This window comes from Cribrihabitans marinus (genome assembly GCF_900109035.1).
Lineage (GTDB): Bacteria > Pseudomonadota > Alphaproteobacteria > Rhodobacterales > Rhodobacteraceae > Cribrihabitans > Cribrihabitans marinus.
This window is the reverse complement of record NZ_FNYD01000010.1, coordinates 114,305-165,001: the sequence shown is the minus strand read 5'-3', so window position 1 is coordinate 165,001 and position 50,697 is coordinate 114,305. Positions and strand designations below refer to the sequence as shown.

Below are 50,697 nucleotides of genomic sequence, written 5' to 3'. Positions count from 1 at the left end.
ATTCTTGCGATTCCGCTTCGGGCTGGACACCGCCTTTAGACGTCACAGGGAACACGCCATTCTCAAGTTCCCTTGAAAGTCAGCTCTTCGCTCAATCTAACAGAACGCTTTGCACCTGCAGAGAACACCCGGAAACCGCACACCCTACCGATGGCCTTCGCTGCCGCACACCAAAATGGCCTCCGTCACCAAGCTTCCCCCCGTGCCTGACCCGCGTCCAGATCAGACGAAAGGGCCACTACGCGAGCGAGACGGACCCAACCCGCGATGGCGCCCATCGTTGGGCTCGTCAAGCGGCCACCCGGGTCGATCAGGGGCCTCGCACCTGTAGGCGCTTCCGTCTCCCGCCTTCGGACTTTTGGCGACCTCATCGACGTTGATATAGCCGATATGTGCGAGGTAGGGGAACCGCCGCATCGCGAGCCAAGGCTGCCACGCCGAAGCGCGATCTGGGCAAGGAGAAGACCGGCCACCTCGACCGGCAGGCGCTGATCGACTACGGCAAGAAGTCCATGGTTTCTTCGACCGTTATGTGCGGGTAGAGCGCATAGGTCCTGAAGTCCGTCGCAACGCCACGTTCGGCTGGGTCAATACGGGTGACATCGCGCGATCCGATGTGGATCTGTCCCTCGGTTGTCGCCTCCAGCCCGCCACCATTCGCGCCGACGTGGACTTCCCGCAGCCCGAGGGGCCGACGACGACACGGAACGCGCCGTCCTGGATTTCGAAATCGGCGCGCTGAATGACCTGTGCTTCGCCGCTTGTTTGGTAACGTAGTCGAGTTTGTTTCCGGACATCAGCCAAGCCCCTTTCGAGCTGCTTGTTCTGACGTACCGGTCAGGAAGCGGATGGTCTGAATCTCGGTCGGATCATAGGGCGCGCCGGTCTCGTCGAGCAGGTCGTGGAACCAGATGCCCCGGTCGACCCGTCCACCATGGGCCCGGACGAGATCATCCGGCCAAGGGAGCCACGTCTGGGTGCGCCCCTTGACCAGACCCCATTGGAAACAGCCGACATTCCGGTTGTGAAAGAGTTCAAGCTGGTCTGAGATCCGGCTGTCGATCTGCCGGGCCATCCACTCGGTGCACATGATCGGCCGGTTGAGCACTTCGAGGTAGTCGATGAACTGAGTCACGCGCTTCCTGTTCCAGTAAGCGTGGAATGTGATGATATCCGAGTGAAGAAGTGCGCTTCGGTCAATCTCGGTCTGATAGGGATGCGCGTCGCTGTCGGGCAGCGGCGTTGTCCATGCGGCTACCGAAAGCGGCGCTTCCGGCCCGATGTCGCGTGCAACGGCAAAACTGGTCTCCATCAACGACAAAGCATGTTTTTCGAGTTCGGCATCGAACTGCGAATACTCTGTCTTGTCGAAATCCATCCGATTGCCGGGTTCGTTGTAGAGGTCCCAGAACAGGACTCGGGGGTCCTTGCAAAAGGCCGAGATGACGTCGTGAACATAGGCTTCCAGCGATGGACGAAGGCCCTGATCCAGAACCGAAGAGCGCCCCGGAGAGGCCACCGCGCGACTGTTGTGAATGCCCGGCAGAGGATCCGGCTGCGGCCCCCAGACGGGCTCTTCCCCACCGAAACCGCAGTCGTCGAACAGGCAGGGCACGGTGTTGATCCCGCGGTCCGATGCCGCTCCCATCAGCCGGTCCAGCCTGTCGAGAAGGCCGTCACGGTCGTTTCGCCAGCCGAGGAACGGAAGGTTGACCCGGATTGCATTGAAGCCGACTTCAGCAGCCCATCCCAACTCACGCTCGATGGTGGGCATGTCGAAAGTGTCGCCATGCCACATCTCGATGAAGTTGACGGCGGTCGAGGGCAGGAAGTTGAAACCACAGACCCACGGGCGTGCCTGCCACCAGTCTTTGGCGTCTTTTTCGCTCCAGCGGTCCATCACCGTGACTCCCGTGTCAGGTGTCGAAAGTGAGCAGCGCCCCGCCGATGAGAGCGGGGCGCAACGGGTGTCACCGGTCCAGGAGGTCCTGAACTTCCAGCTCGGCGTCGCTCAGGGCGTCCTCGACCGGCTTGCCGGTCAGCCAGATGGCCTGAAGCTCTCGGTTCAGCACGTCCTGGATTGCACCATAACGCTCACTGGGCGGCGTATCCTTGGCGATTGCGGCCGTGCCGGTGTACTCGTCGCGATGTGGAAGCGATGTATAGGCCTCGCTTTCCACGACGGAGGTCCGAACGGCCATGTGACCCGTGCGCGCCCAGTCGATGTTGTGATCGTTGATGAAGGCCAGGACCTTCAGCGCGGCCATCTTCTTGTCACCTTCAAGCGTCGACGGGATCGCCCACATATGGCTGTCCGCCCAGGTCGCGCCGGTTTCGAACAGCGTCGGGAAATCGGCGACATAGTAGTTGTCCAGCCCGACCTCCTCTTTCGCGGCCTCGGCGGTGTAGAAGTCCACCACCCATGTCCCGTTGACGAGGATCGCCGCCTCACCATTCAGAAACGCCTGCTGGCTGTCGGCATAGTTGAGTTGCGGGTTGGCAAGGCTAGCGTCGAAAAGCTGTGTGATCGCCGTCACGGCGTTCTTGCCCGCTTCCGTGTTGATGGTGGCGGTGCCGTCCTCGGTGAAGATGTTTGCATTCTGCTGCCACATCAGGGCAAGCACCAGCCGGACACCGATGGGAAACTGCGCGAAGTCGGCGGCGAGATAGTCCTTGCCGGTCGCGTCCTTGACCTGCTGTGCGTGGGCCAGAAGCTCTTCCGGCGAAGACGGCAGTACGGGCTGGCCGTTCTCGACCAAACCGGCCTCTTCCATCACGTCCATGTTGACGTGCCAGAGGTTCGCGTGGAAATCCATCGGGACGCCGTAGATGCCGCCGTTGAAGCTGACCGCATCCAGCGCAGCAGGCGACCAGTCGTTCGGGTCGATGCCAGCGGCCTCCAGGTCACCCGAGATTTCGGCCAATGCTCCAAGCCCGGCGAATTCAGGGATTCGGTGGCGGTGCATGACGTGAACGTCCGGAGGTGTTCCCCCCGCGTATGCCGCCTTGATCTGGTCGTAGTAGTTGCCCCAGTCGGTGGGCAGCGTATTGATCGAGATGCCGTCAAGCTCTGCATCAGCCGCATTGATGATCGACTGGATGATGCAGGCCTCGCCGGTCGAGACCGTGGTATCCGTGCCGGCATCCTCGCAGGCGCCGAAGAAGCGGCCCAGGGTGATCTCCTGCGCGAATGCGCCCGTGGTGATCGTGGCGGCGGCTGCCGCCGACAGAAGCACATGTTTCATTGGTTTCCTCCCTATGTGCATGAATTCAGCCCTTCGATCCGCCGGCGGTCATGGCTTGCACCACGTAGCGCTGGAAGATGAGGAACAGGATGACGACCGGAAGCGAGGCGATGACGCCCGAGGCCATGACACGGCCCAGCCCTTCCGATTGCGCGAAGTTCGATTGGATCGAGGCGAGACCCAGGGTGATCGTGAAGTATTCCCGCTGCTGGGCACTGACGAGCGGCCAGAGATAGTCGTTCCAGGCATAGAGAAAGGTCAGGATCGCCAGCGTCATCATCGCGGGCCGCGCCAACGGCAACATGATGTACCAGAAGATCTGCAGCCAGCCCACGCCGTCGAGCCGTGCCGCCTCCTCGATATCCTTGGGGATCGCCCGGAAGAACTGCAGCATCAGGAAGACGCCGATCGGCACGGCCATGCGCGGCAGGATCAGCGCGTGATAGCTGTTGTGCCAGCCGAAATCCGCGAACATCGTGTAGAGCGGGATAAAGACCGCCTGTTCCGGAACCATGAGGCCGATCAGGCAGATGATCGTCAGCGGCGTCTTGAAGGGAAAGTCGAGCCGCGCCAGCGCATAGCCCGCCGTCGTCGAGACCGCGAGAACGCCAAGCGTCATGCCGACCGACACGATCAGCGAGTTCAGGAACCACCAGGGTGTCTGACCGAAGGCAAAGAGCGCAGAGTAGTTCTCGGCGGTGAACGGCAGCGGGACCAGGCCGAAGAATGTGGACGACGTGGTCCGGGCCAGCACCTCGTTCGGCTGAAAGGAGAGCGACACCATCCAGAGGGTCGGCAGCAGCCACAGAAAGGCGGGGATTGAGAGGCCGAGGATCAGCCAGTAGTAGCTGCGGGTCATCACTCCTTCTCCCGTCCGATGATGAACTGGATGACCGAGAAGGTGCCCATGATGACGAAGAGGAAGACGGCCATGGCGGATGCGCGGCCCAGTTCGCTGTCGCGAAACCCGGTCTGGTAGATGTAGCGCACAAGCACCTGGGTGGTGTCGTTCGGTCCGCCCTGGGTCATCAGGTGAGATTGCCCGAACACCTGGAAATGCAGGATGATCTGCAACACGACAACCAACGTGATCGTCCGTTGAAGGTTTGGCAGAGTGACGAACCAGAACGCCTTCACGCCCTTTGCGTTGTCCAGTGCCGCTGCCTCGTAGATGTCCTTGGAGATGTCTTGAAGCCCGGCCAGAAACAGGATCATCGCGATCCCGAGCGACCACCAGATTGTTGCGATGACGATTGCCGCCATGGCAAATTGCTCGTCGGTCAGCCAATTGATGGGTATCCCGCCGAAGGTCTCGGTGATGTTGGCGATGAGCCCCTGACGGGGCGAGAACATGATCTGCCAGATCAAGGTGACGACGGTGACGGACAGGACCTGGCTGAGGAAGAAGAGCGTCCTGAGCACCCCCATCGCCCTGGTTTCCCCGTTCAGGGCGGCGGCGAGAAAGAGAGCGGAGATCGTGACGCCCGGCACGGCCAGCGCCACGAACAGAAGCGTGTTTCCAACCGTCGGCCAGAACCTACGATCATACCAACGACCCTCTTCGCCGGGATGAAAACCGGGGAGGACAACCAAGAGCAGCGACGCCACGCCGAGGGCAATGGCGTTGAAGCGGCTCAGCCGGTCCACCCGGCGAAGATAGGCCGAAGCGGCAAGACCGAGGACACCGAGGCCCTGCCAGAACGGGGATGCAAAACCCCACTCGATATTGCGCCCCCACATGACGCGCTCATAGTTGCGCAACCCGATGAATTCCTTGGCGTCCGGGTTGAATGCGACGGCCAAGAGGTTCCAGTCATGGAGGCTGATCCAGAAGCCCCGGAAGAACGGGTAGACGAGGAACAAGCCGTAGGTGAGCAGAAAGGGCGCCAACAGCAGCCACGCCGCCTGGGTCTGGCTCATCCGTTTCTTCGATGCCTTGAGGTCCTGCATCCTCTCCTCCCCGAAAGTCTGCGAATCTTCTTGCGCTAATATTATTAGCAATATTTATTAGCAAGCAGCAAGAACAATCTCACGTACTGGCTAACCTATGGCGGAATCGACGAAATCCCGGGTCACGATGAAAGACGTCGCCCTGAAGGCCGGAGTGTCGCAGTCGACCGTATCCTTCGTGCTGAACGGCCTCGAAGACATGCGGATCAGTCGCGAGACCCGGAAAAGGGTGATGGAGGCGGTCAAAGAGTTGGGCTATCGCCCGCGCGGTGCGGGACGCCCGCCCAAAGCAGCAGGGGCGGGCGTGATCGGTCTCATGTTCGACGAGATCGCCACCAGCCCATTCGCGGCGATTTCCATCGAAGGCGTGCAGGAAGCGGCCTGGAAGGCCAATGTCATCGTTGAGGTCGTCATGACCGGCGGCGATGCCGAGTATGAAGCTCAAGTGCTCAAGAAATGGTCCGGCGACAATGCCGTCGGCGTCATCTACGGCTCGATCCTGACGCGCGAGCTCTCGGTTCCCGAAGGCATGGGGCGTCATCGCGGAGTCCTTTTGAACTGCAACGATGCCGAAAAGCGTTGGGCGTCCATCGTGCCCGCCGAGCGCCGCGGAGGGGAGGTTGCGACCGCAGCGCTCATTGCCGAGGGACACCAACGCATTGCATTCATTTCCGGCGAACCCTGGATGGAAGCTTCCGATCAACGAATGGAGGGCTATGAGCGTGCTCTTCGGGCAGCGCGAATTCCGGTCGATCCTTCGCTCATCGTCGAGGGAAACTTCCTGCCGTCCGGTGGTCGGGCCGCTACGCTGAAGCTAATGCGGAATGGTCGCAGACCGGATGCGATTTTTTGCGCCAACGACCTGACGGCCGTCGGATGCTACGAGGCGCTCAAGGAACTCGGAGAAATGCCGGGCGAAACCGTGGCCGTGATGGGATATGACGACCAGGAAATCGCCCAGCACCTGTCGCCATCACTTTCGACTGTCCTGCTTCCGCACCGAGAGATGGGGCAATGGTGCGTGGAACAGCTCTTGCAAACCGAAAGGCCCGTCGTGCAGGAAAGACTGCACTGCCCCTTGGTGTTAAGAGACTCGCATCGGCGCACGAGCGTCTAGAATCGTGTCCCGCGCATCGGTGGCACTGCATCGAGTGCCAAGCGGTCATTTGTGCGCCGGTCCGTGTTTGGGCGTGTCGTGTCAATCGGGGCCGTATCCTGCGGATTTGAACAAGTTGAAGCCTTCTTCGTCGGTGAACAGGCCGCCCACGTGGCCAGAGCCTGCCAAAACTCAGCATATGACCGATCAGCGCACAGCCGGCACCGAGCCAGTCAGTGGCTCTTGAAGTCTCAAGTCTGCAACCGGTCCAGGAGATTTGCGCCCTGGCGCGTCACGCCGAACAAGCAGCACACATTCGCATTGAAGCGAATGGACTTTCGACGAAGACAGTTGCCGAGACGGCGAAGCACCAAACAGCAGGCTGGCCGGGTGTCCGGTATTATCAACCTTGAGCCCGCCGCGCTCCCTTGAGATTGACGAACACAATTCCCAATATCACCAGTGCGATACCGGAGAACTGCGCGCCGGACAGTCGCTCCCCAAAGAACAATGCGCCAATTGAAAGCCCGAAGATCGGCACAAGAAAGCTGAACACGATCGCCCGGTTCAGCTCGACTTCCTCCAGCACGGAAAACCAGATCCAGTACACCAGCGCCGAGCCGAACAGGGCCAGCCCCAATAGCGATGCCGTGAAGACCGCGTTCCACTGAATGTCGAATTGATCTTCCAGCGCGAAGGCTGCGAACGCGAGCGGTACGCTGCCGATGAGCAACTGCAGTCCCATTGCGAAAAGCCCGTCCGCCTTGTCCGCGATGGACTTGATCGCCACGTTGCTGATGGTCACCCCAACCGCGGCCAGAACGATATAGGCGAAGCCGATGGCCGATCCTTCCTGCCCTTCGTCGAGCAATTGCGGCAGCGCGATCACGAGGATTCCCGCAAAGCCGACCAACAGGCCGATCCAGCCGATCCTCGGCAGCCTTTCGCCAAGCCATGCGACGCCAAGCATTGCCGCAAGCAGGGGTTGCGTGTTGGCGATGACGGTGGCCAGTCCGGGCGACACGAATTCCGCCGCATGAAACATGCCCAGGAATCCCAGACTGGTCGCACCAAGCCCGACGACACCAAGTGTCACCCACGTACGCCAGCCGCGCGGGAACGGTCTGCGCAAAATCATCGCCAAACCCACCAAAGCCGCTCCGGCCAGAACTGCGCGCATTGTCGCAAAAGTCAGATGCGGCGCGTATTGCAGCCCCGCCGTGATCAGCGGAAAGCACGCCGCCCACAGGAACATGGCCAAAATGATCTTGGTTATGACGGTCGGCGACATCGAGATTTCCTTTTTTGGATCAGAAGTGGCAGGAATTGCAGAAATTTTCCGATGTGCCAACTCAGGGAGGAAGTCAGAAGACGCTGCCGCCGCCGAAACCTTACGGGTTCCTGAGTATCGGCTCGCTGGCCCAGACTCCGAAAGACCGGGCCCGCGCATCCCCGACAGAGAACCGCAAACGATCAGGTCGGCCGAAGCACGCTGAATGTGTAACGTTTCCGATGTTTCGGCGTCTTGCTCTTCAGAGGTGTATCATGAATCACGACCCGAAAGATCGGTTGTCCACGGCAAATCAGCCCGACACGGGCGCCAAGGAAGCGGACACCGCTGTCCGTCGCGCGCTGCTGGAAGGTCGTCAGCATATCCTGAACTTCCTGCGTCGGCGGCTTGGGGATGCAGAAGCCGCCGAGGATGTCCTGCAAACGTTCATGCTGCGGGCCATCGAGCGCTCCGGGCAGCTTCGCGATGTGCGCGCCGTGCGCGGCTGGCTCGGTCAGATCCTGGCGTCGTCAATCGCGGACTACGGTCGCAAGGTTGGCCGGCAGCGTCAGAGGGAGATGGTGATGGACCCAACCGACCTTGACAGAGTCCAAGGCGGGTTCGACGAAGAACTCGACGAGGCGATATGCAATTGCCTGTACAAGCTGTTGCCGACGCTCAGACCGGAATATGCCGAGGTAATCTGGCGCGTCGATCTTCAGGAGCAGCCGCGCGAGGCTGTCGCCAAGGATCTCGGCATCACCTTGAACAACCTCACGGTCCGTCTTCACCGGGGTCGGCAGGCGCTTAAGACAAGGTTGGAACAGATGTGCCTGACCTGCCCGGTTCATGGCTTTCTCGATTGCGATTGCGACGCAGCAAAAAAGGCCCGCGCTCGTTTTCAGGCGCTGAAGGACGACGCCGGAGATGGAACGACGGGCTGAGCCCCATGCGCTGGCCTTCTCTCACCGGCGTGTGTGCAATTCACGGATCGCGGTCTGTGATCCCCCGGCGAGGATGCGCCGATCAGCCTCAATGGTTTTGCCAGCACATGCCCGCCATTTGCGATCATCCGCCGGATCGGCGGGCCATCGCTCTGTAATGAACATTTTCGTCCTTCGTCTGTTTTACTAGAAAGCGGCCGTTGATGCCGCCCCTGGAAGAAAAGCGAGATGGAGCATGCGATCATGTCCGATAGCGAAACCTCTCACAACGAACGCTTCGAACACGAAGGGAGCCGTATTCTACGCGGACGTCTCGCGCCGGCACGGGCGGGCATGTGGTTGCTCGCCAAATCGCTTGGCCGCCTCGTTCGCATCGGTCGCCTCACCGTCTTCGATCCCCTTGGCGAGACCTGGCGTTTCGGTCCCGGCGGAGAACCCGCCGTATCTGTCCGTTTGACCGACAGGGCGCTGCCTGCGCAACTGCTTGCAAATCCCAGCCTGGCGCTTGGCGAGGCCTATATGGACGGGACGCTGCGCATCGAGGCGGGCACCTTGCGCGACCTGCTGTCGATCTGCATGACGGACATGGATACCATCGACGCATTGCCCGGCAGACGGTTGAACCGCTGCCTGGATGCGTTTCGGAACCGCAGGCTGCATCACAATCCGATCAGCCGGTCCCACGCGAACGTGGCACATCACTATGACATCTCGACCGAACTGTATGACCTTTTTCTCGATGCGGACCGGCAATATTCCTGCGCCTATTTCCCGACCGGGACGGAGACCCTGGATGAGGCCCAGACGCTCAAGAAAAGGCATATAGCGGCAAAATTGCTGCTGCGGCCCGGGCTGGAGGTCCTCGATATCGGCTCGGGCTGGGGCGGGCTGGCGGTGGAACTTGCACGGCAACACGGCGCCCGCGTCACCGGCCTCAGCCTCTCGACCGAACAGATCACCGCCGCCCGCGACCGTGCCGCGCAATCGGGCCTGTCCGGTCGGGTCACGTTTGAGCAGCGCGATTACCGCGAAGAGAGGGGCCAGTACGACCGCGTTGTGTCGGTTGGCATGTTCGAACATGTAGGCCGCAGCGGGTTCGACGCATTTTTCGGCACGCTCCAGCGGGTTCTGAAACCTGATGGCGTAGGCCTGTTGCACGCGATCGGCACGAAGGCGCCCAAGGGCGGAAGCGATCCGTGGGTCCGGAAATACATCTTCCCCGGCGGCTATCTGCCGACCCTGTCCGAAACCATCGCGGCGGCGGAGCGGTCGGGGATGTGGGTCACGGATGTCGAGGTTCTGCGCCTGCATTACGCCGAAACACTGCGCCACTGGTCCGAACGCTTCGCCGCAGAGCGCGAGACCGCGCGAACGCTTTATGACGAGCGGTTCTGCCGCATGTGGGAGTTCTACCTTGCCGTCTGCGAAATGGCGTTCCGGAATGGACGGTTGATGGTCTTCCAGATCCAGCTTGCCAAACGCCATGACACGGTTCCGCTCACCCGGGATTACATCGCCGAAGCCGAGGCAGGTCAGATCGCCAAGAACATATCGTCCGATAGGACCGGGAGAACACCATGACAGACGAAAAACGGATCAGAGTGGCCGTGAACGGATACGGCGTGATCGGCAAGCGGGTGGCGGACGCGGTTGCCGTGCAAAAGGACATGGAGCTGGCCGGCGTGGCGGACATCACCGCCGATTGGCGGGCCAGGATGGCGACCTCGAAGGGCTTTGCGCTTTACGCGGCCGACCCGGATCGCGCCCCGGCCATGCGCGCGGCCGGTCTCGACATGGCCGGAGGACTCGACGATCTGCTCGCCTCCGCCGACATCGTTGTGGACTGCACACCGAAAGAAGTCGCCGCGCGCAATGTCGAGACCTACCGCGAAACGGGTATCCGGTTCATCGTCCATGGTGGCGAGAAGCACGAGGTGACAGGCCATTCCTTCGTCGCCGAAGCGAATTATGCCAGCGCCATCGGACGCGACAGCACCCGCGTCGTCTCCTGCAACACGACCTCGATCGTGCGCACGCTGGCGGCGCTGAAAGCTGCGGGGCTTCTCGGTTCGGCGCGCGGAACGCTGCTGCGCCGCGCCACCGACCCGTGGGAAAGCCATCTGGGCGGCATCATGAACACGCTTGTCCCCGAACCCGGGATTCCCAGCCATCAGGGCCCGGATGCACAAAGCGTCGATCCCGATCTCGACGTGATCACGATGGCGGTCAAGGTGCCGCAGACGCTTGCCCATCTGCACTACTGGTCGGTCAGGATGCCGCGCAAGGCTTCGAGGGACGAGGTCCTGGAGGCGTTCCGCGCCTCCTCGCGCATCGCGTTGATCCGGATGTCGGAGGGCTTGGGCGCGCTCAACGCGGTCAAGGAGATGATGGCCGATTTCGGACGCCCCAACGACAGTCTCTACGAGGTTGCCCTGTGGGAGGACATGCTCAAGGTCGAGGGCGACGAGCTGTTCTATGCCTACATGGTCGACAACCAGGCCATCGTGATCCCCGAAACCATCGACGCGATCCGTGCCCTGACCGACGTCGAGCGCGACGGACCGGCGTCGATTGCGCGCACGAACGCGGCGCTTGGTGTCGGGACATTCACGGCGACCTGACAGCCCCCGGCAGCAGGTTCCAAACCCATCCGGGCAGAAACCCGATCAGCCCGCCGCCATGCCCCCGTCGACGGGATATTGCGCTCCGGTGATGAAGGCGGATTCGTCGGAGGCAAGGAACAGGACCAGATTGGCGATATCGATGCTTTCGCCGTATCGACCCAGCGGGATCGTGCCGGCAAGCTTCTGCTTCACCTCATCGCCGTGGCCGGGATTGAACCCATCCTCCAGCGACCGCATCATCCGCGTGTTGACCGGCGAGGGATGCACGGAATTGATCCGCACGTTGTGGCCCGCGGCCTCAATCGCGGCGGCGCGGGTCAAGCCGACGACGGCATGTTTGGAGGTGATGTAGGGCGCGACATTCGGGCTGCCCTTGAGGCCCGCAATGGACGACATGTTGATCACGCTGCCGGATTTCTGCCCCATCATCACCGGCAGGACATGCTGCAGCCCAAGGAACGTGCCGCGCACATTGACCGCCATCACGCGGTCGAAATCCTCGATCTTCTGGTCTACCAGCGGCGCGACCTTGCCCTCGATTCCGGCATTGTTGAAGAACACGTCGATGCGCCCGAATGCCTCGACGGTCTGCGCGACGTATCTTTTGCAATCCTCGACCGAGGAGACATCGGCTGCGATGGTCAGCAGGTCCTCCGGACTGCCCAGATCCCGCGCAGCGTCCGACAGGTCGTCTTCGTCGAGGTCCACAAGCGCGACCCTGGCCCCTTCGCTCAGGAAGAGCCGCGCGGTTTCCAGACCGATACCCGCCGCGCCCCCGGTGATCAGGGCGGCTTTGTCCTTCAGACGTTTCATGGATTGTCCTCCTTTGTTTCAGGTGTTTGCGATCATTGTTCCCGCGCGGCCTTCCAGCATGGCAAGTGCATCCTCCAGGCGGCCCACGGAGGCGAAACGCGCGCGATCGGATACGAAAGTCGCGGCGGCGGCCACCTTCGGCGCCATCGACCCGTCGGGCAAGTCCAGACGCACCGCGTCCTCCGGTGACACCTGCCCTATCGCGGCCTGCGAGTCGGTGCCGAAGTCGCGGTACACGGCCTCGACATCCGTCAGCAGCAGTAGCGCGTCGGCGTTCAGTTTGTGGGCCAGAAGGGCGGTTGCGTGATCCTTGTCGATCACCGCCTCGATTCCGATCAACGATCCGTCCGGCCGACGAACAACCGGAATGCCGCCACCACCCGCACAGATCAGCGTCACGTCCTGCGCGAGCAGGAGCTGGAGCACCCGCAAGTCCGGAATGTCCATCGGCATAGGCGAGGGAACGACCCGCCGCCAATGCGACCCATCCGCCGCGATGCTCCACCCCCGCGCCTCAGCCAGCCGGTCGGCTTCGGCCCTGTCATAGACCGGACCGATGAACTTTGTCGGCCTGGCAAAGGCCGGATCCTTGGGATCGACCTCGACCTGGGTCAGCAGGGTAGCGACCGGGCGGTCATGACCAAGAGCGTTCTCCAGCGCCTGCTCAATCATGTAGCCGATCATGCCATCGGTTTCTGCCCCCAACACATCCAGCGGGAACACCTCATCGGGTTTGTAGGCGGCGCCCTGAAGTGCCAACAGGCCGATTTGCGGTCCGTTGCCATGGGTCACGACCAGTTGGTGGCCGGCCTCGATGATCTGCACCAACGCGGCGGCCGCGGTGGCGACGTTCGCGCGTTGGGCCCTGGCTGTCAGAGGTTCGCCGCGGCGCAGAAGCGCGTTTCCCCCGAGGGCTGCAACGACAAGCATGGGCTAGCTTCCCAGCGTGGCGACAAGAACCGCCTTGATAGTGTGCAGCCGGTTCTCGGCCTGGTCGAAGACGATGGAGGCCGGGCTTTCGAACACCTCTTCGGTGACCTCCATCGCGGTGATGCCGAATGTCGCTTCGATATCGGCACCGACCTGGGTCTCGGCGTTGTGGAAGGCGGGCAGGCAATGCATGAATTTCACCCTCGGGTTCCCGGTTTTGGCCATCACGTCGGAATTCACCTGGTAGGGCGTCAACAGCTCAATCCGTTCCGCCCATCTTTCCTTCGGCTCACCCATCGAAACCCAGACATCGGTATAGACGAAATCGACGCCGCCCACGGCGGCATCCACATCCTCGGTCAGCATGATCCGTGCCCCGGTTTCGGCGGCGATGGTATCGGCCTCGTCGCGGATCGCTTGCTCGGGCCACAGGCTTTCGGGCGCACACAGGCGCACATCCATGCCCATCTTGGCCCCGCCGATCAGCAGGCTGTCACCCATGTTGTTGCCCGCATCTCCCAGAAAGCAATAGGCGATCTCTCGCAGCGGCTTGTCGGAATGTTCCTGCATAGTCAGAAAATCGGCGAGGATCTGGGTCGGGTGAAACTCGTCTGTCAACCCGTTGTAGACCGGCACCCCGGCATATTTTGCCAGCGCCTCGACAATCGGGTGACCAAATCCGCGATATTCGATCGCGTCATAGACCCGGCCCAGCACGCGGGCGGTGTCCTTGACGGTTTCCTTCTTGCCCAGATGCGACCCCGAGGGGCCAAGATAGGTCACATGCGCGCCCTGATCGTGGGCCGCCACCTCAAAACCCACCCGGGTACGGGTGCTGTCCTTTTCGAAGATGAGCGCGATTTCCTTTCCGGTCAGGCGCGGCACCTCGGTGCCGGCGTATTTCGCCGCCTTCAGGTCGGCGGAGAGTTTCAGCAAAAAGCCGATTTCCTGTGGCGTGAAATCGCGCAGGGTCAGGAAATGGCGGTTTCGCAGATTGTAGGACATGGGATTTCCTTGTCGTCGGGGTGGTTCAGATCGCGTCGCGGATCGTCGGGCAGCTCAAGCAGTGGCTGCCGCCCCTGCCCCTGCCCAGTTCGGCACCGGGAATGGCCAGCACCTCGATCCCGGCCTCGTTCAGCGCGGCATTGGTGTCGTCGTTGCGGTCGTAGCCGATGACGATGCCGGGGCGCAGCGCCAGCACGTTGTTGCCGTCATTCCACTGTTCGCGCGATTGCTCGGCGGCATCAGAACCGCCCGTGGGCACCAGATGCAGTTTCTTGTGACCGAGTATCTCCGCCGTGATCTCGAACAGGTGGCGGGCATCGCGGCGGATATCGAGCGGCACCTTGCCCTGACCGGGGCGAAGATCGTAGCAGCTGATGGAATCCGCCACCTCCTTGAAGGTGGTCACGACATCGCCGCCGCAATGGGTGAAAACCGTATCCAGATGCATCGCCGCGCGCGAGCTGGGCATCTGGCAGGCGATGACCCGCGTCACGTCGCCCCCCTCGAACAACGTTTCGGCCAGTTGGCCCACCGCCTGCGGGGTCGAGCGTTCGCCCATGCCGGCCATGACGACACCATGCCCGATGGGCATGATGTCGCCCCCTTCCAGTGTGGCCGTGCCGAATTCGCGCGTCGGATCGCCGAACCAGACGCGCGCCTGCCCGGCAAAGGATGGGTGAAACCGATAGACCGCCGCCATCAGCAGCGTCTCGGGCCGCCGCGCCGGGAAATGCATCGGGTTCAGGCTGACGCCGCCATAAACCCACGCCGAATTGTCCCGTGTGAAGATGAAATTCGGCAGCGGCGGCAGGACGAAACCGTTGGGGCCGAGATAGCTGCCGAACATGCCGGAGGGCGTGAAGGGCAGATCGTCCACCCTGATCCCGCCGACCAGAAATCGCGCAAGCTCGGCTCCGGGCAGGGATTCCATCCAGCCGCGCAGATCGTCCCGCATCCCGACGCCCACGTCGTTGCGGGTGATGCGGTGGTCGAGAACCCAGGCGCGCGCCTCGGAAATGTCCAGCGTCTCGCCCAGTAGCACCATGGCGTCCAGCACCTCGACCCCTTCGCCGCGCATGATATCGGCAAAGACGGCGTGATCCTTGATCGCCTGCTTGACCCAGAACACATCGTCGAACAGCAGGTCTTCGCGGTTGTCCGGTGTCAGACGGCGATGCGCCAAGCCGGGGGGCGATACGATCACCTGACGCAGCTTGCCGGTTTCGGAATGAACGCCCAATTTCGGTTCAGACATCCTGGATGCCTCCTTTTTCGTTCAAATCAGAGAATGGCGGCCAGGCTGATCCCGGCCGAGATGAAGACGACGAGGATCAGCAGCAGGGGCCAGACGAAGACGACCCAGCGGTCGAACGACACGCGCCCGATGGCCAGACCGCCGATCACAACCGCAGAGGTGGGCGTGATCAGGTTCACAAGGCCACTTGCCGATTGATAGGCGGTCACCACAAGGTCTCGGCCGACGCCTGCGAAATCCCCCAAGGGCGCGAGGATCGGCATCGACAGGACGGCAAGGCCGGAGGACGACGGCACCAGAAAGCTCATCCCGATCTCGATCCAGAGCATCAGGTTGATGAACGCGATCTGGGGCAGGCCACCAAGCGTGTCGGCGGCACTGTTCAGGATCGTGTCGGCGATCAGGCCCTGCTCCATTATCACGACGATGCCGCGGGCCAGACCGATCACAAGGGCCACCGCCAGCAGATCCTTGGCCCCGTCCACAAAGGCGGCCGTCAGCGTCTTTTCGCCCATCCGCGCGACCAGCCCGACGACGATGGCCATCCCGAAGAACAGCGCACCCATCCGGGCCATCCACCATCCCTGGCTGGAGACACCCCAGATCATCACCGCGAAGGTCGCAAAAAACAGGATGAGAACCAGCTTCTGTGTGGCGCTCAGCTTCGGCTCGGTAAATTCCGCATCCGTGTCGTTGAGGAAGAACTGCCGGTCGCTGTCGCGTTGCGCGGCAACGACGGACCGGGCCGGGTCGGCCTTGACCTTCGCGGCATAGCGCATGACGTAGGCGACGCAGATCGCAAGGCCGCCCAGAAGGAGGACCAGCCGCAGCGCGATACCGTCGGTGAACGGGATGCCGGCCGCGTTCGACGCGATCACCGTGGCGAAGGGGTTGATGGTCGAGCCCAGCGTGCCGATCCCGGCGCCGATCAGGATGATCGCCACGCCAGTCACGGAATCATAGCCCGCCGCAATCACCACCGGGATCAGCAGCGCGTAGAAGGCCAGCGTTTCCTCGGCCATGCCATAGGTGGTGCCGCCCAGCGCAAACAGCGACATCAGGATCGGGATCATCCAGATCTCGTGCCCCTTCAGGCGCAGCATCGCGGTCTGGATTCCGGTGTCGATGGCCTTGGTGGCGTTGACCACACCCAGAAAGCCTCCCAGCAGCAGCACGAACAGCGCCACGTCTATGGCATTGGCGGCATAGCTGTCGGGATCGTAGAACCCGGCGACGGGCGCCAGCATCACGTCGACGAAGCCCTGCGGGTTCGGCTCGACCGTCTGAAACGTGCCCGGCACCGCGATCTCGCGCCCGACCTCTTCGTTCATGGCGCGGTCGTACTGGCCCGCCGGTATGATCCACGTCAGCGCCGCAACGACGATAATGAGTCCGAACAGGATGGAATAGGCGGTGGGAAACCGCGCCGCCATGCCTTGCCCGTCCGGTGTTTTCGTCGACGAAGTGTCAGACATCTCAAAACCCCCTCTTTCAATGCGACTTCTGTGAGTGTCCGGCGTGAAGCGGCACCTGGCCTGCCTGCGCATCGCCCTGCCCGTCGCCGCCGGCGCGGTCGGTGTTGCCCGCGCGGAGGCCTTCCAGCCGGGTGCGTTTCAGCAGCAGCGCGTTGACGGCGACCAGGGCGGAACTGCCCGACATCGCAATCGCCGCAACGGCGGGGCTGATGATCAGCGGGTAGAAAACGCCTGCTGCCATCGGGAAGGCGATCACGTTATAGGCCACCGCCCAGAACAGGTTCTGGTGCATCTTGCGCAAGGTGGCGCGCGACAGCTCGATGGCCCCCACGACATCGTAGGGATCGCTTTTCATCAGCACGACATCGGCGCTTTCCATCGCCACGTCGGTGCCCGCGCCGATGGCAAAGCCGACATCGGCCTGGGTCAGCGCGGGCGCGTCGTTGACGCCGTCGCCGACCATGCCGACCTTTTTGCCCTGGGCCTGAAGCTCCTTCACCTTCTCGGCCTTCTGGCCCGGCAGCACGTCGGCCAGCACCATGTCGATGCCCAGCTCGCCCGCGATGCGGCGCGCCGTGCCTTCGTTGTCGCCGGTCAGCATCGCAACCTCGACGCCGCGTTCGCGCAGCTTGGCCACGGCGGCCATCGCGCTCGGGCGCGGCGCGTCGGCAATGGCGATCAGGCCCAGCATCCGGCCCGCCTGCGCCACATGGACGACGGTGCGGCCCTCGCCCTTCAGGCGCTCGGCCTCGGCTGTCAGGGGACCGACGTCGATGCCCTCCTCGTCCATCAGCCGACGGTTGCCGACAAGCACGGTTTCGCCTGCGATCTCGGCGCGGGCACCGCGGCCTTCGAGGTTGAGAAACCCTGTCATCTGCGGCGCGTCGAGATCCGCGGCGCGCTCGACGATGGCCAGCGCCAGCGGGTGGTCCGATCCGCGATCGACCGCCGCCGCAGCCCGCAGCGCGTCATCTTCATTGCTGTCCTCGGCAGCTACGACCTCAACCACGCGCGGCTGACCCATGGTCAGCGTGCCGGTCTTGTCAAAGACGATCACGTCCAGCTTGGTCGCATCTTCCAGCGCGCCGGCGTTCTTGAACAGGATGCCGTGCTGCGCCCCCAGCCCGGTGCCGACCATCACCGCCATCGGCGTGGCCAGCCCCAGCGCATCGGGACAGGCGATCACGAAAACGGTGATCGTCAGCGTCAGCGCGAAGAGAAGCGGCGAGCCGATCCACCAGAACCAGACCGCGAAGGTCGCAAGCCCGATCACGATGGCGATCAGCACCAGCCATTGCGACGCGCGGTCGGCCAGAAGCTGCGCGGGTGCCTTGGAGTTCTGCGCCTCCTGCACCAGCTTGACGATCTGTGCCAGCGCGGTATCGGCACCCACCTTGGTGGCGCGGTAGCGGAAACTGCCGCTCTTGTTGATCGTGGCGCCGATCACGGTGTCGCCCACGGCCTTGTTCACCGGCATGGATTCGCCCGTCAGCATGGATTCGTCGACCAGCGACGCGCCTCCGATGACCTCGCCATCAACGGGGATCTTGTTGCCGGGCCGGATCAGCACGATCTCGCCCTCCAGCACTTCGGAGGTGGGCACCTCGACCTCCTGCCCGTCGCGGATGACGGTTGCCATCGGCGGCGCAAGATCGAGCAGCGCCCGGATCGCAGCCGAGGCCCCTGCCCGTGCGCGCATCTCGAGCCAATGCCCCAGCAGGATGAAGACCAGCAGCACCGCCACGGCCTCGTAGAACTGCACGCCGGGAAAGAAGAAGGTCGAGCCGACGCTGAACACGTAGCCCGTGCCGACCGACAGCACGACCAGCACGGCCATGTTCAGGATGCCGTTGCGCAAGGCCCGCCAGGCGGCGACGAAGAACGGCCAGCTTGGCCAGATGATCGCGGCACTTCCCAGGAAGAACAGCCACAGGTCCAGCCGCAGACCGAAAGGCGGCGCGGGCGGCGTGAACATGCCCCCCATCGGCGAATAGATGAAGATCGGGACGGTGAACAGAAGCGCCACCCAGAAGCGGTTGCGCATGTCGCGGACCATCCCGGCCATGTCCATGCCGCCGCCATGGCCCATCTCGTGCGCCATCGCGTCGTGACCGGCCGGTGCACCAGCGCCGCTGCCGTGATGATCCGCATGGCAGACATGGTTTGGAACCCGCTCCCCGCCGCAGTGAAATCCGCAGGCCTCAACTGATTTGCGAAGCGCGTCCTCCCCCACTGCCGTCTCATCGTAATGGACTGTCACGCTTGCCGATGCAGGGTTCGCTTCGGCCCTGCGCACTCCGTCGAGAGCTGACAAATGGCGTTCGACCGCGAGGTGATCGAGTTCCTCGAAAAGCCCGCGGACCTCAAGGGTCAATGATTTCAATTTCGGCTCCAGTCCATTTTGTTGCGATCGGGAACGACCGTTTGGATGTTTGGTAGATGGACGCGGCTCGGCCTCGGGCGTTACACTGCTTTCGGCGGGAATTGGCCGGGCGGCGACCGCCGTGCAGGTCTACCGGCGCCGGTCGGTCAGAACGGGGCGCGGGGCCGGTCCGGTCATGTAACAATGTGCCTCGTACAGCGTCAGTCCTGACACACTTGACAGAGACCCTGGAACGGAGGCTGGACAATGACGGGGCTGGCAAGGCCGGGCCACAAACCCCACAAATCCTTTGCCATTGTGTTCAGTGGCGGCGGCGCAAGGGGCCTGTCGCATGCCGGTGTGCTGCGCGCGCTTGTCGCCAGGGGCTATGTCCCCAGCGCCATCGTCGGCGTTTCCATGGGCGCGGTCGTCGGCGCCACCTACGCCCTGAACGACGATTGGTACGACGCGTTGGTGGGCATGGACACCAACGGGTTTCCAGCGACCCCGGATTTTCGCCTGCCGGGTCTGGCCGCAAGGATGAGGGGCCTTCGGACCGCATTGCTGGCCGCGCGGGACATGTATTTCGGCTGGGGGGTTGGCGCGCGCACCGAGACATGGGGCCGCAGCGTCCTGTCCCGCCTGACGCAGGGCAGGAACCTTGAGGATGGGCGAATACCTGTTCTGGTTTGTGCGACGGATATGCTGACCGGGACACGTGTGGTGTTCGGCAAGGGGCATGCCACGGATTACATCTATGCCAGCGCGGCGCTCGCCGGAATACTGCCGCCCCTGGTCGATGGACCGCATGTTCTGATGGACGGGGCCTATGTCGATATAGCGCCGATCGATGTGGCAAGGGCCACAGGCGCAGAGGTGGTGATCGCGGTGGACCCGAGCCAGCCCGAAAACGCCATTGGCCCGAAAAACGGAATGCAGGCGATGCTGCGATCCATAGAGATCTGCCAGTATGAACACGCAAATCTGCGGTTCGCCCAGGCGGATCTGGTGATCCGCCCCGTTTTTGGGCAGTCGATCGGCACACTGGAGTTCGGGCTCAAGCGTCATTGCATCGCTGCAGGAGCCGTGGCCACCCGCCGCGCATACGCTGAAATCGGCGCGTTGCTCGATCGCGGACAGCCGAAGCGGTTGGCCGATCCGCTGTCAGGTTGACCCGACAGATCACGCCGGGCGCGAACGGTACAGGACCGCGCCTTGCGTCAGCCGGGAAACACCCCCGCGAACAGCCCCATCAGCACCGTGACCAGCGCGGTCGCCCCGAGCACGACCAACAGCGGCGGTGCCACCTCCGTCCGCCCCGCATCGCCATCGCCCGCCTGATACATCGGCACCACGATGCGCAGATAGACCGCCAGCGCCAGCACGCTGTTGAGGATCCCGATCACCGCCAGCCACAGATAGCCGGCCTCGGTCGCGGCCCCGAACAGCAGCACCTTGCCGACAAAGCCGAAGAGCGGCGGAATGCCGGTGAGCGACAGCAGGAACACGACCATGGCCACTCCGATCACCGGGCGCGCGCGGCCGAAGCCCCTGAAGTCGTCCAGATCGCGTCCCGCGATCATGATGACGGCAAAGGCCCCGAGGTTCATCGCCACATAGGCCGCGCCGAACACGATCACCGAAGGCAGCGCCAGCGGGCTGGTGCCAAGCGCCACGATCCCCATCATGAAATAGCCCGCCTGCGCCACCGAGGAATAGGCCAGCAGCCTTACGACATTGCTCTGCACGAGCGCCGCCAGATAGCCGAATGTCATCGTCACCGCCGCGATCAGCGCAACGACAACGGGCCAGCCGGTGGCGACCGGCAGATCGCGCAGCACCTGCGCAAAGGCGATTATCGCGGCCACCTTGGTGATGACCGACAGAAACGCCGCGACCGAGACCGGGGCGCCGTCATAGGCGTCGGGTGCCCAGAACTGGAACGGCACCAGCGCCGCCTTGTAGCCCAGCCCGATCAGCACCGCGACCAGCCCCGCCAGCGCGATCAGCGGCTTGCCGTCGAGCGCACCGAGTTCCGAAAAAAGCGTCGACCCAGCGCCGCCGAACCAGAAGGTCAGCCCGTAGATCATCACCGATCCGGTGACGGCGCCGAACACCAGGTATTTCATCGCCGCCTCGGTCGCCGCATCGTCGCGCGGCCAGGCGACCATCGCGAAGGAGCCGAGACCCGTCAGCACCACGCCCAGCACCAGCAGCATCATGTCGCCGCCGCCCGCCAGCATCAGCGCGCCCAGCGTGACCAGACACAACAGCGCATAGACACTTCCCTCGCGGTCCTGCCCGGCGATCTCGGCCCGTGTCATCAGCAGTGCCAGCGCGGTTCCCGGCAGCAGGATCAGCTTGGCCCAGCCCGACAGCAGATCGACGCGGTAGGTGCCGCCAAAGACGCTGGTGTCGGCCTCCAGCAGCGGAAGGGTCAGCGCGGTGGAGAGGCCCAGCCCGATCAATCCGAATATCAGCGCCAGGCGCGGCGCGCGCAGCATCTCGGCCACGAGCATCAGCACGACCGTGGAGGCCAGCAGCAACTCGGGAAACAGAAATGACAGGTCGCGCGCCATCAGAATTGCAGCGCCCGCATCGTCGCGTCGATCATGCCCAGCAACCAGGACGGCGCGATCCCGATCAGGATGATGAGGATGAGCAGCGGCGCGATGGTCAGCATCTCGCCCCGGTCCAGATCGGGCATCGCCGCCCATTTCTCGTTCCGCTCGCCCAGAAACACCGCCGCGATCGCGCGCAGATACAGCCCCGCCGTCACCACGATGGCGATGATCGCCACAATGGCCCAGGGCTGGGCGTTCAACGTGGCCAGGAAGATCTGGAATTCGGCCGGGAAATGCGCCAGCCCCGGCAGCCCCAGCGAGGCGAAGGCCGACAGAACGAAGGCCCAGCCCAGCCTCGGCACCTGCCCCAGCAACCCGCCGAATGCAGCCATGTCGCGATCGTGGGCGCGCGACTGCAACATGCCGACAAGGAAGAACAACGCCCCGGTGACGATGCCGTGGCTGACCATCTGCAAGGTGGCCCCATTCAGCGCGACCGCCCGCAGATCGGGGTCCAGCGTCAACGCCGCCACCGCCACGCCGATCACCACATAGCCCATGTGGTTGACGGAGGTATAGGCAATCATCTTCTTCAGGTCCGACTGCGCCAGCGCCACGAAGGCCCCGTAAAGCGCGCTGAACACGCCAAAGGCCAGCACCACCAGACCGGCCCGCGCAAAGGCGTCGGGGGTCATCTGCAAGGCGAACCGCACAAGGCCATAGGTGCCGAATTTCAGCATCACGCCGGCCAGGATCACGCTTCCCACGGTCGGGGCCTGCACGTGGGCGGCCGGTAGCCAGGTATGCACCGGAAAGGACGGGATCTTGACCGCGAAGGTGAACAGCATCGCGATCAGCGCCAGCATCGCGGCCAGCCCGGTCAGCGGCGGGGTCTCGATCCACAGACGCATGTCAAATGTGCCGGTGGCCAGATACAGCCCGATGATCGCCAGCAGGAGCGGCAGCGACCCCAGAAGCGTGTAGATGAAGAACATCAACCCGGCGCGCTGCCGCTCTTCATAGCCCCAGCCGACGATCATGAAATACATGCCCACCAGCGACACCTCGAAGAAGACGTAGAACAGGAGCGCATCCAGCGCGGCGAAGGTGCCGATCGAGGCGGTCTCCAGCATCAGCATCAGCGCGACAAAGACCGCCGGGCGGTCGGTGATCCGCGCCGCATAGATCGCCGACAGGAAAAACAGCAGCGAGGTCAGCAGGATCAGCGGCAGGCTCAGCCCGTCAATGCCCAGTCTGTAAGCCGCGCCGATGGCCGGGATCCATGCGATCTCCTCGACCTGAGCAAATCCGCCCGGAAGCGTGCCCCGCGCCCAGACCGCCAGCGTCACGAGGAATGTCAGCCCGGTGGTGGCGATGGAAACGCCATGGGCGATGCGGGCCGACTTGTTTGGCAGCGCCATCAGCAGCAATCCAGTCAGGAGCGGCAGAAAGACGGAGATCGAGAGGAGGGGCATGGCGGGGTCGTCTTTCGTCAGGAAATGATTGGGACCGTCAGCAGCACCGCCGCAATGACGGCAATGCCCATGACAGTCAGGGCGAGTTCGCGGTGGATCAGCCCGCTTTGCAGCAGGCGCAGGCGGCGGCCGGCGGCAATTGTCCGGTCGACAAGGCCAAAGATCAGGCCGTCGATGCCGTCTGTGTCGGTGGTCTCTGCGCGGTCGCCGAGGCGCAGGTTCAACCGGCCCAGATCGAGAGTCGCGGCGTAAAGGCGATTGTCGGCTGCGTCGGTGCGGGATGCGGTGCCAAGGCTCAGGATTCGTACAAGGCCAAGCTGCGCGGCCAGCAGGTGCCGTTCAAACCGCTCGCAGGCGGCGGCAATGGCCAGCGCCGGGCGCAGCACCAGCCCGTCCATCCCGCCCGCGACGGCAAAGCCGCGCTGCGCCCGGGGCAGAACGGGCCCCATCAGGCGGGCGGGTGCGATGACCCAGCCCAGCACCAGGCCACTCAGCGCGGCGGCAAGCCCGAGGATCATCGCGGTTCCTTCCGGCGGCAGTTCGGCCTCAAGCAGATGTTCCAGCGGCGCGAAGGCGAATCCAAGCCCCGCCGCCAGCGCCGTCAGCACCGCCATGCCCGCAGACATCCAGCCCATCCCCTTGCCCGAAACGGGCTGGGCCTCGCCCTGCCACAGCACCCGCAGCGCCCGCGCCATATAGGCCCCGGTCAGCACCGTCCCCGCCAGTGCCAGCGGCGCGAGCCACGCGGCCCCCGGGGCAGCCAGCGCGGCGGCAAGGACCGCATCCTTGGAAAAGAACCCCGCCAGCGGAGGGATCCCCGCCAGCGCCAGAGCAGCAATGCCGAAACCGGCCAGCACCAGCGGCCGAGCCCGGCCCGCGCCCGCAACCGCCTCCATGTCGGTGCTGTTGCGGTCGTGCTGGAACACGCCCGCGCCCAGAAACAGCATGCTCTTGATCGCCGCGTGGGCGATCAGGTGCAGCAGCGCCGCCACCGGCACGCCCGCGCCGATGGCCAGCAGCATGAGCCCGTACTGGCTGGAGGTCGAGGCCGCCAGCAGCCGCTTCAGGTCCCGCTCGGCCAGCGCGATCAGACCGGTAACAACCGCCGTCACGCCGCCGACCAGCCCGACCACCAGCAAGGCCCCGCCGGGCAGCATCGGCGCCACCCGGATCAGCAAGATCGCCCCCGCCGCCACCAGCGTCGCGGAATGCAGCAGCGCCGAAACCGGCGTCGGCCCGGCCATGGCGCGCTGCAACCAGTCCTGCAGCGGCACCTGCGCCGATTTGCCCATCGCGCCGATCAGCAACAACAATCCGGCCACCAGCGCCGGTGTGCCGGTGATCGCCAGCGTGGCCGAAATCTCCGAGGTGCCGGCCTGGCCGATCAGCACGAAAATCCCCAGATAGAGCCCCAGATCGGCGCTGCGGGTGTAGAGAAACGCCCGCGTCGCGGCACCGGGCACGCCGTCGCGCCCATGCCAGAAGCCGATCAGCAGATAGCTGGAAAAGCCGATCAGTTCCCACGCGGCCAGCACAGTGATCCAGTCGCCCGCCAGCACCAGCGCCTGCATTGCGGCGACGAACAGCAGCAGGATCCCGAAAAAGCGCGGCCTTTCGGGGTCGCTGCGCATGTGACCGACCGCATAGACCACCACACAGGCCGCCACCGTCGCCACCATGGCCGAAATGACCGCCGTCAGCGGCGACGCGACAAGCCGCAGCGGCATCTGCGGCAGGCCCGGCAGGACCAGTTGCGCCGCATCGCCTGCAACGGCCCCTGCAAGAACCGTCATTGCCGCCAGAAACCCGGTGCCGATGCCCCAGAGCGCAATCGCTTCGGGTGCGCGCCGCAGGGCCAGCGCCGCGATGCCCGCCAGCAGCGGTGCAAGGATGGTGAGCGCCAGCATCGTCATCCCTTCAACTCGCGCGCTTCTTCCATCTCGACCGAGCCGCGCACCCGGAACCGGGCGATGGCGATACCGAAGGCCACCGCCATCTCGACCGCCATCACCGCCATGACGATCAGCACGAACATCTGACCCGCGGGCTCGTCGGGATGCAGGTAGCGCCAGAACGCCACCAGGTTGACCAGGGCCGCGGCCAGGATCAGTTCGACCCCCATGACGATCATCACCAGGTTGGTCTGGCTCAGCGCGCCGTAGAGCCCGACACCGAACAACCCCGCACCGACGCTGAGCGCGATCATGAGTTCCAGGATCATTTGCGCTGCTCCGCGTTGGGGACAATGGCCACCATCGTGGCCGCGATCATCGCTGTCAGGATGGTCAGCCCCGCCGACTGGAAGATGAACATCGATCGGCCCAGCAATTCGCGGCCCAGATCGGCGGCCTGTTCATGCGCGCCCGGCACCGACAGGGCGACAGGACCCCAATCGGGCAGCCAGACCAGCAACAGCGCGGCCAGCAGCCCGATGCCGCCGGCCCAGAGCGACAGGCGCTTCTGGTGGGTCATGTCCATTTTGCCCATGCCGCCCGGATCCATCATGAACATCACCATGAAGATCGCCATCACGCTCATTTCCGTGGCCATCATCATGATCTGCAACACGCCCAGAAACTCGGCCTGCATGACCAGAAACATCGCCCCGATCGCGGTTTGCGAGAACAGCAGCGCCAGCGCCGAGCGCACCATCGAATGGGTGCGAAAGACCACGACGCCGAACCACAGAGCCGCGCCGCCGAAGAAGGCCAGAAAGATCATCTGAACCGTCATATCGGCACCACCAGCGCAATCACGCCCACGACAAAGATGTTGGCCAGCGCCAGCGAGATCCCCAGTTTCCAGCTCAGCGCCAGATAGCGCGCCTCGCGGATGCGCGGCATGTAGCGCCCGACGCTCAGCATGGCCGCCGCCACGGCCAGGATCTTGATCGCGCTCCAGCCCCAGGGCGGCAGCCACGGGCCCAGCCAGCCGCCCAGGTAGAAGGTCACCGTCGCCCCCGCCAGCGCCAGGATGATGACCATCCGCGCCAGTCGCAACACCGCCAGCCGCACGCCGGTATATTCCGCCTCGACCCCGCCGGCCAATTCGCCGGCCGCATCGGGCAGGTCCAGCGGCGGCAACCACGCGAGCCCCATCGCCGCCACGACAAAGAGGGCAAATCCCATCGGCTGGTAAAGCACGTTCCAGAGCTGCGCCTGCGAGGCGACGATCTCAACCGTCGAGAGCGATTCCGCGCGCATGGCGACAGCGGTGATCGGCATCACGATCAGCATCGCATAGGCGATGAACTGGCCCAGAAACCGCCAGCCCGCGATCATGGCGTAGGCCCCGTTCGGCCCCCAACCGGCCATGATCAGCGCCACCAGCACATAGGCCAGCGCGGCGTTCAGGAACAGCGCCCCGGTCGCCAGGTCGGTGATGATAAGCCCCGGCGCCAGCGGGATCACCGCCACAGCCATCAGCCCCGCCACCAACAGCAGGACCGGCCCAAGCTCAAAGAACAACCGGTCGGATTTGCGCGCCAGAAGCGATTCCCGCCCCAGAAGCGCCAAGGCGGCCCAGGCCGGACCCGTCAGGCTCAGGTGCCCTTGCACGGCCCATCGTTCGATGACGGCCAGCACATAGGCCCCGGCGGCAAGCGACACGAGAACGACGACAATGCTCATCCACGCACCTCCCACGGCGACAGGTCGAGCGAGGCGACGGCGCTCAGGGCGTCACCCAGTTCCTGCTGCGCCGTCACCGTTTCGACAAGGGCGATGTTCACGTCTGACGGCGTGTCGAGTTCGGCCTCGACGACCTTTCCATCCACCAGCTTCACGCTCAGCGACGCCGCGCCGCGCGGTGTTTCGATGCGGGCCGCGCCCTCGCCCGACACCCTGCCCACATCCGGCAGCCGCGGCACGGCGATCCTCCCGGCCGCCGCGATCAGATCGAGGCTCTGGGCGATCTCGTCGCAGCGCAGCCGCAGCCGGGCCAGCGCATCGCCGCCGTCGCGGACGCGCATCTCGAAACCGAGGGCAATCAGCGTTGGATCGCCCGCGCGGGCATCCGCCCCGCCACCCCGCGCCCGGTCCACCGGGCCGCTGGCCGGGGCGTCCTTGCCGATGCGCGCGATGCGTCTCAGTCGCATCCGCATCAGCGGTGCCGCCTCGACCCGGCGGATCAGCCGCCGGATCGCCCCGGCCTGCGCGGCGATCCCGTCAATGTCAGCGTTCCCCACCGCCAGTTGCAACGCCCCGGCCCGCGCGGCGAGCCAGAGAAACCCCGACTGCAGGCCGAACTCGGCCAACCAGCCCAGATGGCTTGCGATCCGCTCGCGTTCCACGGCGGCGGCGCGGCCACGGCGCGCGTTATGGTCGGGTTCGACGCCGGCGGCCTCCTCGACCGCAGCACAGGCCAGCGTGCGATAGGCTGCAGGGCTGAGCGGCATCATGGCGGCCAGACGCTCGACGAAATCGCCTGCCGTCATCTGCGGGCCATCCACCAATTCCGTCGCCCCGACAAGGCTCCTGACCTCGCTGCCCGCCACGCTATCGCCATCCAGCGTCAGGTTCAGATGCAGACCGGCCGGCAGACCGGGGAAAAACGGCCCGAAAGGCGCCTCGATCCATTCCATCTGCAACCCGTCGCTGCTGCGCGGCTGGCCCTCGGTCAACTCGACCATCGACATGAAATGCGGCTCGATGCCGTCCAGACCCGCAGCGGAGTGGTCGCCATGTCCGGCATGACCAGTGTGCCCGGCATGGTCCGCCTGTTCGCCATGGCCGCAGTGGTCGCCATCGCCTTCATGTCCGTGATGCGCTTCGTCCGGGACATCATGGTGCATCTGCGCGGAACCGGCCGCGGGATCGCCGTGCATATGCGCTCCCTGTGCTTTACTGCCATGCCCTTGGCCGTGATCGCCGTGCCCATGCCCGTGGCTTTCCACCTCCTCCGCCGTCACCAGAAACATGCCGCATTTGGGGCACTTGCCGGGCACATCGCTGACGACCTCGGGATGCATCGGGCAGATGTAGGGCCCCTCTCCGCCGGCGTCGTCGGCGTGGCCCGCATGTGCGTGACCGGCGGGGCTTGGCGTGTCCTCCTGGGGGGTGTCGTGCCCACCATGTCCATTGGACGCGGTTTCCCGCGGCACCAGCGTCATGCCGCATTTGGGGCAGTCTCCGGGGGCGTCGCGGACGATTTCGGGGTGCATCGGGCAGGTGTATTCCACGCGCACCTCAAGAGCGGGGGCGGTAAACTCCCCGGTGTCCGCGCGAAACGCCCCCGCGGCGATGACGCGCCGCAGATCGGCCAGCCCGGATTGCAGCCCGGCCCGTGTCAGCGGCGCCGAAACGTGCGCATCGGGCAACGGGGCGATGTCGCCTGCGCCCAGCGCGAGGATTGCACGCGGGCGCGGCATCTGCGCGTAGATGACGGCGGCGGCATCGCGCAAACCGGCAGGCAAGGGGCCGACGACGATCAGCACGCTCGCATGGCGCGGGGTGCCCACGACCCGCAGGTGCGACCCGGCCAGGTCAAGCCCCATCGACCGCGCGACAGACGGGCCGGGCAGCACGAAGGCCGTCAGATCGCGCGCCATGGCACCTGAGATCAGCCTTCTCAGTCCAGTCATCGCACCCGCATGCGCCCCGGCGATGGTCATTGCCGCCTCAATGCGCCCTGGCTCCAGCCATAGAGCAGTCCCAGGAACAGAATGGAGAGGAAAACGCCCATGTCGAGCAGGGCGATCAGCCCCTCTTCGCGGTAGACGACCGCCCACGGATACATGAATGCCATCTCCATATCGAAGGCCAGGAACAGCAGCGCATAGCCGGCATAGCGCGCATGATAGCGGACCCAGACCGGATCGCGCGACAGGGTGCCGGCGGTGGCGGGCACGTCCTTGCCCGGTTCCGCGCGCGCCCGCCCGATGGCCCGGGCGAACCCATAGAGGCTGAGCACGAAACCGAATACACCGACACTCAGCCCGAAAAGGATCGCGTATTGGGAAAGCTCGCTCATCCTTGGCACCTCCTTCAGGCTGTCGAATCCCAATCAGGTTAGGGGTTTACGCAGTACGGCACAATCAAGCCAACGCCAGCACCAGCGCCAGGGCTGCCGTCAAGCAAAGACGATGCGCTCTACGGATCATTGCAGTTCTCCGAAAAATCCGGTCATGCACCAACATTGGAACCGGACCACTCAGATGGGGCTGATCACAACCGCAACAGGCCCCACTCGCGCCCTGGGCAATCTCTCGCCGCAGGAGTTTGCAATGAATTCGGGACTGGAAACCAAGGCCGCATGAGGCCAGGAAAACACCGACGGACCCTTCCGAGGTCAGGAGGGAAGTCGGGTCTCGGGTCGGCAGCCATTGCGCCGACACTCCCCCTTTCACAAGCCCCGCACGTTGGCGTGCGACTGATCCGAGTCAAGGAGCCGCATTTGGCGAACGCGGCGGTCGCAATCTGCGCGTACGCCGCATTGGTCCACCTCGATCACTTTCCGTGTGGGCGGCTTCTTTCCGGCCGATCGACTGAACTCTTCTGGATCACTGATCGAGCGTTTCCACCCTCCCATCGAGATCCATGAAGAGCAGCTCGACCTTGAGGCCCGGCTCGCGGGTCCGGATTTCGTCGGCGAGCGCTTCCATCCTTTGCGTGTGAACTGCAATCTCGTGGTCCGGGTCTTCGGCGCAATCGCTGCCGACAAACGCCTTGCAGGCGCCGCAGTCGCGGTGGTCGATCACGATGATCCGTGAAATCCCGTGCAGTTCGCGCGCAAGTCCGACATGGGCCCAGAAGGTTTCGGCCCAAGGGGCGGTTTCATCCGCCATGACGCCAACGGCACCACCGGCGAGCACGATCTGGTCGTATTTGCCCGTCAGACCGCGCCCATCGAGGTAGTCAGCCACAGCACCGATCAGACGGTGATCCATACAGTTGAGCACAAGCGCCTCGGCCTGTTGCGATGGACACGTGAAGGGAAGTGCATCGATTGCCGGCTTCGTCGAGAGGGTCATCTCAGTCTCCTGGAACCGGGGGCGCCGCATGGGCGACCCCCTGAACATGGTCAAAGCTGGTTGATCGGGATTTTCAGGTAAGTCACGCCGTTGTCTTCTTCGGGTGGCAGCTTGCCGGCGCGGATGTTCACCTGCACCGATGGCAGGATCAGCGTCGGCATGTCGAGTTTGGCATCGCGGGCTTCGCGCATTGCGACGAACTCATCCTCGGTCTTGCCTGCGCCCACATGGACGTTATGCGCCTTTTCCTCGGCAACCGTGGTTTCCCATGCGTATTCGTCGCGGCCCGGCGCCTTGTAATCGTGACACATGTAAAGGGTCGTCTCGTCCGGCAGGGCGAGGACCTTCTGGATGGACCGATACAATGTGCGGGCATCGCCGCCCGGAAAATCGGCCCGTGCGGTGCCGAAGTCCGGCATGAAGAGCGTGTCGCCGACAAAGGCGGCGCCTTCGGCAACATAGGTCAGGCAGGCCGGGGTATGGCCGGGCGTGTGCATCGCACGCAGCGTGACCCCGCCGATCCTGAACTCTTCGCCGTCCTGAAACAGGTGTTCGAACTGGCGCCCATCGGTCTGAAACCCCTTTTCCACGTTGAAGAGCCTGGCAAAGACATCCTGCACCTCGGTGATATGGGCACCGATGGCGGTCGTGCCGCCCAATTCCTTTTGAATGTAGGGCGCCGCGCTCAGGTGGTCGGCATGGGCATGGGTTTCCAGCAGCCATTCGACCTTGAGCCCGTTGTCTTTGACATGGGCGATGATCTCATCAGCCGATGTGGTGTCGGTGCGGCCCGATTTCGGATCGTAGTCCAGAACCGAGTCAATGACCGCGCAGCTGTCGCTGTCAGGGTCTTTGACAACGTAGGACACCGTGAAAGTGGCCTCGTCGAAGAAGGCTGTGACTTCCGGTTTCATGGGCAATCTCCTTGTTGCCGGTTTGCGTCGTTCAAGCGAGTGCCGCGTTCCCAGATTGATTTTGCGCAATCGCCCGAATTGGTCGGGCTTCGGGGTCGCGGCCGCTCGTCTCCTCTTGACCAAGTAGGATTACCTTCTTATCTGCGCAAGTATGAATATGAAAGAAATGACTTCCACGGCAGACGATGTCTGCGACCTCATGAGCCTGCTGTCGAACAGAAGCCGGCTGATGATCCTTTGCCTTCTGACCGAGAGCGAGAAATCGGTCGGGCAGCTGGCCGAGGCGATCGACGCGCGTGAAACGGCTGTCTCGCAGCAACTCGCCGTTCTCAGGCGGGAACGGATCGTCAAGGCAAGGCGCGAGCGGCAGACGATGTTCTACCGCATCGTCGATCCCAACGTCGCTGAGGTTTTGGAGTTTCTCTACGCAAAATACTGCGGCGGCGCCGTGGATGGACAGGAGACCGAACATGACACTCAAGACAATCGACCCCCAGAAGACGCATGACCTTCTGGCCTCCGGCGAGGCCGTTCTGATCGACGTGCGCGAGCCTGACGAATGGATCAAGGAGCATATTCCTGAGGCGCATCTTGTGCCGCTTTCGGGCTTCAACGCGGACGACTTTCCGCGCGATCACGACAAGATCGCCGTGTTCCACTGTCGTTCGGGCGGTCGGACCGAGGCGGCCGCGCCGCAAATCCTGCGCACCGGTTTCCGCGAGACCTATCAGCTGAAAGGCGGCATCCAGGGCTGGAGAGAGGCCGGCTACAAGGTGAACGAGACTGCCAAGGCCCCGATCAGCATCATGCGGCAGGTTCAGATCACGGCCGGAAGCCTTGTGCTTCTGGGGATCGTGCTCGCCGTTCTGGTCAACCCGTGGTTCGCCGCCCTCAGCGCCCTTGTCGGCGCGGGCCTGACACAGGCCGGCCTCACCGGCACCTGCGCAATGGCGAGCATGCTCAAACACATGCCCTGGAACCGGGTCATGACCGGCCAACAAGCGGTGGCTGACCCCGCTACGATCTAAGGAGAGGTCCGATGACCGCCCAGAATCTCGGGAGGGTGCTTCCCATTCTCGATTGGTTGCCCGGCTACAGCCGGGCGATGCTGGCCGGCGACGGCATGGCCGGGCTGATCGTGGCGATCATGCTTGTGCCCCAGGGCATGGCTTATGCGCTGCTGGCGGGTCTGCCGCCCGAGGTGGGTCTTTACGCCAGCATCGTTCCGCTGGTGTTCTACGGGTTGCTCGGATCCAGCCGCGCACTTGCGGTCGGGCCGGTGGCGATCGTGTCGCTGATGGTCGCCACGACGCTTGGGGAACTCGCCGAAGCCGGAAGCGCCGGCTATCTGGCCGGAGCGGTCATGTTGGCGTTTCTGAGCGGCGCGATCCTTCTCGGGATGGGCCTCGCGCGGCTCGGCTTTCTGGTGAATTTTCTCAGCCACCCCGTGATCTCGGGCTTTTCGAGTGCGGCCGCCCTGGTCATCGGGTTTTCCCAGCTCAAGCACCTTCTGGGCATCGACATCCCTCGCAGTCACCTGATCACCGAGACCATTGCCCATGCCGTGACCCATATCGGTCAGATCAACCCCGCGACCATTGCGATCGCGGCAGCCTCGCTGGCGATCCTGCTGCTGTTCAAATCGCGCATCTCGGCCCTGCTTGGGGCCATGGGCTTCGGCGCCGCATCATCGGACTCCCTCGCCAAGGCCGGACCGCTTGTCGCGGTCCTTGCAACGACACTTGTGGTCTGGCTGTTCGCGCTCGACCGGACGGCGGGCGTGGCGATCGTGGCCGACATTCCGGCAGGGCTGCCGCCGTTGACGTTGCCCAACCTCGACATGGGTTTGATCGAGCAACTCCTGCCTGCCGCAGCGCTGATCGCGGTCGTGGGCTTTCTCGAAAGCGTGTCGGTGGCCAAATCGCTGGCCAGCAAACGCCGCCAGAAGATCGACGCAAACCAGGAATTGATCGCGCTTGGTGCAGCCAATATCGGTGCGTCCGTGACGGGTGGCTATCCGGTCACGGGCGGTTTCAGCCGGTCGCTGGTGAACTTCACGGCAGGTGCGGTCACGCCCATGGCGTCGATCATCACCGCCGTCCTGATCGCGGTCACGGTCGTTCTGTTCACGCCACTTCTGTATTTCCTTCCCAAGGCGACACTTGCGGCGATCATCGTCGTGGCGGTGGCAAACCTGATTGACCTTCAGACCCTGCGCGCGGCGTGGGGGTACAACAAGGCAGACGCCGCCTCGCTGATCGCGACATTCCTTGCGGTGCTGACGCTTGGTGTGGAAATCGGCATCCTTGTCGGGGCCGCTCTTTCCATCGCCCTTTACCTCTGGCGCACCAGCCGGCCTCATATGGCCGAGGTCGGCCGCGTCGGCGAGACCGAGCATTTCCGCAACATCCTGCGCCATGATGTTCAGACCGATCCGGCGGTGCTGATGGTGCGCGTCGACGAAAGCCTGTACTTTGCGAACACCGCTTTTCTTGAAGACCAACTCCTGGGCCGCGTGGCCGACCGGCCTGAAATCGACCACCTGGTTCTCATCATGAGTGCGGTGAACTTCATCGACGCAAGCGCGCTTGATACGCTGGAAACCCTGGCCGAACGATTGGCCGATGCGGGTGTCACGCTGCATCTGGCCGAGGTCAAAGGCCCCGTGATGGACCGGCTGAAGCGTGTCGGCTTTACCAAGAGCCTCGGCGCCGGACGGGTCTTCCTCAGCACGCACGACGCCATGTGCGATCTGGGCGCTGCCACGGACCCGAAAGCGGCGTGACAGGCGACCGCAGCGCACCTCTTCCCCGCGGGCGGTCGCAAATCAAGCGCATGGATTGTGGCGAACGGCTCCGTTGTCTTTGGGTTTGGCCTCCAACGTCTCGATGCCCGCCTCATCGAAAACCGAAACGGCCCGCCCCCCTTTCGAAATCGGGCAGCTCAAACCGAACCAGGCGGGTGTCCGGGAAACTGGAGGCACCTCAATCACGTGCTCCTAAGGCACCTCCCGCGAGCCACCACCATCGGAAGTCGCCAACAAGTCTTCGATGAACAGCGACGTCAGTTGCCCGCGACCCGAGACATTGGCCTTGGCATAGACCTTGGTCATTTGCGCCCGCACAGTTCCTTGAGCAGCCCCCCGCGCCTGCGCGATGTCAGCGATATCAAGGCCCTTCAGTGTGAACAGGGCAACCTCGGCTTCGGCCGGGGTCAGTTCCCATTCCTGGAAGCGGGCCTCGATCAGATCGAACAGCGCGCCGGAGGCGATCGACATGGCCGTCTCCGCCTGCTTGATACGATTGAGGATCTGGCGCATCTGCAATGCGCCAAAGGTGGTCCCGAGGACCAGCGCCAGGGCCACGACGGCTTCGAGCACGGAATGCGGGTTGAGGCCACCCCACCGCAGGTCCCGTCCCACATCCGCTATGAAGAAGACGGACGCCAGCGCCTGTACGACCAGAACCACGGCAAGCGCACTCGCCCTGCGCTTGTCTGTCTTGATCCGTCGCGTTGTGGCCGTGTCGTTCAAGGGCGCGCCTTTCAGGATTTGTCTCCGAATATCATCGGGCGAACCAGATTGCGACCGGACAGGCGGGACTCGAGCACGACGCCACCCACATGCAGGGCGGCAAGCAGGAGAAGGAGGTTGGCGGAAACCTCGTGCAGTTCTTCGATGATCTCCGCGCCTTGGTCCTCATCGTCGTCTTCGTCGTGCTGGCTGTACTCGCCCTCATGCTCGGGAAAGGGCTCGCTTTCCAGCATCACGCCGGTGACGGAGACAAGCAGCAGCATGGCCCAAAGTGCGTAGACCATCAGCGCCCCCAACGGATTGTGGGAACGATGTTCCTTGTGTTCGCCCCGCGTCAGACCGGCGATGTGGCGCGACGCGGCCGACAGGCTGATCGGGAACGACGAGAAACGTGCATTTTCCGGGCCGATCAGACCCCAAAGAAGTCTCAGCGCCAGCAGGCCAGCCGCCGTGTAGCCAATCCAGATATGGGTCAACGCATCACCGTCGACCAGGAACCCATTGAGGACGATCGCAAGCGCGATCGTCCAGTGGGTCAGGCGCACGAGCGGGTCCCAGGCCCGCTCGCCCTGCCGATGACCTTGCTCGGCCATCATCAGTCCTCGGCTTCGCTTTTGAGGATGCCGCCGGTCCGCGGATCGATCTTCAGTTCCCAGCGGCGCCCGTCCTTCGTGGCATAGACCTCGATTTTGCCACGCTCGCGCTCGAACCCGGTCACCTCATAGCCGAGGGCCTGCAGCGACGCGCGGATCTGGTCGTCGCTGAACCCGGGCAGCGGGGACGGCCCGCGCCGGGCCTTCGTTTCCAACCGGGTCACCTCCCCCGAGGTCGGATCCACGTAAAGCTCGTAGCGGGCGTCGCCTTTGACGGCATAGACCTCGATACGGTTGCCTTCACGTTCGTACTTCGTCAACTCGTAGCCATCTTCGGACAGGGCCGCCGAGATATCTTCGATGCTGGTCCCCAGATTGGCCCCAGGCATGGGCTCGACCGCGAAAGCCGCCCCTGCCAGCAGGGTCGAGAGCGTTGCGGGAATGATCAAATGACGTTTCATGAGTGTCTCCTTCGGCTGTGGTTCGGCACCGGAATGGTCGCCGTCCACACGAACTTGGCCGCACAGCCATGCCGACCCCATTGGAGGTCTGCTTATGGATCGTGAAATAAGCGCAGGCTTATCAAGAGCCGCCTGTCATGCCGAGGGTCAAGGATGTCGGACACCAGGTTCTGACATTGGCACAGCGAGGGCCGCTTCCGACCTTGATGACGTGCTTCGGCTGAAGGCCCAATTCCAGTTCAAATGCGTGATGTCCGCCCCATCAGTCGCCCCCAGTCCAGTCCCCGGCGCGCTTTGCAACATCACTTGCAACTCTGCGTACCGCGGCAGATCAAGCATTTGCGCTGTGATCGTGCTGCCGCAATTCGGTGGATTTCCGATCTCTTCCCGCGGTTGGGGTCGCCTGGCAAAGCGCGTCCATCGACCTGGCCCGGCCACGGTCACGATGCAAGCGCCCGCTTCGAGACGGGAACGGCAACGCCGCACCCTCGGAGGCCGCTGCAACTATCGTGGCCGGCGATCCCCGAGCCCGAAACCGTTGGTGGTCTCCGCAGTCGGGTGTGCGTCTTCTGCAGCCGGCTTCGCGTCGAGCAAGGTGTCACCTGGTCTCCAGCCGGTACTTGAGGAACGTCTCGCCGTCGTACTTGAACTCACCGACAAACCTCGCCCCCATCCGTTCCAGCGCCGCGAGGCTCCGGCGTGAGAGCGGCAAGAGAAAGGTGACGAAGGGAATGCGCGCATCGGACTTGGCGAAGGCAATGGCCTTGCGGGCGATCCGCATGCCGAGCCCAAACGCGCTCGGCTTCAGGACGAGGCCGAAGTCCCATTCGCCCCCTTCCTTCTGGAACCCGCCCCAGCCCACATAGTGCCCGTCGGCAAGGATTGCCCAATGCCCCAATCCGTCGCGGCGCCAGCATTCTTCCTTGGCGGCGACGAATCTGGCGGCAATGTCGCGGTTCCAGGTGTCCTTCAGCAGCGGCAAGTGCTCGGCCACGCGAGGGTCGGACATATGCGCGATCAGCATGTCCGGCGGAATGTCCGGCAGGCGCGCGAAACCTATCTGCGGCGGGTCGTTCCGCGTCATGCCCCTGCTTTCTTCGTGAGAGTGTTCGACATCGTAGCACATGGCAGGGGCATCCCGTGTCTAGCCGAATGCTTTTCCTTCACGAAGGTTGGCTCCATCCGATGCGCCAGTGCGACGGCGCAGAAACTCGGCCGGACGATCGCCATAGTCGGGAGAGACGGCATTGCGTTCGGACATGCGGGCCGCCAGCGCCGCGCGCCAGCCCGAAACCCTTGTGAGACCGTCGAAGAACCCGAAATCCTCGATCCGCTCGAATATGTCGAAACAGCGGAACACCGGGGCGACTTAGCGAACGAGCAGGCTCATGAGGCGCCGTCCAACTCTGCTGCGGCGGCAATGATGAGGCCAGCGCGGGAGCGCTGGCCCAGTGCTTTTCAAATGCCTTACATCTCGTGGACTTGTGCCACTTCGACCGTGCCTTTGCCGCCGTCGAGGATCGGGCAACCCTTGGCCATCTCGCACGCAGCCTCCATCGTGTCCGCCTTGACGACGGTGTATCCCGAAAGCGGATTCGAGCCGCCGTTGTCGTCGATGCCAGATGTGGTGACCGTCTTCGAGATGCCGACAGGCGCACCGCCATCGACGAGCGCCTCGCCCATCTCGCCGTACCAGGCCTGCCAGGCAGCCATCACTTTCTGCCCCTCCTCGGGTGTCTCGGGCATTCCGCCGCCATGATAGGCGAATACATAATTGGGCATAGTTCCTCCTCCTGTTTGCGGGCCGCGTCAGGCCAGCCCCTTTTGAAGTTTCTCGAAAATCGACAGCCAGCCCTTGGTGTGACCCGCACGGGCCGTGTCGGTGCCGAGGTCATAGTGGCACAGCACCATCCTGGCCCTGTCGTCATCGACCTCGTCGATCTCGATTGTCACATGCGTTTCCGCACCACGCGGACCCCCGGGGCCGCCTTCGTGCCAGGCCCAGGTAAACGCGATGAGCCGCGGGGGATCGACTTCCGTGACCTCGCCGGACACTTGTCTCAGCGTGCCATCCGGAGATTTCATGATCGAATACCAGGGACCGGGTCTGGAGAAATCCAGGTTATGCTCGGGCACGATCATCCCGTCATGCCCCCACCATCGCACCATGTTTTGCGGCTGGCTGATCATTTCGAACACCCGCTGTGCCGAGGCAGGCAGAACTCGTTCCAGACGCACGACGTCGGTCACCTGGCATCCTCCCGCAAGGCGGCTTCGATCCGGTTCATGCTTGCCTCCCAGAATTCCCGGTGATCCATCGTCCAGTCCGACACCTGCCGTATCGCCTCGGGTCGCACGGAATAGAGCCGGTGCTTGCCGGCAACCTTTCGGTTCACAAGCCCCGCCGTGTGCAAGACAGACAGGTGGCGCGACACCGCCGGGCCGGAAATGTCGAACCTTTCACAGATCTCACCTGCCGGTGTTTCCCCTTCGCGCATCAGGGTTTCGATGATCTCCAGGCGGCAGGGATCGCTCAGGGCTGCGAATATCGAGGACACATGGCTCATTCACAACATTTAGCAGATTCGTTAAATGAAGGAAAGAATGATCGTGATTTTCGCTTCGAGGTGAATTGCCCAGCTGCGTCTGCTCACCTCAAAACGGTGGCCGGGCCCCTGCCCGACCCCCCGCAGGGTTCCCTTGCCAGAACCGGCCCCGACTTGTCAGGCGGCCCAGCCCAGCTTGTGTACATGGATCTCGAAGGTCGGATGCATCTCCGCGCCAACCACCTCCGCCTTGTGGTGGCGGTAGATCGACCGCCAGTAGGGCTGAATGATCACGCCTTCGTCCTGCATGATCTTCTGCAACTTGGCCATGACGGAACGCCTCTGGTCCGCATCTGCAATGGCCAGCGCCTCACCCAGCAAAGCGTCGAATTCGGCATTGGCAAAGGCACTTTCGTTCCAGGGCTCGCCCGATCTGTAGGCAAGCGCCAGAACCTGCACTCCCAGGGGCCGCTGCGCCCAATCGGTGGTCGAGAAGGGATATTTCGCCCAGTCGTTCCAGAAGGTCGACCCGGGCAGCACGCTGCGCGTCACGTTGATGCCGGCATCGCGCAACATCGCCGCGGCGGCGTCGGTGGTGTTCTTGCGCCAGGTGTCGTCGATCGAGATCAGCTCGTGCTCGAAATCGGCCAGTCCCGCCTCGTCCATCAGTGCCTTTGCACCGGCAGGGTCGAACACCGGTGCCGGCAATTCCGCGTATTCGGGGTGGATCGGCGAGACATGGTGGTTTTCGGCCACCCGTCCATTGTCGGAAAAACCGAGTTCCAACAGCACCTTGTTGTCCACCGCCATCGCCAGGGCCCGCCGCACGCGGGCGTCGGAATATGGCTTGATCCCGCCAACCTCTGCGGCCTGATTGGGACGGATGACAACCGTGTTGGCCGTCACCGCTTCGGATTTGGTCCAACCGATATCGTCCAGCAACAGGATGAACTCGCCCAGCGACTCGTAGATCATGTCCACCTCGTCGGCATCCACCGCTGCCACGATCGCCGTCTGATCCGTGCCGAAGTCCAGGTATTCGATCCGGTCCAGATAGGCACCTTCACCCCACCAGTCGTGGTCTTCGTTCCGCACCAGAACCGCCCTTTCGCCCACTTCGAACTCGCCCGGCAGATAAGGGCCGGTGCCGATGGGGTTGGCCAGCGGATCGCCGTCAAAGCTTTGATGCACGATGGCCGCCGGGTAGTCCGAGAACCCCGCGATCAGGGTTATGTCGGGTTGACCCAGTGTCAGACGCAGCGTCGTGTCGTCTACGACCGCGATCGCGCCGTCCCGCGCCTGCCCGGTCGCATCATCGATGAGCGAGGCCATGCGCGAGGCCATCGAGTTGCCCTCGGCGGACTTGTCGCACCAGCGCGCGATGTTGAAGGCCACGTCCTCGGCGGTGAAATTATCGCCGTTGTTCCAGCGTACACCGGGTCGGACGTTGAGCGTGTATTCGGTTGCGTCATCACTGACCTCCCAGCCTTCCAGCAGCATCGGCGCAAAACTGCCGTCGGTCTGGTACTCCACCAGGTATTCCAGATAGCCTCGGGTAAAGTTCGACATCTGCGGCCAGTCAAACGATCGCGGGTCCTTCAACGCCTTTACTGTGGATTCGATCCGCAATGTGCCGCCCGACTGCGCGTGTGCGGCGGCCCTGGCCGGCTGCGACAGGCCCAGCAGCCCATAGGCCGCGGCAGAACTGACGCCCAGCGAGGTCGCGCGCGTCAGGAATTCACGGCGCGAAAGCGTACCCTCGGTCACTTCATCGGCATAGGCCCGCGCGGCGGGGTGGACGTTCTTGGAAAAGGTCATGTGCTTCTCTCAGGTATTGGTCAAAATCAGGAGCGGCATGCTCTGTCGGAGCAGAAACGGCTCAGAGCGCGCCCATCGCACCCATTGATCGAAGTCAGAACTGATAGTCCAAAAACGACACGCTGAATCAAAAACGACATCGCCGCCAAATGCAAGCTCACATATCAGAAGAGCCGTCACACGGAGTCGAACCGCTCGCGCCTGGAGCATCGGCGCGGTTTGGGTGGAACCTGGATCGGAAGGTGACGCCGCGCTGCGCGTTGAAGAAGGTATCGACACAGGCAAATGCCTGCCGAATTGACATTCGGCGAAAACGCCTCGGCACGTACAATCACGCCCCGGTCACGCAGAAGCGGCAGGCAACTGAAACGACCCACTATTACGGCCACCCCGATTTGTGCGTCTCTCGACCCAAGCCGGCTACCGAATATCCGGACCCACGGCATTCCCTGATTTTGCCGATTGCGCACAGGCCAGCGCGATTGCCAGCGCGGCGCGTCCGTCTTCGGCGGTGGCGGAGGGGGCCCGCCCGGATGTGACGGCCTGGTGGAATTCGTCGAGTGCGTTGTAGAATGACCGGTCATAGCGTTCGAGAAAGAAATGCTTGAGCCGCTCGAGAGCCCGGGTTCGCCGCTTGTCCCAGTGTAAAAGGTTGTCGTCGCGATGGTTCACGGTCTGAACCATGCCGGCATCTCCAAAGGCCTCGAGCCGCTGGTCGAAGCCATAGGCACAGGCCCGCGAATTGTTGATATGCGCCAGCGCACCGGATGGCATCTTCAGCGTGGTCATCGTCATGTCGAAATCGCCTTCGGCGCCGATCCGGTCATCGAACATGCAGGACCCGGCAGCCATCACCTCGACGGGACGTTCCCCGGCGATCCAGCAGAGCAGGTCGATATCGTGGATCGTTGCATCGACGAAATAGCCGCCCGAGCCGCGCACGTAGTCGATGGGTGGCGGGCTGGGTTCGCGCGACCAGCTCATCAGCATGTTCAGGCGGCCGACCTCGCCGTTCCTCACCGCATCGCGCAACGCTGCATTGTCCGGATCGAAACGCCGGTTGAAGCCCAGCATGAACGGCACCGGATGGGCGTCCAGAGCCGCCATGGCCCGATCCACCCGCTCGAGCGACTGATCCAGCGGCTTTTCGCAATAGATCGGCTTTCCGGCACGGGCGGCCTGTTCGATATAGTCGACATGGGTATCTGTCGGCGTGGCGATCACCACCGCATCGACCCTTGGATCCGCAAGCACGGTGCCGAGATCATCCAAGGCACGCCCGCCATAGTCCTCGGCGGCCTTTTGGGCCGACGCGATGCGGGGGTTATAGACTACCTCGAGCCGCAATCCGGGATGGGCATTGATCTTGGGGCCATAGACATGGGCCATGCGGCCGGTGCCCATCAGGGCCAATCCGAGGGTCGGCATCACGCGGTCTCCCAGGCGTCTTCGAGGATCAGGACGGCGGCCTTCTCGCCGATCATGATCGCGGCGGCGTTGGTGTTGCCGGTGACGATGCGCGGCATGATCGAGGCATCGGCCACGCGCAGCCCAACGATCCCGTGAACCCGCAGGCGCGGATCGACCACGGCATCCTTGCCGATGCCCATCTTGCAAGTGCCTACCGGGTGCAGCAGGGACAGGCCATTGGCACGGCAATAGTCGAGCAGCTCGGATTCGGACCGGACGTCCTTGCCGGGTGCCAGCTCGTAGTCGACGCAATCCGACATCGGCGGCGTGGCGGCGATCTTGCGACCGAATTGCAGCCCGGCGATGGCGGCACGCTGGTCGGACTCGTCGGCGAAGAAATTGAACTGGATCTCCGGTTGCATGGTCGGGTCCGGGCCGGTTATCCGGACATGGCCGCGGGAGTTTGGCCGCATGTGTTCGGCCAGGATGGTGAAGCCCGAAAACGGGCGCGGCCTGAGCTGCTCATCCGTGCACCAGGCCATGAAGGTCACCATCATGTCGGGTCGGTCAACCCCGGGACCGGAACGGATGAAGGTGTTGGAATAATTGCCGTTGTCGGCAAAGGGACCGGTGCGCAGCACCAGGTGGCGCAGGAGTTGCACTCCGCCCTTGAGCTTGTTGTTATAAAGATCGTTGACCGTCGAGTGTACGGTCGAGCGGTATTCGGCCCCGATGCCGAAATGGTCCTGCAGGTTCTCGCCAACGCCCGGCAGATCGTGTAGCACGTCAATCCCATGCGCGCGCAGGAGGGCACCCGGACCGATGCCGGAAACCTGCAGAAGCTGCGGGGAATTGAAGGTGCCCCCGCACAGGACGATCTCGCGCCGTGCCGAAGCCCGATGCGCGCCGCGCCGTTCCGTCCAGCGCACACCGGTGGCCCGACGCCCTTCCAGCGTGATGCGCTCGACCATGGCGCCGAGCTTCAGGTCGATCCTGGACTTGGCCGCCCCTCGCAGATAGCCGGCCGCCGTGCTCCAGCGCATGCCGTTCCTTGTGGTGGTCTGGACATAGCCCGTGCCTTCCTGCTGCGCCCCGTTGAAGTCGTCGTTGCGCGGCACGCCCAGCGCCTCGGAGGCAGCATGGAAGGCTTCGCCGAGAACATGCTCCGTGCGGATGTCCGAAACCGCGACAGGACCGCCAGTTCCATGATATTCGTCAGCGCCACGTTCCTGGTCTTCGCAGGACTTGAAACAGGGCAGCACACCGTCCCAGCCCCAGCCAGTGCAACCTGCCGCTTCCCAGCCGTCGAAATCCTCGGGCTGGCCGCGCATGTAGATCATTCCATTGATCGCTCCGGTGCCGCCCAGCACCTTGCCGCGCGGCTGAAACAGGCGGCGGTTGTTGAGATGCGGCTCGGGTGCGCTTTCATAGCACCAGTTCACCTTGGGATTGGCGTAGAGCATCGAGTAGCCGAGCGGAATGTGAATGAACGGGTTCCGGTCCTTTCCGCCCGCCTCCAGCAACAACACCGATTGACCGGCCTCGGCCAGTCGGCCAGCCACGGCGCATCCCGCGGAGCCCGCGCCGATCACGATGTAGTCGTACTCCGGTTGCGCCATCGTCTCCTCCGCCCCGCAGACCCTGTCCGCGAAAGGTCGCATGGCGGTGCCTTGTCGCAGAACAACCGAAATGTCAGATTTGGACAGACCACGGCTGGCTTGGAGACATGGATCTGAAAAAAGGGAACCACAGGGCCAACCGGACGACAGGGACTGTCAGATGACGCGCGAGGAATTGCTGCGAATACTGAACTTCGTGGAATCCAATCGTGAGATATCCGAGAAGCGCACACGCCTGGCCACGGTCGATCCGCGTTGGAACATCGTATCCTATGCAATGCGGCGGCATCTGGAGGGTAAGCTTCTCACGGTGACATCGGCCGCGATGGCCGCAGATGTTCCGTATGGAACGGCCATGCGGAGGATCTCCGAACTGATAGACGAGGGCCTGCTGCACAAACGGCCGAAATCGCGCTCGGGAAAGTCCTTTTCGCTGCACCCGACGCGCAAGCTGATCGCGGAGTTCGAAAGCTTTGCGATGCAACTCAAGGCGATGGTGGGCAACACGTTCGGGTTCACCACCGGCGACAGCGAAATGGGCGATTTCTATTTCGGCGGCTACTACATGGCCTCCCGCACCCTGCCTTATCCCAGCGCAATGCGGGCCGGCGTGGGGGTGGACCGGACCTTTCGGATCCTCAGCCCCATCGATCCCACCTTCAAGACCTTGAGCGAGTTTTCATCCAATCTGGACGAGCTTTGCGGCACCAACATCGAGATCGTCAACCTGCCGCTGGACGAACTGCATGGCGAGATCATGAACAACGCCCAGCGCCAGGTTTCGGGGTATGATCTGATGGCGGTGGACCTGCCCTGGATCGGCCAGCTTGCCACCGAGGGCGTGATCGAGCCACTGGACGAGATCATGCGGGAAGAGCGCTACAACCCGTCGGATTTCCACAACGCGGCCTACAAGGGGTCGACCTGGAACAACATCCAGTTCGGCCTGCCAATCCAACCGACGGCGGAATTGCTTTTCTGCCGATCGGACCTGTTTGCCGAGGCTGGCCTGTCCTGCCCGACAACAACCGAAGACCTGCTTCTGGCGGCGCGGGTTTTGCACCGGTCAGGCTTCAACCTGTCGGGGATCGTGATGAATTTCGGACGCGGCACGCCCGTGGCGCATACCTTCGTTCAGACGCTTGCGGATTTTGGCCAGCCGATCATCAATCTCGATCCGCTGGGCGACGAGTTCAATGTCTTTGAAATCGAGAAGGAGAACTATCGCCCGCAACTGCTCAGTGATGCCGCGCGGGACACGGCGGAATTCCTGCTGGAACTGGCAGAGTTTTCCCACAAGGACAGCCTGACCTGCAACTGGGATCGGCGGATCGGCATTTTCTCCAGGGGCGAAGCGGCAATGACATACGGGTGGAGCATCCGTGCCGCGGCGTTCGAGCTCGACCAAAGCTCTCCGGCACATGGCAATGTGCGCTTTGTGCCGCATCCGCACGGTCCGGGCGCGTGTACGGTTTCACCGATCGGCGGGTTTTCCCTTGCGGTGCCCGCAGGTCTCAGCGACGAGCGCAAGAAGGCGTCCTGGAAGGTCATGGAGTATCTGACGCGTCCGGAAATGCTCAAGTGGTATGTGCTGAACGGAAACCTTACCAGCCCTCGATTTTCGACCAGCGCCGATCCAGAGGTGCAGGCCAGTTCGTCGATGATCAGCGAGATCGACGCGATGGAGCGCCGGGGCGAACTTCAGACCTGGCCGCGCCCGCCAATCCCCGAGTTCAGCAATTTGCTGAGCGTGCTGGGCGACGAGATTCACATGATGTTGCAGGGGGCGCTGTCCGTGAAAGAGGCACTGGTCCGGTCGCAGAACCGGATCGACGCCATCATGCGCGAACGCGGGCATTATTGAAGCATTGATCCGGGCCGCGCCGGGGGGCGCGGCCCGGATCATCATGCTGTTGGACTTACCACGAAGGACGCTCGAACTCGTCCACGTTCTCGGGCAGGACCTTGGGCGTTTCGATGCCCTGCAGTTCCGGCACCTCGATACCGTTGGCCACCTTGATCGCCGTTTGAATGGCGAGGATCGCATCATCGACTGGCGATTGCTTGTTCGAGCCCGAGTGCCAACCGGCTTTCATCGCGTCCCAGCCCTCGCCGAACTGGTTGCAGGTCACGACCTTGACCTCACCGGGCTCCTTGCCGGCCCCCTGCAGAGCGCTGATCACGCCAAGTCCCATACCATCGTCGAAGGCATAGACCCCGTCGATCTCGTCACCGAATTGGGTCAGGAAAGTCTCCATCACGGTCTGGGCCTTCTCACGGTTCCATTCCGCGGTCTGGCTGGCCAGGATTTTGATCTCCGGATAGGTGTCGGCCATCTTGTCGAGGAAGCAGTTCTTGCGCAGGATCGACACGGTGTAACCGGGCGTACCCTCGACCACCACGATATTGCCTTCGCCGCCTAGAGCATCGCCCAGCATTTCCGCCGCTTGCTCGGCCTGAGCGCAGTCATCGGGGCCGGTGTGGCCGACGATATAGCGTCGCCCGGCCTCGCCGATGGGCGAGTTCGAGGTGATCACCGGGATGCCGGCGCGCGACGCGTTCCGAATGGCCGGGATGAGGGCGTTCTGCGAAGTCGGCCACACGACCAGCGCATCGGGGTTCTGCGAGGCCATGTCCTGGATCTGGTCGAACTGAACGGCTGGGTCGCCCTGCGGGTCCATCACGGTTGCCTGAATGCCCAGCTCCTTGGTGTAGGCCTCGGCCGTTTCGGCGTATTTCGCCTGATAGGCATTCGAGCCGGGATAGAGCACGGTGATGCCGATGCGGGTCTCCGACAGTGGTTTCTTGAGTTCGCCGCCAAGCCATTCCGGCGCGTCCTGCGCGGCTGCGACACTCGCCGCGCATGTGAATGCGGTCGCAAGGGCCAGTGCCTTGGTCAAATTCGTCATTTTTTCCTCCTCTGAACGCCGCCATTCCTCCTTGTCGCAATCCCCGTTGGCAGCGTGCGGGGTGCTTGCCCAAGACTGTTCGGCAGAAGACGGGCAGGCTCAATCGTTGAAATATCCAAATCTGACGATCGGGGATTTGCGCCTTAGGCTCTGGCCGGAGAAGGGTTCGCAGGGCTGGCCCCGACAAAGACTCATTTTGGACGAAACGGCAGTTTTGAAGCGAAGTCACGCTGCCTATCGTCGCTTCAGGGAGGACATCTGTTAATGAGACAGACGATGAATGGCGTGCTGCGCCGTCATGGGCTGGTACTGGCATTCCTGGTTTTTCTGGCGGGCGTCGCGCTGAATGCCGAGGCCTTTCTGACCCCGGGCAACATCCTGGATGTGCTGCGCCAGGTCTCGATCACGGGCATGATGGCGCTGGGGGTCACATTCGTCGTGCTGACCGGACGGCTGGACCTGTCGGTGGGTTCGCTCCTGACATTGCTCACCGTGATCGTGGTAGATCAGCACAATATCGCGGGACCGTTCCCGGCCATCGTCATGACACTTGCTGCAGGTCTTGCGGTGGGGGCGCTCAACGGGCTGCTCGTGGGCTTTGTCGGGCTGAACGCGCTGATTGTCACCCTGGCAATGTTATCGTTCTTACAAGGACTTGTGCTGTTCTATTCGGGTGGATCAAACGTCAATGTGCAAAACGCGCAAGAGACCTGGTTCGCCGTGTTCGGGCGCGGAGATTTCCTTGGCCTACCGGTTCCGGTGATCCTGTTCCTGGTCGGTGCAGTCGTCGCGGGGCTGGTCCTGCAATTCACCAGTTTCGGGCGCCGTGTCTATGGTGTCGGTGGCAACGAGACGGCCAGCATCTTTTCCGGGATCGACGCGCGCTGGACGGTGTTCTGGACCTATGTCGTCTCGGGATTCACCACGGGCGTCGCCGCCATCATCATGGGCAGCCGGGTCATGGGCGCGCAGAACACGATCGGCCAGGGCTATGAACTCACCGTTCTGGCCGGCGTCATCCTCGGCGGCACCTCGCTCCTGGGGGGCTCGGGCAGCGTCTGGCGTACGGTGATCGGCATCTCCATGCTGGGTTTCATCCAAAACGGACTGCTGCTTCTCGGGTTCGCCTATTACGTGCAATGGCTCGTCACATGGGCCGTCATCATCATCGCGGTCTGGATCGATCTGGGCGCCAAGCGCGGGAGGATCCTCGCATGAGCCAGGCAACAGATATCCGGGCTGGATCGCCACTTCAAAGCGTCGTGTCCTGGCTGTTGAGAAACCACATCTGGGTGTTTCTTGCGCTGACCGTGACCGTGTTCTCGCTGGCCAGCCCGTATTTCCTGACGGTCAACAATCTCGGCAACATCCTGACCCAGGCGGCCTTTATCGGGATCCTGGCCATCGGCATGACAATGGTGATGATCGACGGCGAGATCGACCTATCCGTGGGCGCGGTGCTTGCCCTGGCCTCGGCACTGGCCATCGGTTTGCAGGACCACATGGGCGTCTGGCCCGCCGTCTTCCTGGGGCTGCTCTCCGGCGCGGCGCTTGGATTTCTCAACGGCACATTGGTCGCTCTGTCCGGGATGCACTCGTTCATCGTCACGCTGGGCGGGCTGATCGGCATTCGCGGACTGGTATTCGTCTATTCCGGCGAGAACGCCCTGATGGTGCCCGATTTCAGCTATACCGAGATCCCCGAGATCTATCTCGGCCCCATCTCGCTGACGGCGATCATCTTCTTCGCGCTGGCGGTTCTCTTCCAATGGGTGTTGTCGAGCACCCGCCACGGACGCGAAACCTATGCGGTGGGCGACAATATCGAGGCCGCCCATGACGCGGGCATCAACGTCAGACGCCACAAGATCATCAACTTCACCATCTGCGGCACGTTGGCGGCGGTCTGTGGCATCCTGCTGTCCATGCGCCTGGGTACCGCCGAGCCCAATGCCGGCAAGATCTGGGAGCTCTGGACCATCATCGCCGTGGTTCTGGGTGGAACACGGTTGCAGGGCGGCTTCGGCAGCATGTGGATGACCATTGGCGGTGTGCTTACGCTGGCGGTGCTGCGCAACGGCCTGCGCCTGCTGAACACCCCGAACTACGTGGAACTGATGGTGATGGGCGCGGTGCTCGTGCTTGCCCTGGTGCTGGACAAGCTGCTGAACCACGGGGAGGTGCCATGATGGAAGCCGCCATTCTCAAGGTCCGGGGAATCACCAAGACATTCCCGGGCGTCAAGGCGCTCGACGATGTCAGCTTTGACATCCAGCCTGGAGAGGTTCATGCGCTGGTCGGTGAAAACGGCGCCGGGAAGTCCACCCTGATGAAGGTGCTTGCCGGGCTCTACAAGCCCGATGGTGGCGAGATCGTCTATCAGGGCGCGCCGACGCAGGTCGCGGGTCCGCTGGATGCGCGGCAAAAGGGGATCCTGCTGATCCACCAGGAATTGTCGCTTTCGCCAGAGCTGTCGGTGGCCGAGAACATCTATCTCGGCGCCTGGCCCACCAACCGCTTCGGCGTGTTGAAGAAGCGCGAATTGCGCCGCAACGCCTCTGCGGCGTTGGACGCGCTGGGATGCGGCTTTGGCCCCGATGTGCGGGTCGGCACGCTCTCGGTCGCGATGCAGCAGATGGTCGAGATCGCCCGCGCCGAGGCCTTCAGCGCCAATGTTGTGATCTTCGACGAACCCACGGCCTCGCTGACCGACACCGAGAAGGATCAGCTCTTTCACACCATTCGCGGATTGAAGGAGCGCGGCGTGGGCATTGTCTATATCTCGCATAAGATGGACGAGATTTTCGACATCACCGACAGGATCACGGTCCTGCGCGACGGGCAGGTGCAGGGCACCGTGGACACATGCGACACCGATTTGAACCGGGTGACGCGCATGATGATCGGACGTACGCTGGACGCGTATTTCGTCAAGGCCAAGGCCGAGTTCGGATCCGAGGTGCTGCGCGTCGAGGGGCTGAGCAAGTCCGGCTTGTTTGACGATGTGTCCTTTTCGGTGAAGGAAGGCGAGGTGCTTGGGCTTTACGGTCTTGTTGGTGCGGGACGGTCCGAGGTGGTTGAAACCATCTTCGGCGTGCGCAGGGCGGATGCTGGCCGGCTGTTCTGGAAGGAAGGGCGGATCGACCTTCCAACGCCGCGGCAATCCATCGACATGGGCATGGCGCTGGTTCCGGAAAGCCGCAAGGAACAGGGCCTCGTGCTCATGATGGGCGGGCGCGAAAACACCTCGCTGCCGCATCTGCGGCTGTTCTCGGAAGTATCGATCATGAACAAGCCGCGGGAATTGGCGGTATTCGAGAAATACCGCTCGGCCCTGTCGATCAAGACCACCGGGCCGGACCAGGCGGTGTCGCAGCTTTCGGGCGGCAACCAGCAGAAATTCGTTTTGGCGAAATGGCTCTGCGCCGATCCCAAGCTGATCATCCTGGACGAGCCGACGCGCGGGATCGACGTCGGCTCGAAATCGGCGATCCATGAACTGATCGCTGACCTGGCCGAACGCGGGCTTGCGGTGATCGTGATATCCTCGGAAATGCCCGAGGTGCTGGGCGTCAGCCATCGCGTGCTGGCCATGTCCGAAGGCGCGGTCGTGGCTGAATTCGAGGGCGATGCGCTGACCGAAGAGCACCTGATCGACGCGGTGTCGCATCACCGGGGCGAGGCGGCGGCCTGATCGTCAGACAGGACGTGATCGGAAAACGGAACGGGAGACACGGAACATGACCAAGCCGGAGATCGGGATCGGACTGGTGGGGTCGGGCTTCATGGGGCGGTGTCATGCGAACGCGTTCCGCGCGGTCTCGGGGCTTTTCGACGTGCCGGTCGAACCGCGCCTGGCCGTTCTCGCGGATGCCAGTGATGAATTGGCGGCCAGGGCCGCGCAGGCGCTTGGATTTGCCCGCAGCACCGGGAGTTGGCAGGATCTGGTCGCCGATGACGCGGTGGATATCGTTGCGATCACCGCGCCCAACGTGCTGCATGCACCGATTGCCCATGCCGCGATTGACGCCGGCAAGACGGTCTATTGTGAAAAGCCGCTGGCGACCACGGCAGCCATCGCGCTTGAGATGACCGAGGCCGCCGAGGCGGCGGGCATCGTCACACTCGTCGGGTTCAATTTCCTGCGCAACCCGATGATCCGGCTGGCGCGCGGGATCATCGCATCGGGCGAGATCGGTGAGGTCACCGGGTTTCGCGGACGCCATGCCGAGAATTACATGGCCGATCCGGATGTGCCGCACTCCTTCCGAACGGACCCTCGGGGCGGCGGCGCGCTGGCCGATATCGGCAGCCACATCATTTCGATGGCGCGCTTCCTGCTGGGTCCGATGGCCGAGGTGCAGGCGGATTGCAGGACCATCCATTCCACCCGGCCCACGGCCCTGGGCGCGCGCGAGTGTGCGCCCGTCGAGGTGGACGACATGACCCACGCGCTTGTGCGCTTCGAATGCGGAGTGTCAGGCAGTCTCGAGGCCAACTGGGCGGCGACCGCCCGCACGATGGACCTGTCATGGGAAATCACCGGAACCAAGGGCGCGCTGGCCTTCAGCCAGGAACGCATGAACGAACTCCTGCTATGGTCCGGCGGACCCGAGCGTTGCGGTTACACGAGACTGGAGGCCGGCCCCGCTCATCCACCCTATGGCGCCTTCTGCCCTGCCCCCGGTCATCAGCTGGGTTTCAACGACCTCAAGGTGATCGAGGTTGCCGAATTGCTCGAAGCCCACGCAGGCGGCGCTGCCTGTGAGCCGGATTTTCGGGAAGCTTTCGAGGTCCAGCGCACGGTGGAGGCGATGCAGCAGTCGCATGCGACCGAACAGTGGGTGTCTCTCTGAAGGCTCCGCCTTTTCTATCGGCCAAACTCGATGGATCAATCCATTGGTGCGTCGTTGGCTC

Annotated in this window: 46 protein-coding genes and 1 pseudogene; 13 read left to right on the top strand and 34 right to left on the bottom strand. The window is 63.4% G+C overall.

Features of this window, described 5'->3' with window-relative positions; all coding sequences use genetic code 11:
• Nucleotides 1–505: 505 nt before the first annotated feature.
• The 5 genes and pseudogenes from BMX57_RS20910 to BMX57_RS16580 all read right to left on the bottom strand — a co-directional run.
• A pseudogene (locus BMX57_RS20910) lies at nucleotides 506–804 on the bottom strand (ATP-binding cassette domain-containing protein); the annotation flags it as partial.
• Complete coding sequence (locus BMX57_RS16595; protein ID WP_092369734.1) at nucleotides 797–1,900, bottom strand: glycoside hydrolase 5 family protein; 1,104 nt, start codon at nucleotides 1,898–1,900, stop codon at nucleotides 797–799. The gene BMX57_RS16595 and the pseudogene BMX57_RS20910, both read right to left, overlap by 8 nt.
• Nucleotides 1,901–1,970: 70 nt before the next feature.
• Nucleotides 1,971–3,245, bottom strand: a complete 1,275-nt coding sequence (locus BMX57_RS16590; RefSeq protein ID WP_092369731.1) for an extracellular solute-binding protein — start codon at nucleotides 3,243–3,245, stop codon at nucleotides 1,971–1,973.
• A 25-nt stretch (nucleotides 3,246–3,270) separates the two neighbouring features.
• Entirely contained in the window at nucleotides 3,271–4,104 is an 834-nt protein-coding gene (locus BMX57_RS16585) for a carbohydrate ABC transporter permease (RefSeq protein ID WP_092369728.1), read from the bottom strand.
• Nucleotides 4,104–5,195 (bottom strand): carbohydrate ABC transporter permease, encoded by a 1,092-nt coding sequence (locus tag BMX57_RS16580; RefSeq protein ID WP_218142434.1) that lies wholly within the window; start codon nucleotides 5,193–5,195, stop codon nucleotides 4,104–4,106. The genes BMX57_RS16585 and BMX57_RS16580 overlap by 1 nt, the downstream gene beginning before the upstream one ends.
• Before the next feature lie 97 nt (nucleotides 5,196–5,292).
• Between BMX57_RS16580 and BMX57_RS16575 the strand changes: the two genes are divergently transcribed.
• Nucleotides 5,293–6,312 (top strand): LacI family DNA-binding transcriptional regulator, encoded by a 1,020-nt coding sequence (locus BMX57_RS16575; RefSeq protein WP_092369725.1) that lies wholly within the window; start codon nucleotides 5,293–5,295, stop codon nucleotides 6,310–6,312.
• A 382-nt stretch (nucleotides 6,313–6,694) separates the two neighbouring features.
• On the opposite strand, the gene BMX57_RS16570 is transcribed toward BMX57_RS16575, so the two are convergent.
• Nucleotides 6,695–7,582 (bottom strand): DMT family transporter, encoded by an 888-nt coding sequence (locus BMX57_RS16570; protein WP_092369722.1) that lies wholly within the window; start codon nucleotides 7,580–7,582, stop codon nucleotides 6,695–6,697.
• Between the two features lie 254 nt (nucleotides 7,583–7,836).
• Between BMX57_RS16570 and BMX57_RS16565 the strand changes: the two genes are divergently transcribed.
• The 3 genes from BMX57_RS16565 to BMX57_RS16555 all read left to right on the top strand — a co-directional run bounded on the left by BMX57_RS16565 (nucleotide 7,837) and on the right by BMX57_RS16555 (nucleotide 11,126).
• The gene (locus BMX57_RS16565; RefSeq protein WP_092369773.1) at nucleotides 7,837–8,505 is read left to right on the top strand and encodes an RNA polymerase sigma factor; all 669 of its coding nucleotides are present in this window, start codon (nucleotides 7,837–7,839) and stop codon (nucleotides 8,503–8,505) included.
• Nucleotides 8,506–8,733: 228 nt separating this feature from the next.
• On the top strand, nucleotides 8,734–10,086 hold the full coding sequence (locus BMX57_RS16560; protein WP_308419746.1) for an SAM-dependent methyltransferase: 1,353 nt from the start codon (nucleotides 8,734–8,736) through the stop codon (nucleotides 10,084–10,086).
• Nucleotides 10,083–11,126 (top strand): type II glyceraldehyde-3-phosphate dehydrogenase, encoded by a 1,044-nt coding sequence (locus BMX57_RS16555; protein WP_092369719.1) that lies wholly within the window; start codon nucleotides 10,083–10,085, stop codon nucleotides 11,124–11,126. Before BMX57_RS16560 ends, BMX57_RS16555 begins: the two co-directional genes overlap by 4 nt.
• Before the next feature lie 45 nt (nucleotides 11,127–11,171).
• On the opposite strand, the gene BMX57_RS16550 is transcribed toward BMX57_RS16555, so the two are convergent.
• The 6 genes from BMX57_RS16550 to BMX57_RS16525 are packed head-to-tail and all read right to left on the bottom strand — an operon-like array spanning nucleotide 11,172 to nucleotide 18,981.
• Nucleotides 11,172–11,942 carry an SDR family NAD(P)-dependent oxidoreductase gene (locus BMX57_RS16550; protein WP_092369716.1) on the bottom strand — a complete coding sequence of 257 codons (771 nt, stop codon included), beginning with the start codon at nucleotides 11,940–11,942 and terminating at the stop codon, nucleotides 11,172–11,174.
• Between the two features lie 18 nt (nucleotides 11,943–11,960).
• Nucleotides 11,961–12,872: a carbamate kinase gene (gene arcC / locus BMX57_RS16545; protein ID WP_092369713.1), complete on the bottom strand. Its 912-nt coding sequence runs from the start codon at nucleotides 12,870–12,872 to the stop codon at nucleotides 11,961–11,963.
• Between the two features lie 3 nt (nucleotides 12,873–12,875).
• Nucleotides 12,876–13,877, bottom strand: coding sequence for an ornithine carbamoyltransferase (gene argF, locus BMX57_RS16540; RefSeq protein ID WP_092369710.1), 1,002 nt, complete (start codon nucleotides 13,875–13,877; stop codon nucleotides 12,876–12,878).
• Nucleotides 13,878–13,902: 25 nt separating this feature from the next.
• Complete coding sequence (locus BMX57_RS16535) at nucleotides 13,903–15,132, bottom strand: arginine deiminase (RefSeq protein WP_092369707.1); 1,230 nt, start codon at nucleotides 15,130–15,132, stop codon at nucleotides 13,903–13,905.
• Between the two features lie 26 nt (nucleotides 15,133–15,158).
• Nucleotides 15,159–16,607, bottom strand: a complete 1,449-nt coding sequence (locus BMX57_RS16530) for a YfcC family protein (RefSeq protein WP_092369704.1) — start codon at nucleotides 16,605–16,607, stop codon at nucleotides 15,159–15,161.
• Between the two features lie 16 nt (nucleotides 16,608–16,623).
• The gene (locus BMX57_RS16525) at nucleotides 16,624–18,981 is read right to left on the bottom strand and encodes a heavy metal translocating P-type ATPase (RefSeq protein WP_229724279.1); all 2,358 of its coding nucleotides are present in this window, start codon (nucleotides 18,979–18,981) and stop codon (nucleotides 16,624–16,626) included.
• A 255-nt stretch (nucleotides 18,982–19,236) separates the two neighbouring features.
• Between BMX57_RS16525 and BMX57_RS16520 the strand changes: the two genes are divergently transcribed.
• Nucleotides 19,237–20,142, top strand: coding sequence for a patatin-like phospholipase family protein (locus BMX57_RS16520; RefSeq protein ID WP_092369697.1), 906 nt, complete (start codon nucleotides 19,237–19,239; stop codon nucleotides 20,140–20,142).
• A gap of 47 nt (nucleotides 20,143–20,189) precedes the next feature.
• On the opposite strand, the gene BMX57_RS16515 is transcribed toward BMX57_RS16520, so the two are convergent.
• The 10 genes from BMX57_RS16515 to BMX57_RS16465 form a co-directional block, all read right to left on the bottom strand.
• Nucleotides 20,190–21,548 (bottom strand): NADH-quinone oxidoreductase subunit N, encoded by a 1,359-nt coding sequence (locus tag BMX57_RS16515; protein ID WP_092369695.1) that lies wholly within the window; start codon nucleotides 21,546–21,548, stop codon nucleotides 20,190–20,192.
• Complete coding sequence (locus BMX57_RS16510) at nucleotides 21,548–23,008, bottom strand: complex I subunit 4 family protein (RefSeq protein WP_092369692.1); 1,461 nt, start codon at nucleotides 23,006–23,008, stop codon at nucleotides 21,548–21,550. Before BMX57_RS16510 ends, BMX57_RS16515 begins: the two co-directional genes overlap by 1 nt.
• 17 nt (nucleotides 23,009–23,025) lie before the next feature.
• Nucleotides 23,026–24,915, bottom strand: a complete 1,890-nt coding sequence (locus BMX57_RS16505; RefSeq protein ID WP_229724278.1) for an NADH-quinone oxidoreductase subunit 5 family protein — start codon at nucleotides 24,913–24,915, stop codon at nucleotides 23,026–23,028.
• A 2-nt stretch (nucleotides 24,916–24,917) separates the two neighbouring features.
• The gene (gene nuoK / locus BMX57_RS16500) at nucleotides 24,918–25,229 is read right to left on the bottom strand and encodes an NADH-quinone oxidoreductase subunit NuoK (protein WP_092369686.1); all 312 of its coding nucleotides are present in this window, start codon (nucleotides 25,227–25,229) and stop codon (nucleotides 24,918–24,920) included.
• A complete protein-coding gene (locus tag BMX57_RS16495; RefSeq protein ID WP_092369683.1) occupies nucleotides 25,226–25,741 on the bottom strand; it encodes an NADH-quinone oxidoreductase subunit J family protein in 516 nt (171 codons plus the stop codon). The genes nuoK and BMX57_RS16495 overlap by 4 nt, the downstream gene beginning before the upstream one ends.
• Nucleotides 25,738–26,637: a complex I subunit 1/NuoH family protein gene (locus BMX57_RS16490; protein WP_092369681.1), complete on the bottom strand. Its 900-nt coding sequence runs from the start codon at nucleotides 26,635–26,637 to the stop codon at nucleotides 25,738–25,740. Before BMX57_RS16490 ends, BMX57_RS16495 begins: the two co-directional genes overlap by 4 nt.
• The gene (locus BMX57_RS20795; protein ID WP_218142433.1) at nucleotides 26,634–28,619 is read right to left on the bottom strand and encodes a heavy metal-binding domain-containing protein; all 1,986 of its coding nucleotides are present in this window, start codon (nucleotides 28,617–28,619) and stop codon (nucleotides 26,634–26,636) included. The genes BMX57_RS16490 and BMX57_RS20795 overlap by 4 nt, the downstream gene beginning before the upstream one ends.
• Nucleotides 28,616–28,978, bottom strand: coding sequence for an NADH-quinone oxidoreductase subunit A (locus BMX57_RS16475; RefSeq protein WP_092369678.1), 363 nt, complete (start codon nucleotides 28,976–28,978; stop codon nucleotides 28,616–28,618). Before BMX57_RS16475 ends, BMX57_RS20795 begins: the two co-directional genes overlap by 4 nt.
• Nucleotides 28,979–29,507: 529 nt before the next feature.
• Nucleotides 29,508–29,978, bottom strand: a complete 471-nt coding sequence (locus BMX57_RS16470) for a carbonic anhydrase (protein ID WP_092369675.1) — start codon at nucleotides 29,976–29,978, stop codon at nucleotides 29,508–29,510.
• 50 nt (nucleotides 29,979–30,028) lie between these two features.
• Nucleotides 30,029–30,892: an MBL fold metallo-hydrolase gene (locus BMX57_RS16465; RefSeq protein WP_092369672.1), complete on the bottom strand. Its 864-nt coding sequence runs from the start codon at nucleotides 30,890–30,892 to the stop codon at nucleotides 30,029–30,031.
• Between the two features lie 157 nt (nucleotides 30,893–31,049).
• Between BMX57_RS16465 and BMX57_RS16460 the strand changes: the two genes are divergently transcribed.
• The 3 genes from BMX57_RS16460 to BMX57_RS16450 are packed head-to-tail and all read left to right on the top strand — an operon-like array spanning nucleotide 31,050 to nucleotide 33,677.
• Nucleotides 31,050–31,400: an ArsR/SmtB family transcription factor gene (locus tag BMX57_RS16460; protein ID WP_244892201.1), complete on the top strand. Its 351-nt coding sequence runs from the start codon at nucleotides 31,050–31,052 to the stop codon at nucleotides 31,398–31,400.
• Nucleotides 31,363–31,920 carry a rhodanese-like domain-containing protein gene (locus BMX57_RS16455; protein WP_092369666.1) on the top strand — a complete coding sequence of 186 codons (558 nt, stop codon included), beginning with the start codon at nucleotides 31,363–31,365 and terminating at the stop codon, nucleotides 31,918–31,920. The genes BMX57_RS16460 and BMX57_RS16455 overlap by 38 nt, the downstream gene beginning before the upstream one ends.
• An 11-nt stretch (nucleotides 31,921–31,931) precedes the next feature.
• The gene (locus BMX57_RS16450; protein ID WP_092369663.1) at nucleotides 31,932–33,677 is read left to right on the top strand and encodes a SulP family inorganic anion transporter; all 1,746 of its coding nucleotides are present in this window, start codon (nucleotides 31,932–31,934) and stop codon (nucleotides 33,675–33,677) included.
• Nucleotides 33,678–33,890: 213 nt separating this feature from the next.
• Here BMX57_RS16450 and BMX57_RS16445 read toward each other — a convergent pair whose 3' ends face one another.
• The 11 genes from BMX57_RS16445 to BMX57_RS16395 form a co-directional block, all read right to left on the bottom strand.
• Nucleotides 33,891–34,424 carry a helix-turn-helix transcriptional regulator gene (locus BMX57_RS16445; protein WP_229724274.1) on the bottom strand — a complete coding sequence of 178 codons (534 nt, stop codon included), beginning with the start codon at nucleotides 34,422–34,424 and terminating at the stop codon, nucleotides 33,891–33,893.
• 11 nt (nucleotides 34,425–34,435) lie between these two features.
• Nucleotides 34,436–35,020 carry a cytochrome b/b6 domain-containing protein gene (locus BMX57_RS16440; protein ID WP_092369660.1) on the bottom strand — a complete coding sequence of 195 codons (585 nt, stop codon included), beginning with the start codon at nucleotides 35,018–35,020 and terminating at the stop codon, nucleotides 34,436–34,438.
• Nucleotides 35,020–35,478 carry a PepSY domain-containing protein gene (locus tag BMX57_RS16435; RefSeq protein ID WP_177175483.1) on the bottom strand — a complete coding sequence of 153 codons (459 nt, stop codon included), beginning with the start codon at nucleotides 35,476–35,478 and terminating at the stop codon, nucleotides 35,020–35,022. The genes BMX57_RS16440 and BMX57_RS16435 overlap by 1 nt, the downstream gene beginning before the upstream one ends.
• Nucleotides 35,479–36,076: 598 nt before the next feature.
• The gene (locus BMX57_RS16430) at nucleotides 36,077–36,562 is read right to left on the bottom strand and encodes a GNAT family protein (protein ID WP_092369762.1); all 486 of its coding nucleotides are present in this window, start codon (nucleotides 36,560–36,562) and stop codon (nucleotides 36,077–36,079) included.
• A 60-nt stretch (nucleotides 36,563–36,622) separates the two neighbouring features.
• Nucleotides 36,623–36,838 carry a hypothetical protein gene (locus BMX57_RS16425; RefSeq protein ID WP_092369654.1) on the bottom strand — a complete coding sequence of 72 codons (216 nt, stop codon included), beginning with the start codon at nucleotides 36,836–36,838 and terminating at the stop codon, nucleotides 36,623–36,625.
• Nucleotides 36,839–36,945: 107 nt separating this feature from the next.
• Nucleotides 36,946–37,260 carry a YciI family protein gene (locus tag BMX57_RS16420; protein ID WP_092369651.1) on the bottom strand — a complete coding sequence of 105 codons (315 nt, stop codon included), beginning with the start codon at nucleotides 37,258–37,260 and terminating at the stop codon, nucleotides 36,946–36,948.
• Nucleotides 37,261–37,287: 27 nt separating this feature from the next.
• The gene (locus BMX57_RS16415; protein WP_092369648.1) at nucleotides 37,288–37,728 is read right to left on the bottom strand and encodes an SRPBCC family protein; all 441 of its coding nucleotides are present in this window, start codon (nucleotides 37,726–37,728) and stop codon (nucleotides 37,288–37,290) included.
• Nucleotides 37,725–38,045, bottom strand: coding sequence for an ArsR/SmtB family transcription factor (locus BMX57_RS16410; RefSeq protein ID WP_092369645.1), 321 nt, complete (start codon nucleotides 38,043–38,045; stop codon nucleotides 37,725–37,727). The genes BMX57_RS16415 and BMX57_RS16410 overlap by 4 nt, the downstream gene beginning before the upstream one ends.
• A gap of 156 nt (nucleotides 38,046–38,201) precedes the next feature.
• Nucleotides 38,202–39,842, bottom strand: coding sequence for an ABC transporter substrate-binding protein (locus tag BMX57_RS16405; RefSeq protein ID WP_092369643.1), 1,641 nt, complete (start codon nucleotides 39,840–39,842; stop codon nucleotides 38,202–38,204).
• Between the two features lie 420 nt (nucleotides 39,843–40,262).
• Nucleotides 40,263–41,270 carry an inositol 2-dehydrogenase gene (gene iolG, locus BMX57_RS16400; protein WP_229724272.1) on the bottom strand — a complete coding sequence of 336 codons (1,008 nt, stop codon included), beginning with the start codon at nucleotides 41,268–41,270 and terminating at the stop codon, nucleotides 40,263–40,265.
• A complete protein-coding gene (locus BMX57_RS16395; protein ID WP_092369637.1) occupies nucleotides 41,270–42,871 on the bottom strand; it encodes a GMC family oxidoreductase in 1,602 nt (533 codons plus the stop codon). The genes iolG and BMX57_RS16395 overlap by 1 nt, the downstream gene beginning before the upstream one ends.
• Before the next feature lie 160 nt (nucleotides 42,872–43,031).
• Here BMX57_RS16395 and BMX57_RS16390 point away from each other — a divergent pair, with 160 nt between their 5' ends.
• On the top strand, nucleotides 43,032–44,735 hold the full coding sequence (locus BMX57_RS16390; RefSeq protein WP_092369634.1) for an extracellular solute-binding protein: 1,704 nt from the start codon (nucleotides 43,032–43,034) through the stop codon (nucleotides 44,733–44,735).
• Between the two features lie 55 nt (nucleotides 44,736–44,790).
• On the opposite strand, the gene BMX57_RS16385 is transcribed toward BMX57_RS16390, so the two are convergent.
• Nucleotides 44,791–45,780 (bottom strand): sugar ABC transporter substrate-binding protein, encoded by a 990-nt coding sequence (locus BMX57_RS16385; protein WP_092369631.1) that lies wholly within the window; start codon nucleotides 45,778–45,780, stop codon nucleotides 44,791–44,793.
• A 264-nt stretch (nucleotides 45,781–46,044) separates the two neighbouring features.
• On the opposite strand from BMX57_RS16385, the gene BMX57_RS16380 reads away from it, so the two are divergent.
• The 4 genes from BMX57_RS16380 to BMX57_RS16365 are packed head-to-tail and all read left to right on the top strand — an operon-like array spanning nucleotide 46,045 to nucleotide 50,636.
• Nucleotides 46,045–46,998, top strand: coding sequence for an ABC transporter permease (locus tag BMX57_RS16380; RefSeq protein WP_092369628.1), 954 nt, complete (start codon nucleotides 46,045–46,047; stop codon nucleotides 46,996–46,998).
• A complete protein-coding gene (locus tag BMX57_RS16375; protein ID WP_092369625.1) occupies nucleotides 46,995–47,969 on the top strand; it encodes an ABC transporter permease in 975 nt (324 codons plus the stop codon). Before BMX57_RS16380 ends, BMX57_RS16375 begins: the two co-directional genes overlap by 4 nt.
• Nucleotides 47,966–49,474 (top strand): sugar ABC transporter ATP-binding protein, encoded by a 1,509-nt coding sequence (locus tag BMX57_RS16370; RefSeq protein WP_308419745.1) that lies wholly within the window; start codon nucleotides 47,966–47,968, stop codon nucleotides 49,472–49,474. The genes BMX57_RS16375 and BMX57_RS16370 overlap by 4 nt, the downstream gene beginning before the upstream one ends.
• A 46-nt stretch (nucleotides 49,475–49,520) precedes the next feature.
• Entirely contained in the window at nucleotides 49,521–50,636 is a 1,116-nt protein-coding gene (locus tag BMX57_RS16365; RefSeq protein WP_092369620.1) for a Gfo/Idh/MocA family protein, read from the top strand.
• Nucleotides 50,637–50,697: the final 61 nt, after the last annotated feature.

Coding starts and splice junctions, on each gene's coding strand:
- BMX57_RS16595 (WP_092369734.1), bottom strand. CDS start 1,900: ATGGACCGCTGGAGCGAAAAAGACGCCAAAGACTGGTGGCAGGCACGC.
- BMX57_RS16590 (WP_092369731.1), bottom strand. CDS start 3,245: ATGAAACATGTGCTTCTGTCGGCGGCAGCCGCCGCCACGATCACCACG.
- BMX57_RS16585 (WP_092369728.1), bottom strand. CDS start 4,104: ATGACCCGCAGCTACTACTGGCTGATCCTCGGCCTCTCAATCCCCGCC.
- BMX57_RS16580 (WP_218142434.1), bottom strand. CDS start 5,195: ATGCAGGACCTCAAGGCATCGAAGAAACGGATGAGCCAGACCCAGGCG.
- BMX57_RS16575 (WP_092369725.1), top strand. CDS start 5,293: ATGGCGGAATCGACGAAATCCCGGGTCACGATGAAAGACGTCGCCCTG.
- BMX57_RS16570 (WP_092369722.1), bottom strand. CDS start 7,582: ATGTCGCCGACCGTCATAACCAAGATCATTTTGGCCATGTTCCTGTGG.
- BMX57_RS16565 (WP_092369773.1), top strand. CDS start 7,837: ATGAATCACGACCCGAAAGATCGGTTGTCCACGGCAAATCAGCCCGAC.
- BMX57_RS16560 (WP_308419746.1), top strand. CDS start 8,734: ATGGAGCATGCGATCATGTCCGATAGCGAAACCTCTCACAACGAACGC.
- BMX57_RS16555 (WP_092369719.1), top strand. CDS start 10,083: ATGACAGACGAAAAACGGATCAGAGTGGCCGTGAACGGATACGGCGTG.
- BMX57_RS16550 (WP_092369716.1), bottom strand. CDS start 11,942: ATGAAACGTCTGAAGGACAAAGCCGCCCTGATCACCGGGGGCGCGGCG.
- arcC (WP_092369713.1), bottom strand. CDS start 12,872: ATGCTTGTCGTTGCAGCCCTCGGGGGAAACGCGCTTCTGCGCCGCGGC.
- argF (WP_092369710.1), bottom strand. CDS start 13,877: ATGTCCTACAATCTGCGAAACCGCCATTTCCTGACCCTGCGCGATTTC.
- BMX57_RS16535 (WP_092369707.1), bottom strand. CDS start 15,132: ATGTCTGAACCGAAATTGGGCGTTCATTCCGAAACCGGCAAGCTGCGT.
- BMX57_RS16530 (WP_092369704.1), bottom strand. CDS start 16,607: ATGTCTGACACTTCGTCGACGAAAACACCGGACGGGCAAGGCATGGCG.
- BMX57_RS16520 (WP_092369697.1), top strand. CDS start 19,237: ATGACGGGGCTGGCAAGGCCGGGCCACAAACCCCACAAATCCTTTGCC.
- BMX57_RS16515 (WP_092369695.1), bottom strand. CDS start 21,548: ATGGCGCGCGACCTGTCATTTCTGTTTCCCGAGTTGCTGCTGGCCTCC.
- BMX57_RS16510 (WP_092369692.1), bottom strand. CDS start 23,008: ATGCCCCTCCTCTCGATCTCCGTCTTTCTGCCGCTCCTGACTGGATTG.
- BMX57_RS16505 (WP_229724278.1), bottom strand. CDS start 24,915: ATGCTGGCGCTCACCATCCTTGCACCGCTGCTGGCGGGCATCGCGGCG.
- nuoK (WP_092369686.1), bottom strand. CDS start 25,229: ATGATCCTGGAACTCATGATCGCGCTCAGCGTCGGTGCGGGGTTGTTC.
- BMX57_RS16495 (WP_092369683.1), bottom strand. CDS start 25,741: ATGACGGTTCAGATGATCTTTCTGGCCTTCTTCGGCGGCGCGGCTCTG.
- BMX57_RS16490 (WP_092369681.1), bottom strand. CDS start 26,637: ATGAGCATTGTCGTCGTTCTCGTGTCGCTTGCCGCCGGGGCCTATGTG.
- BMX57_RS20795 (WP_218142433.1), bottom strand. CDS start 28,619: ATGACCATCGCCGGGGCGCATGCGGGTGCGATGACTGGACTGAGAAGG.
- BMX57_RS16475 (WP_092369678.1), bottom strand. CDS start 28,978: ATGAGCGAGCTTTCCCAATACGCGATCCTTTTCGGGCTGAGTGTCGGT.
- BMX57_RS16470 (WP_092369675.1), bottom strand. CDS start 29,978: ATGACCCTCTCGACGAAGCCGGCAATCGATGCACTTCCCTTCACGTGT.
- BMX57_RS16465 (WP_092369672.1), bottom strand. CDS start 30,892: ATGAAACCGGAAGTCACAGCCTTCTTCGACGAGGCCACTTTCACGGTG.
- BMX57_RS16460 (WP_244892201.1), top strand. CDS start 31,050: ATGAAAGAAATGACTTCCACGGCAGACGATGTCTGCGACCTCATGAGC.
- BMX57_RS16455 (WP_092369666.1), top strand. CDS start 31,363: ATGACACTCAAGACAATCGACCCCCAGAAGACGCATGACCTTCTGGCC.
- BMX57_RS16450 (WP_092369663.1), top strand. CDS start 31,932: ATGACCGCCCAGAATCTCGGGAGGGTGCTTCCCATTCTCGATTGGTTG.
- BMX57_RS16440 (WP_092369660.1), bottom strand. CDS start 35,020: ATGATGGCCGAGCAAGGTCATCGGCAGGGCGAGCGGGCCTGGGACCCG.
- BMX57_RS16435 (WP_177175483.1), bottom strand. CDS start 35,478: ATGAAACGTCATTTGATCATTCCCGCAACGCTCTCGACCCTGCTGGCA.
- BMX57_RS16430 (WP_092369762.1), bottom strand. CDS start 36,562: ATGACGCGGAACGACCCGCCGCAGATAGGTTTCGCGCGCCTGCCGGAC.
- BMX57_RS16420 (WP_092369651.1), bottom strand. CDS start 37,260: ATGCCCAATTATGTATTCGCCTATCATGGCGGCGGAATGCCCGAGACA.
- BMX57_RS16410 (WP_092369645.1), bottom strand. CDS start 38,045: ATGAGCCATGTGTCCTCGATATTCGCAGCCCTGAGCGATCCCTGCCGC.
- BMX57_RS16405 (WP_092369643.1), bottom strand. CDS start 39,842: ATGACCTTTTCCAAGAACGTCCACCCCGCCGCGCGGGCCTATGCCGAT.
- iolG (WP_229724272.1), bottom strand. CDS start 41,270: ATGCCGACCCTCGGATTGGCCCTGATGGGCACCGGCCGCATGGCCCAT.
- BMX57_RS16395 (WP_092369637.1), bottom strand. CDS start 42,871: ATGGCGCAACCGGAGTACGACTACATCGTGATCGGCGCGGGCTCCGCG.
- BMX57_RS16390 (WP_092369634.1), top strand. CDS start 43,032: ATGACGCGCGAGGAATTGCTGCGAATACTGAACTTCGTGGAATCCAAT.
- BMX57_RS16385 (WP_092369631.1), bottom strand. CDS start 45,780: ATGACGAATTTGACCAAGGCACTGGCCCTTGCGACCGCATTCACATGC.
- BMX57_RS16380 (WP_092369628.1), top strand. CDS start 46,045: ATGAGACAGACGATGAATGGCGTGCTGCGCCGTCATGGGCTGGTACTG.
- BMX57_RS16375 (WP_092369625.1), top strand. CDS start 46,995: ATGAGCCAGGCAACAGATATCCGGGCTGGATCGCCACTTCAAAGCGTC.
- BMX57_RS16370 (WP_308419745.1), top strand. CDS start 47,966: ATGATGGAAGCCGCCATTCTCAAGGTCCGGGGAATCACCAAGACATTC.
- BMX57_RS16365 (WP_092369620.1), top strand. CDS start 49,521: ATGACCAAGCCGGAGATCGGGATCGGACTGGTGGGGTCGGGCTTCATG.